Below are 57,671 nucleotides of genomic sequence, written 5' to 3'. Positions count from 1 at the left end.
GACATATGACGATTATCATATCCAATGGCAATACCTTTTTCACAAGCTTCTTTACCAACGGCAATAATATAATTTGCATACCCTTGTGTTGCTTTTCGAATCGTATGAATATTAATACGATTTGTACCCGGACCTAATAGTCCTCTCATTCCAGCTGTACCAAATTCAATTAATGTATAGAATGCATCGTTTTTTTCTTCTTCGTTCATATTTTCTAATACATCTTTATAACGAGCATCTAGATTTGGGTGATTCACCCATTTTTCATATCTTTCTTGAGTTAAAGACATAATAAATTCCTCCTGTTAAATTTCTAATGGAATTATAGCACAATTTGAGCAATATGTAATCGTTTTCAATCAAATATGATTAAAATCCATTGATCTTTTCAAAAATTCTCATATTGTTTTCCATATGAAAATAAAGAGGTCGACACAATTTAGTCAACCTCTTTCTTATCCTTAACTATTATAATTAAGCGATGATTTTCTGTGCGCGCAATACTTCTTCGATTGCAGCTACAGCAGCTTCTTCGTCTTCACCAGTACAGCTGATAGTAATTTCAGACTGAGTTGGGATTCCTAAAGACATAACACCCATGATTGATTTCATGTTTACTTCACGTCCTTTGAAAGCTACATTGATTTCACTTTTAAATTTACTTGCAGCATTTACAGCTACTGTTGCAGGACGTGCATGCAATCCAACTGGATCGATTACAGTTACAGTTACTTGTTTCATTATTAATTCCTCCTAATAAACCTAAAAATATTTTAGTCCATTTTTATCAATAAAACAATACTAAATAGCATTTTTTGATTACGCTTCCAAAATCAAAACATTTAATTCCTTTAACTCTCTTGCAAAGATACCATCTTTTATCACAAGACGTTTTGTAAATGTTCCATCATATACCAAGGAAGCACCACAACTAGGACTTCTTTTCTTTAGGATTGCTAATGTTATTTTTTCTTTTTTAGCAATTTCCAAAGCTTTTTTTGCTCCTAATTGATAAGGATACGTATAATCATTTCCATCTTTACCGATTACCTTATCTCCTATAATCTCACAAGGAATTCTAGGTATGGATAATCCACCCATCACTTCAGGACAGACTGGAATGATTTCATGTCCCTTTAATAATTCATTTAAAATAGGATCGTAGTTATTACCACCTGAATATTTACAGTTATGACCTAATAAACAGGCGCTGACCAATACTTTCATTTACTGATTCAACAACTCATCATATAACAGGCAATATGTTTTAGCACTGTTCTGCCAAGAAACATCGGAATTTAAAGCATTTGTGACTAACATATCCCAATCCTGCTTACGATTATAGTATACATCGATCGCATAATATAATGTGTGGATCAAATCATTTGAATCGTATTTTTCAAAGCTGAATCCGTTCCCTGTTTTATCATATTCATTATATGCATTAACTGTGTCTTTTAATCCACCTGTTTCACGTACAAGAGGTAAAGTACCATAGCGCAATGAACATAACTGAGATAATCCGCATGGTTCAAACAAACTTGGCATCAGGAACAAATCGCTTGCTGCATAGATTCGATGAGCAAGGCTTTCATTATATCCTTGATAGAAACAAATCTTTCCTTTATTGCCGTTTTCAAGCTCTCTGAACTTCTGTTCGATTTGTTTTTCGCCGCTACCTAAGATAACCAATTGAATTGGAGCTGCACATAATGCATCAAGTTGTTCCATCAAAAGATAGAAACCTTTTTGCCAAGTCAAACGACTTACACATCCAACCAACATTACATCTTTATTTTCATCTAAGCCCAATTCTTTTTGCAATGCCAATTTGTTTTTAAGTTTCTCACTTTTAATATTTACTTTATCAAAGTGATATGGAATTTCTGGGTCGGTTTTAGGGTTCCACAATTCAATATCGATTCCATTTACAATGCCCCACAAATCATACTTACGCATATTCAATACCGCTTCTAGATGTTCACCATATTGACTTGTAAGAATCTCCTGTGAGTATGTTGGAGAAACAGTAGTGATCTTATCAGAATAAAGGATACCTGATTTCATGAAGGAAATACCTCCGTCGAAACGCACGTTTCCGTTATCTAATAGATAATAAGGTAAACCTAGACATGAATCTAACATTTCAGGGCCAAAGTTTCCTTGGAACGCTAAATTATGGATCGTGTAAACAAAACGAATCGCGTTGTAACGTGAGTCATTGTTATGTGTTTCTTTGATCATACAAGGAATCATACCAGTATGCCAATCATGACAATGGATGATATTAGGCCAGTAGTTCAACTGATTCAACATTTCGATAACAGCTTTCTGGAAATACGCAAAACGTTCTCCATCATCCTGATATCCATATAATGTATCTCTTTCAAAGTAACCTTGATGCTGGATAAAGAAGAAACAAACATCATCTACCATTTTTGAGTATACACGTACAGGAACTTCCTGATAGTTAATAGATACTGTATATTCACAATCGAAATACAATTCATCCATGTATTTTTCAGCAATCTTGCGATATAAAGGCATAACTACTTTCACTTCATGACCCTTTTCTGTCAAAGCTAAAGGCAATGAACCAATAACATCGGCAAGACCACCTGTTTTAATGAAAGGAAGGCCTTCACTGGCAACCATTAAAATTGAAGCCATTAAACATTCTCCCTTCTACCGATATACAAAGGATCTTCCGCATTACCGATCAATTCTTTTTTCTTAAGAACCTTAGAATGTTTATCAATGATCACATTCTTCAATACAGCATCTTCCCCAATGACAACATCGGACATAATAACACAGTTTTCAATCTTAGCACCTTTGCCAATTACACTTCCACGACCAATGATCGAATTCTTTACAGATCCGCTGATCTGACATCCATTGGCAATAAATGAACCGCTTGCACTTCCACCTTTTAAATAAATTGCTGGTGCTGTATCACTTGTACGAGTGTAGATTGGCCAAGAGTCTTTAGAGAACTGTTTCATTTGAGATTCTTCCAGTAAAGCTAAATTACTTTCAAAATAAGAACGTAAATCATTGATACAGTAAACATTTCCACGATAGTTGATTGCACGAATATCCATATCAACACAGTGATCATTTACGATATCTTTGAACCAGTACATACTGCTGACTTTACGTGCTTCCTTAACAAGTTGAATAAATAATTCTTTTGATAAGATATAAGTTTGCAAAGAAAGAGCACGGGTCTTGTAATTACCAAGATTCTGTTCAATCTTTAATACACCTTTTTGGCGATTCATCTGTAATACATCACAGTTGATATATTTATCTTTTGCATCATCTACGTTTTGATAAAGAATAGAAATCTCTGCTCCACTTTCAATGTGCTGATTTAACAAATCTTTATAATTTGCTGTATAGATCATATTAACTGGTGCAATGATTACATAATCATTGGTGTTATCTTCAATCTGATTAATATTGTTGTAATAACTTTCTACATCTGGAGCAAACTCTGGATTACCGCGACCCTCTTCATTGTAGTATGGAATCAAATCAAGGCTACCATGTTTTGAATTGATATTGTATTGACGACCATCTCCAATATGCTCGATCATAGGGCGAGGATTTCCCTTGATGAAAACCTGGATCTCATCAATTCCTGAATTTGTCATATTTGAAATCGGAAAATCGACAAGACGATATCTTCCTAAAAAGTTAAAACCTGCGATAGGACGATATTCTTGCAACCCTTGAACATATACGTTAAGTCCGTTGTATGTAATAATTCCTAATGCGTTACACATATGCTTACTCACCTTTCTTTACTCGTTTTGAGATCAGAGCAATTTCTTTATTATCTAAAGAACCTACAACTGCACCAGCATCGATCTTAACACCTTCAGCAACGATAGCACGATACACTTTAGCTCCTTCTCCAACATGAACACCTGGCATCAATACAGCCTGCTGTACATCTGCACCTTCTTCAATTGTCACATGATTGAACAAAACAGAATCTTTTGCGTTTCCACGGATAATAGCACCCTGGTTAATGTAACAATGTTCAACTGAACCAGTAGAACTTACATAGTGAGGTAAAGCTGGAACGTCTTCTGTATAAATCTTCCAATTTGGATCATCTAGATTTAATTCATTATTCTTTTCTAACAAGTCCATGTTTGCTTCCCACAAGGAATCGATAGTACCAACATCTTTCCAATATCCTTCAAATTTATAAGACATTAAATTCTTACCTTGTTCAAGGAATGAAGGAATGATATTTTTACCAAAATCATGAGCACTGCCTTCAACTTGAGCATCTGCGATCAACTCTTTTCGTAAAGCTTTCCAGTTAAAGATATAAATACCCATACTTGCCAAGTTTGATTTTGGCTGTGCTGGTTTTTCTTCAAATTCTATGATACGTCCATTTTCATCACAGTTCATGATACCAAAACGACTAGCTTCTTTCATAGGAACTGGTAAGACTGCAATTGTACAGTCAGCATTATTGGCTTTATGACAAGATAACATATCTGCATAATCCATTTTATAAATGTGGTCTCCAGAAAGGATCAAAACGTATTCTGGATCAAAGCGATCGATAAAGTCGATATTCTGATTGATCGCATCGGCAGTACCTTGATAAACATCAAATTTAGTTCCATCTTTTTCACGTGGAGGTAAAACATAGACACCGCTTCCCCGAGTATCTAAGCCCCATCTTTGTCCAGCACCAGCATAAGCATTCAACTGAACTGACTCATACTGTGTCAAAACACCTACTATATCAATATTAGAGTTTGCACAGTTGCTCAAAGGAAAATCGATAATACGATATTTTCCACCAAAGTATACGGCCGGTTTCGCATTGTTTTTTGTAAGATCAAACAAACGAGTTCCTCGACCACCCGCTAATATCATTGCGAGCATATTATTTTGTTTCATACTCATCCTCCTATTTAGTATATTTACTATTAAAGTATATCACTTTTTTCTAAAAATAAAATGCTTTTCCGGCCTTTTTGTATGCGTTTACATAATTTTAATGAAAAATAGTTGAAAATTTTACTTCTCAACTATTTTTATAACTATTCACTTCTTAAAGCTTCTACTGGATCTTTTTTACTTGCATACTTTGATGGAATCAAACCAGCAATAATAGTCAATAATAAGCTTATTAATACTAAAATTATTCCACCCTGCCATGGCAAGATTGCAATATTAGCCACACCAGTATAATGCTCAACGATTGTGCTGATTGGGAAATTTAAGATCAATGTAATCAAAATACCCAGTACACCAGAGATCAATCCTTCAATGAAAGTTTCGGCATTGAATACTCGGGAAATATCTTTCTTAGAGGCTCCAATAGCACGAAGGATTCCAATTTCTTTTGTTCTTTCTAGTACAGAGATATACGTAATGATACCAATCATAATGCTCGAAACGATCAAAGATACGCTGACAAAACCGATTAATACATAACTTATCATATTAATGACTGTAGAAACACTTTCTAACATCATTCCTATAAAGTCATTATATGTGATCACATCCGCCATTTCACCATTTGATTTTTGTTCTTCATTGTAATCATTGATCATATCACTGATCAATTCTTTCTGTTCGAAACTGGATGCATAAATTGAGATTGCCGTTGGAGAATCCGTATCTACAACTCCAATTTTAGAAAGATTGCTTTCATATGTCGCATTGACATTTTCATTGTAACTAGCCATATATTGCATCAATTCAGATTCAGACATAGAAGCCATCATCATTCTTTGTTCGTCTGTTAAATTCGATAAGGATAATTCATCTTGTTCATCAAAAGACTGCCCAGTAAATACATTGGTGTTTGGATTATCTATTTGTTGTTTAGCTATCTCGCTTTGGGATGACTGTTCGATAATATAATCCTGCATATCATCTGTGTACATCACGCCACCCATGGTCATACGTTTTACTGATGAATCTTTTGGTTTTATTATACCTACAACTTTTACTTCCAAGGCATTGTCTACTACATTTTGAACAAATTCTTCGTCATCGCTTTGATCAATCCAAACACCATTGGATTCTCTATATAAATCAGAAGGTAAAACAAGCTTAAAGCTCATATTCAAAATCTCCTCTGGAGTATACGATACTGTATCAGAAGTTTCGATTTTTTCAATATTACCATTTAGCAACTGATTGTAATTATTAACCAATTCATCCTGGTCCATCAAACCTAATGAATATAAAGCGTAATCTGTAATCTGATTATTCTCATCTACAGCCAAAACAACTTCATTATAGTCATTAGCCCATTCGCCATTTACCAATTCATATTCTTCATCTCTTAAAACAGAACTTGTCGGTAGTTTTGTCCAGACTTCATTATTAGCCATCGTTGTGCTTGAAGACATAAACTGGTTCTGCAAGCTCATCATGTCTGAGAAACCTAGCCTTTCCAGTAAGCCATTTGGACTTACCTGAATTAGTCCTTTGTCCCCATTGTCATTATAGATAAGCGGTGTAATACTGTAATCATACTCAATTGCCTTGGTATTCTTTACAAATTCTTTCCCCTCTTTTGAATCCAAATATTCTTTAAAAGCTGTCAGGTTATTAGATTCTTCACTAGATAAAGAATTTAAAATATCATTTACATACGGTCTAGAAGTTATATTATCAGTATCATTGACGCTTTCATCACTGTGCATTTCCATCATAGCTGACATCATAGCTGACATATCCATCGAATTATCTTGTATCTCTATTGGATAAGATGCCATCGTATCATTTTCTACAGTATTAATATATGTTTGCACACCGTTTGATAAAGATAAGATCAATGCGATACCGATGATACCAATACTTCCCGCAAAGCTGGTTAAGAATGTTCTTCCTTTCTTTGTCATCAAGTTGTTTAAACTCAAAGATAAAGCAGTCTTAAATGACATAGATGGTTTTGCCAGATTCTCTTGTGATACATCAATTTTTTCCTGTTCAGATACTGGATCCGAATCACTTTGTATCTCTCCGTCCAGTAATCGAATGATGCGTGTTGAATATTGCTTAGCAAGATCTGGATTATGTGTAACCATAATGACCAATCGATCTTTTGCAATTTCTTGTAAGAGATCCATGATCTGTACACTTGTCACCGAATCCAAAGCACCCGTTGGCTCATCTGCCAGTAAGATATCCGGATTGTTCACCAAGGCGCGTGCAATCGCAACTCGCTGCATTTGTCCTCCTGACATTTGAGTTGGCTTTTTATCCAATTGATCTTTTAGACCAACTTTCTCTAAAACCTCAATCGCTCTTTGGCGACGCTCTTCTTTTCCAACACCTGTCAATGTCAAAGCAAGCTCAACATTGGATAATACGCTTTGATGCATGATCAAGTTATAACTTTGAAAAACAAAGCCTACACGATGATTACGATATGTATCCCAATCTTTATCAGAATAATCTTTTGTAGATTTTCCATTAATGATCAAGTCTCCACTTGTATAATGATCTAAACCTCCTATGATGTTTAAAAAAGTTGTTTTACCACATCCACTCTGTCCTAGAATTGATACAAATTCATTATCTCTAAATGTAACAGAAACTCCTTTTAATGCATGAACAACTTCATTGGATGTTTGATAATCTTTGACTAGATTTTTACACTCTAACAAAATATTCACCTCTAATTCAAATATGTTGTTATTATACATTTATTTAAGTCACTTAACAATATTTGTGAAGAAAAAGTTACTCTACAATGTGATAGAGTAACCATTCACTTAGTAAGTTTTTTAACAATATCTTGTAATTGATTTAATTGATCAGAAAGTTTTCGATCCGGGAACGCACGTACAATATGTTTTTTACGTAATTCATCGACCATCTCAACACGTTTTTGAATTCTTTTCCTAACAACATCCAATTCTTTATGATCATTGATCCATCTTTCAAATTCTTCATTTAGAAGATCACGATCCGATTCAAATTGTGCTCGTAATTCGTCAATATCTTCTTTCAATTTCAAGAACACTTTCTTACGACGCAATAATACAATGACTGTATTGACAATATCGATCACAAAGAAAATTGTAAACATGATTAGGAAGATAACCAAAAAACCTAAAGGAATTCTCTCAACAAAACGACTCACAATAGGATGAAGGCCATAAACAACCACTAATGCCATTAATCCAAACAACAGTGAGTTTTGAAGACAAATTCTACCATTGATGTTAAATGGATATGTACTATAATCCCACCATCTAGTTGCGAATAACTTTTCCATAACAAAGCTTGTAATATATTCGAGAATGCTTGTTAAGACCATTCCAAATATAAAAACGACAATTGGATGTTTAGAAACCATTAGCAAAGGATAAATTACAAGCAAAGCTCCAAAACCATAGATTGGACAATAAGGACCATATAAGAAACCACGGTTAATAAATTTTCTTTTTCCAATTCCACAATAAATATCTTCGCAAACCCATCCTAAAAAAGCATAAACGATGAAATAAGTGTAAGCATATAATAATTCCATATTAACCCTCTTTCATCGTTTCTGACAATTTTGCGTTTGCTAACATCAAACGAATTCGATTTTCCTGATTTACTTTAGAAGCGCTTGGATCATAATCAATTGCGACAATATTGGCTTCAGGATATTTTTCTTTGATACGACGAACCATTCCCTTGGCAACGATATGATTTGGAAGGCAGCCAAATGGCTGAGCGGAAATGACATTGGTAACTCCAGATTTTATCAAAGAAACAACTTCACTTGTTAACAGCCAGCCTTCTCCCATCTTAACTCCTTTATCAATAAAACCTTTTCCGTTTTCTATGACTTCACTAAAATCATCAGGAGCTGTAAATGTTCCATCTTTATTAATTGCATCAATAAATTGTTTCTGCATGTGCATAATAATACCCTTCGCCATCGAATATAAAGGATAGCTGATCGCATTACGATTATAATACTCATGATCAATCAAACCATTTTCAACGCAATACAAACCAAAATCCATAACACCCGATAAAACTGGTTCAAACCCTTCATTAATCAAGTAATCGACTAGATTTTGATTTCCTAGAGGAGAATATTTCATATAAATTTCTCCAACAATACCTATACGAATCTTTTTTTCATCGTTTCTTGGAATATTTTTAAAGCGTTGTATCATATATTTATAAATCTGTTTTGATTTGCGATATTGATTATTGTTAAAATATTCAACTAAATCATTCAAGATATCATCTATTACCTGATCCGTTTGACCTTTGATCTTTTCATATGGCTTTACTTGATTTTCCAGCCACATCAATGCATCTCCATATAATACAGCATAAAGCACTTCCATGATCAAAGCTGGGGTTAATTTAAAAGCGCTGTCCTTTTCAAGACCTGAGAAATTTACCGAAAGGCATGGTATATGCTGCCACCCTTCCATGGCAAGAGCTTTTCTTAACAAAGGAAGATAATTGCTGGCACGACATCCTCCAGCCGTCTGTGTGATAACCAAAGCTACATGATCAAGGTCATACTTTCCACTTTTTAAGGCATCAATAAACTGTCCAATGACCAACAAAGCTGGATAACATGTATCGTTATGAACATGGCTTAATCCTTCTTCTTTTACAGAATCTTTCATATTTTCCAACACTTCAACTTTATATCCGTTTTTCGCAAAGATAGGTGTGAACAAACGAAAATGAATCGGTAACATTGAAGGTACCAGGATTGTGCTGGTCTCTTTCATTTCCGGTGTAAACTTAGCATATGAATTATCCATGTTGACCCCCTTTATTTTGTGCAAGTGCTGACTGTAAAGAACGTAGACGAATCTTTACTGCACCCTGGTTATCGATTTCATCAATTTTGATTTGTGTATAGAATTTATGACCTTCTTTCAAAATTGTCTTCACTTCATCGGTCGTGATCGCATCAATTCCACATCCAAAACTTACAAGCTGGATCAAGTTCATATCTGGATTTTCACATACATAATGTGCAGCTTGATATAATCTAGCGTGATATGTCCACTGATTCAAAACATTAACCTTATGTGCTGGCTGTCTAGGAACACTTTCTTCGCTGACCACTACAAAACCTAGTGTTGTCAAAAGTTGATTGATCTGATGATTTACCAATGGGTCTAAGTGATATGGACGACCACATAATACAGCTATCTGTAAATTATGCTCACGCGCAAATTTAACGGCATCAATATGTTTTTGAACCAATTCTTCATGAAAATCGCGATATTTGTTCATAGCCGTTCTAAAGGCAATTTTGACATCATTTTTATTGAAATGAATATCGACAGTTTCAAAAGCTTTGATCATCTTTTCAACAAAGTTCTTCTCGTTGTCAAAACTGATAAACGGGTATAAGAATTTTGTATTATTTAAATCCATATTAGCTGCAATTACTTCTGGATAATAAGCAACTAAAGGACAGTTATAATGGTTATCTGATTGATTTTCATCCAAGTTATAAGTCATACAAGGATAAAAGATCAAAGGAAGTTCTTGATCTACAAGTTGTTTAATGTGACCATGTACAAGTTTTGCGGGAAAACAAGCCGTATCACTTGGAATTGTATGCTGTCCATCATGATACATATCCAATGTACTTGGTGTGCTCCATACAACTTCATACCCTAAGACATCAAAGAAATTTGTCCAAAATGGTAATAAATCATAATTATTCAATACTAAAGGCATACCAATCTTCTTATCATGAGAAATATTTTTTTGAACCTTTTGCATCATAGATGCCTTTTCTTTGAAAAGATCGGGAATTTCCAATTTTTCTTTTTGATCATGAATGATCATCTTTTCGCACTTATTTCCTGCAACTAGACGACTACCATCTGAAAAAGTATTAATTGTTAAAGCACAATGATTTGTACAACCTTGACAAGTTGTAGAAACCGACTTATGAGTGAAATTTTTTAATTGTTCATAATTTAAGATTGAACTTCGTGTACGATGAAGTTTTTGAGCGTATAATGCAGCACCAAAAGCTCCCATTAAATGTGCAATGCTGGGACGTATTACTTCTAGGCCAAGCTCTTGTTCAAAAGATCTTAGAACTGCATCGTTTTGGAAAGTTCCGCCTTGAACAACGATATGTTCTCCGATATCTTTTTTATTCTTCGCACGAATTACTTTATATAAAGCATTTTTGACAACTGATTTACACAATCCGGCTGAAATATCTTCGATCGTCGCACCATTCTTTTGAGCTTGTTTTACACCTGAATTCATAAATACAGTACATCTAGTTCCCAGTTCAACAGGATTTTTTGATTTTAGTCCCAATTGGGCAAAGGTTTCAACATCATACCCTAAAGATTTAGCAAATGTTTCGATGAATGAGCCACAACCGCTGCTGCATGCTTCATTCAATACGATATCATCAATTCTTCCATCTCGAATCTTAAAACATTTGATATCCTGACCACCTATATCAAGAATATAATCCACCTCCGGATTAAATAGGCAGGCAGCCGTATAATGCGCAATTGTCTCAACGATCCCACCATCTAAATGGAAGGCGTGACGCATTAATTCTTCCCCGTACCCGGTTGCATACGATCCATAGATACGAATATTTGGATTTGTTTCATATATCTTCATCAAATCTGCTCTAACGACCGCTAAAGGATCTCCTTTATTAGATGTATAAGATTCATACAATATTTCATGATCTTCATTTAATAAAACGAGTTTTGTCGTCGTTGATCCAGAATCGACACCAAGATAAGCCTTACCAGTATATAAACTTAAATCTGCATATTTAGCATCACTTTGATGATGACGAGCTTTGAAGGTCTCATAATCCGCTTTATCTTCAAACAAAGGCCTTGTACTTTCCGTGCTGGATGGTGCGTTCAAAAGATCTTCAAGTATAGAAACAAGTTCATCTCTTGTAAACATCTTGTCCGCACATAAAGCAGCTCCTAAGGCGACAAAATTGATTGCGGTATCTGGACAAGTAATTTGATCGTCTGCAAGTTTCAAAGTTTCCTGGAAACGATCTCTTAGACCAGACAAGAAATACAAAGGGCCTCCCAAAAACAAAACATTTCCCTCAATATTTCTTCCTTGCGCTAAAGATGTGATCGTCTGATCTACGACTGCTTGAAAAATACTAGCACTCAAATTCGATTTGCTGACGCCTTGATTGATCAAAGGTTGTACATCCGTTTTCGCAAAAACTCCACATCTAGATGCGATTGGATAAATCTTATCATGTTTCAAACTAACTTCATTCATCGTTTCAAGATCAACGTCCAATAAACTAGCCATTTGATCGATAAATGCACCAGTACCACCTGCACATGTTGAGTTCATTCGCTGTTCAATAGAACCTTTAAAGAATAATATCTTTGCATCTTCTCCACCTAGTTCTATAGCACAATCTGTATCTGGATAATATTTACGAATGGCTGTCGCACTGGCAAATACTTCTTGAACAAAAGGAAGCTTTCCATCATCACATAAACCTAAGGCTCCTGAACCACTTATCGCAAACTGAAATGGTTCCTTCGTATATCTTTCGAGTTCCTTAATTTTCTCTAAAGCTTTTTGACGCACCTGCGCCTTATGTCTTTCGTAGCTTTTATAACAAATTTGTTGATTTTCATCGAGTACAACAGCTTTTATCGTTGTACTGCCTATATCAAAACCAATCTTATAAGTCATACATACACCCCACTAAATATGTTATTATACTCATTTTTTTAAAAAAATCACTTATTTTGATTAGATTTGTTAAGATACTTAAATATCTACATTAACATAATAAAAAAACTTGCAGAAATCTGCAAGTTATTTAATATGAAACAGTCTTTTTAACCCTCTTTTGATGACATCAAAAAAGCTTAAGGAGCGAAACATTCTGTCTTCTGGAACGTATTTTTTTACTTCTTTTAACGTCTTGATATTATCTCGCGTAGAGAATGTAAAATGCATGCCCTCTTTGGTGAATATCACAAACCGTGAAATTTTCTTTTTAAAAAGAACACTTGCTTCAACACGATCGATTTCTGTCCAAGGAATCTGAATAAAATCCTGAACATTCTTTTCATTATAGAATTCAAAAGCTTTATCACCAATCATGATATTTCCATAGGTTGTTAATCCAAGCATAGAAGTTGCATGGATCGTAAAATCAACTTTCGTATTTTGCGACTGAGCCATGGTTTCCTCCTTTTAAAAAAAGGCCGGGATACCCGGCCTAAAAGACTTTAGTCCAAAGATTATTACATGATACCTGCTAAGTGAGCCAAGATACCAACGATGAACAATGCGATGATGATAACGATTGGAGAAACTTTTTTCTTTAACAACCAGCAACATAGCAATGTTAATAATAGAGCAGCAAGACCAGGAATCAACTGATCTAAGTTAGCCTGTAATGTAGTTTCTTTGATTTGGTTAAGACCTGCACCGCCCAAAGAATTATATTGTTCTAAGGCAGATTTGATGCCTTCTGCATCCCCAGTGATTTTTGACCAGTCAATGTAAGCACCTGTAGATTGTTCAACACTAGATACAACTGGCGTAAATGAAATACTTACCCAACGCTGAACTAAGCCACCGATGATGAACATACCAAGAATACTTGCGCCAGAAGTGATTTTTCCTAGCAATCCACCAGACAAGTCTTTAGTAATTTCTGTACCAACTTTATACCCAAATTCCTGAGTATACCAAATAAATGCAAAACGAATAACGTTCCATGCTACGAAGAATAAGATAGGTCCTATGATACTTCCTGACAATGCAAGAGAAGCACCCATTGCACCTAAGATAGGTCTCAATGTGAACCAGAATGCAGGGTCACCAACACCAGCCAATGGACCCATCATACCAACTTTTACACCCTGGATAGCTTCATCATCGATTGATGCACCATTTGCCTTATCTTCTTCTAAAGCTAATGTAACACCAACAACTGGAGCTGATACATAAGGATGTGTGTTGTAGAATGCCATATGACGTTTCAATGCAGCAATCTGATCTTCTTTGTTAGGATATAGACGTTTGATTGCTGGAATCATTGAATAGCACCAACCACCATTCTGCATACGTTCATAGTTCCAAGAACCTTGAAGGAACTGATGACGGAACGCTACAGAAAAACGGTCTTTTTTAGTTAATTGAATTCTTTCAGCCATTTTATTTTACCTCCTTCAAGTTTCCTAGTAATCATTTAAGATATCTCCTAATGGATCACCAGAACCAGTGTTTCCTTTAGAGCCACCACTTTCTTTAAGTCCTAAGTAAACAAGTGCGATAACAACACCGATTACACCAAGACCGATCAATGTGATTTCGCTGATACATGCAACAACGAAACCTAAAGCAAAGAATGGCCAAGTTTCTTTTGTAGCCATCATGTTGATAACCATTGCGTAACCAACAGCAGCTACCATTCCACCACCAATACTCATACCATCAGCTAACCAAGCAGGCATTGCTTCCAATGCAGCCTGAACAGCTTCAGCAGGAATATAGCATAGTGCAACAGCAGGAATAGCAATACGAACACCTTGCATCAAGATTGCGATAATCTGCCAAGTTTCGATTCCACGGAAGTTACCTTTTTCTGCAGCAGCATCCATGAAATGAACGATTGGAATTGCCAATGTACGACAAACCATTGTTAAGAATAAACCAGCTACTGACAATGGAATAGCAACAGCAATCGCTGAATCAATAACAGTCTGAGCATCTGTTGCTCCACCTAAACCTTTAACCATGATGATTGCAGAAGCTACAGAAGCTAATGCAGCATCTGGTGCAACAGCCGCACCAATGTTTGCCCATCCAAGAGCAATCATCTGAAGTGAACCACCAAGAATGATACCTTCTTCTAAGTATCCACTTACTAAACCGATCAATGTACATGCCACGATTGGCTGATGGAACTGGAATTCATCCAATATACCTTCCATACCAGCAAGAAGGGCAACGACAGCGATCAGCAAAATTGTAATAAAAGACATATATTTTCCTCCTAATTATGCTAGTTCGCTTTTTGCTTTATTTAACAGATCTTCAATCTTTTCTGGAGAATCAGATGGAACTTTACGTACATCAAATTTAACTCCTAAAGACTGGATCTTTTCAATTGTATGAACATCATCCATGTCCATCGCAACAGTTTTAGAGCATACAACTTTACCTGCTGAATGAGCCATAGAACCTAAATTCAATTCTTTGATATCAACTCCACCCTCGATTGCACGTAATGCATCTTGAGGAGTTTCGAATAGAAGCATTGCTTTAGTTGCTCCAAAACGTACGTCTTTAGCAACCTTGATCATCTTATCAACAGGAACAACGTTGGCTTTTACTCCTGGAGGAGCCGCCTGTTCAATCATGCTCTTTCTTAATTCATCTTTACTTACTGCATCAGATACAACGATAATACGTGTTGGAGAAACTGCCTTTGTCCATGCAGTCGCAACCTGTCCATGCAATAAACGAGTATCAATACGAGCTAATACATATTTGATCTTTCCATCACCTAATACTGTACCTTCAGGAATAGCCCCGCGTGGTTCAACCTGAGCTTGTACTGGTTCTGGTTTTTCTGGTTCAAGTTCTTCTGGACGAACTTTTACACCTTCTCTAGCTGTCTCTAAGATATGAGCAGCGATTTCATGCGCTTTTTCCATAGACATTCTTGAAGCATATGTTTCAATCAACATAGGTAAATTCAAACCTGTAACGATTGCCCATTTGTCTTCATGTCCAGCGATCAAGCCATTTGCCTGATTAAATGGTGTCCCACCCCAAAGGTCAACTAGGAACAACACTTCATCCTGGCTTTCGAAAGAAGCAATTGCAGCTTCCATTTTTGCCTTAATGTCTTCTGGTCCTTCGCTTGGCATTAAAGTACAGGCTACACAATCTTGTTGTTTACCAAAGATCATTTCACCTGACTGTAAGATACCATTGGCAAATTCACCATGACTGGCAATGATAATTCCTACCATCTTTTTTCGTCCTTTCTTTTTCGCTTATAGCGTAGAAGAATCAAGAAAAAAAGCCAACAAAAACTACATAAATATTATTATATGAGATTATTGTAAACGCTTAAATTCCTGATAACTAATTGAAGTATAGCATTATTAGTTGATTCAATCAACAAATTTACACATTTTTTCACATATTTAATCTATTATTTATGTTAATTTAACATAATTTGTTAAATAAAAACATTCTCTAAAATAAGTATTAATAATATCTAGACATCTTCTTTTTTTATCGCGATGGATATATTGAAACAGTGCAATTTGATAAATAACCTATAATCCCAATAATCAAACAAGGTAATAAAAAATCAAGCCCGAATACTTCTAAGATCAATACCATTCCAGTTAAATATACATTAGTTGCGCTCATAAACACAATTCCATACCCTAATGCAGAACAAAAGAAAACTGGAAAGCCTAATATATGTCCAAGCATATATCCACTTAAAGCTCCAATTGAAAATAAAGGAGTTACTTCTCCACCATAAAAACCTGCAGCAGCACTTAAAAGTGTTAATATAAATTTAAATAAAATGTCACTTTTAAGAACATTTCCGTTTATAAATACTTCCTCTATTAAATTTTCACCTGATCCTGAATATCGACCTTGTGTAAAGATCATAAACATCATTATCATTAGACTCAATATAATAATAATACGATACTTGTTATTGGGTAACTTTTCATTTATAAATTTTTTTAAACTGTTTAAACTAAATGCAAACGCTTTGCCAATTAAAGTCAGACACAGAATTAAAATTAGCAGCTTTATAATATTCTTTATTTCTACAGCAAAACTATATTGAAAGACATAGGAAACTCGATGAAAACCAAATAGTGCTGCACAAAGGGTTGCCGTAGACGAAGATATCAAACAAGGTATGATTGCTTTATATTGGAATTTTTTTGTATTAAAGACTTCGCAGGCAAAAACTGTAGAAGTGATTGGACAACAAAAGAGACCTGAAAAAGCGGCAGCCACTCCCATCGGTATGACATATTCAATAACATTCATCCGATTACAAAAATGTTTTGAAATCGCAGCCCCCATTTGCATAGATACTCCAGCTCTACCAGTACTAACACCACAAAAATGAGATATTAAACAAGATACAAGCACGAAACAAGCATTCTTCAATGATAAAGAACTGTTTTCATTCTTCTCGGCTTTGAAAACAACATCCATTCCGTTCTTCTCTTTTAATTGTGATTGAGCCAATAAAATCAAGATACCTGCAAATGGAATCAATAAAAAGATATAGGGCATAAATTGAGCTCTGTACCAGTTTGCCTGATTTACCAAAATTTTAAAGAAAGACTCGATAGTTCCAACTATCGCTCCAACACCGACAGCCGCTAAAATCAATATAATATATTTCTTCATCCTAATTTCCCTTGTTATATATTATATATCATAAAAAAATCTTTACAGCAAAGCTGTAAAGATCATTGATTATTCAATTGTAATAGTAGTCTTCCACAAACCATGTAAGTTACAGTATTCATAAACAGTAACTTCACCAGTGCGACCCTTTAGATCAAATTCAGTATGTGGTTTATTATTTGGCGTTAATCCAGATCTTTCGATACTTCCATCGGCAAATTCTGCCCAAATTGATGTGATCCAATGCTCTGGTGTCATCGGATGATCTACACTACCAACATTAATAATTAGCTTATCTCCTTCAACGCTTACTACTGGAACATGTTTTTCAGTAGCTGCATCTGTGTCTCCTGCTTTTAATAAACGAGCTGGTTTTCCACAGCAAACAATTTCTCTTTGTGCATCAACTGGATCAATCACTTCATATACAGTCTTGCATACATCACACTTATAAATATTCATAATAGAACCTCCTCTTTATATTGACATTATATCAATGTTCGAGATAATTAGTCTATGAATATGCTCAACAAAATAAAAACAATTCGCTGCAACAACAATTTAGTATATGTGGTCTTAAAACAGGATATGGAAATACAGCAATTTTATGAGGTATTCTACATTTCTAAAAATCGCCAAAAACTATTTAACATCAATGCCGATACTATACTGTACGCCAATAAAACATATACGATCACGACAAGACGAAAAAACGAACACATCCAGACAAGTCCTCATGGCATAGAAATTGTATATGAAGACGATATATGCCTTATTGTCAACAAGCCAACAAATTTATTAATTCACGATGATGGTACAAGTCCTGATACACTTTGTTCACGAGTAAATTTTTATACTCTTTGTAATAATTACAAGTTTTTCGCTTACCCTATTCATCGAATTGATAAAGAGACAAGTGGTCTTGTTTTCTTTGTCAAACATCCTTTCTTTCACAGTTTTTTTGATCATCAAATCCAGGAACATATCATAAAAAAACAATATTTAGGTGTTGTACAAGGAACTTTTCCATATCGACATAAACATATAGAAAAGCCAATCTCAAGAGATCGGCACGATGCAAAAAAGATGATTGTCTCCAACAAAGGAAAAACAGCCATCACAGATATATATAAAGTAACAACGAAAGATCACTATTCACTATTAAGCATTGGTATTAAGACAGGACGAAAACATCAGATACGCACACATCTAAAATACATAGGGTACCCTATCGTTAATGATCCATTATACGGACATATCTTAGATAATCGAAAGCTCTTATTAGAAAGCTATGCAATCGATTTTTATCACCCTTTAGAGAATAGATTTATTCACATACAAGCCCCAATAGATCCGCGTTTTAAACCATTCTCACATATTGATCTAACAAGCACCATAAAGATGCCATTGCATAAGACACATCAAAAATAGATTTTAATGGTTCATAGGTAATTGGAAGTCTATATCCATTTCCTTTTAACAGCCCATAGAAGTAGACAACAATATCTTCTTTATGGGCATTTTTTAATATTTTTATCGCATCCATAAAACTTATTGGCCGCTGTATAGGCTGTATCGTGCGAAGTCTCTGTAATACTTCTTTTATAAAGTCTTTCCAATCATAAAGATTGACTGCATCCGTTCCTGAACACAAAGCTAAAGCTTCCAACAACATTCCAAATTGGTACATTTCAAAGTATGAATTTATTAATTTTTTTGGTCTATATCCTAATACAGAACTAATAGCTTTATAGAAAAACTCATCTTCGAAGAGAATACCATGATTTTTGAATACCATTTTTGCGTATTGTTCAAAGCGATAAATATCCGGCCAGGAACCACGATTAAATGTATAAACATATCCGCTAAATTCATTGAGGTATTTCATTGTTTCTAAATAACCTAATCGAAGTGAACGAATCCCCTGTTCCGTTCTAAAATCTAAAAAATTAGTTAACGGTAGTATGGGTTCAATATAAAGTGAAATTTCATTTTGATTTATCGTATTATTTCGTCCCGGTCCATGCACATCTATGACAATGATCTTATCTGCATTCATTTCTTTAATCAAAGAAATCGGCACATTATCAGCATAGCCACCATCAATATATTTTTGTCCATCTATATCCATCATTGGAAATGCTGGAAAACAAGATGCACTCGCCATAATGATAGAGACTGCCTGTTCACGTGATATGTCTTCTTTATAAAAAGGTTGTGCTTGCATTTTTGATACATTATACGTCATACACGCATATTCGATATTGGAATGGATAAATCGGTCATAATCAAACATCTTTTCAAAAGAATGGACCAATGGTGAAATATCATTTGATTTTTCTTTAATAAAATGTTCGAGAAATGTTTTGATCTGTTCTTTGTTTTCTAAAACATCATTAAAATTATCAGGAAACTCAAAAAGATCTTTCACAATTTGTCCGGGAGATATGGCATACACAAAATCTACAACTTCATCTATTGTTTGCTGAGTATAAATAGCACCAATAATAGCCCCTATACTGGTTCCTGCTACACAATCAAACTTTATATTGCATTCTTCAAATGCCTGTAAAGAACCAACCTCATAACAACCCTTTGCTCCTCCACCACCTAATACTAAACCATTTTTCATAACGCTAGTATACCATAAAACATATACCATATAGTAAAACCTTTTAATATAGATATATAAGCGCCAAAGCATAAACAAGTAATAAATGGAATTAATTTTTTATTTGAGCAAACATAAAATAACAAGCCTATAAAAATCGCAATGAATACACATATAAACATTCTTTCAAAACCAAGAATCAAGCCAAGCACAAATAGGATCCCTATATCAGCACTTCCTATCCAATCCTGCTTACAAAAATACATTAAAGAGGCAATAAAGCTAAATAATATGCCAGATAAATGTATTGAATCGAAAAAACATACAGTCAGGATCAAACTGAATACACCCCATATCTTAGAAATATAGTAAGTTTTATAGTCTTGCAATCCTAAACAACACAGATATAGTTGAAACAATATAAGTCGATAAAAGTCCTTATTGGATCCATAATATAATGTTACCATACTTAAAAATATAAATAGAATTGTTCCAAATCCCATATATCGTTTCTCAAGAAAGTAAACTAAGTATATCCAAAGAAGAACGATACATAAAATAATAAAAAAGATCTTCATACTATATAGTATGAAGATCAAAAGTGACAAATACATGACAAATTATGCATTTACGAAATCAGGATCATTTTCTTCTTTTTTATAAACAAGTTTTAATAATATTGGTGTTACAACTGTCGTAAATACAACACATAATAAAACTGGCGTCACAAATAATTCAGGTAATAATCCTAAGGCCATACCTTTATCGGCGACAATCAAGGCTACTTCACCACGAGAAACCATTCCACAGCCAATTCGAATACATTGTTTTGGTGAATACTTACATATTAGAGCACCTAAGCCACAACCTATGATCTTTGATACTACTGCAACAATACATAAAACCACAACTAGAATCAATAAACTGGAAGTTAAATGAACTGGTGAAAGTTTTAATCCGATGTTCGCAAAGAAAATTGGTGTGATCAACATATATGATAAAGTTCCAATACGTTTCTCTACATAAGCACATTGGCTTGTTCCAGAAATAATCAATCCGGCAACAAAACTACCTGTGATATCAGCAACACCAAAGAATGCTTCAGAAGCATAAGCCATTAACAAAGCAAATGAGAATGAAACGATTGAATAACGTTGCAGACCACCACGTGAATCGTGATTAAACCACCATGCAAAAGCTTTATGAAGAATAACTCCAGCAACAACCGAGAACACAAAGAATGCAAGTATCTTTAATAATACCATTGTAATATCTACTGAACTATCAGCCATCCCTGTTACCAAAGTTAAGGCAACAATACCTAATACATCATCAATAACAGCTGCTGCAAGAATTGTATTTCCACTATCTGTACTCATACAGCCCATTTCTTTTAACGTTTCTACAGTAATACCTACACTTGTAGCCGTTAAAATGACACCTAAGAACAAATTATGCAACCATGCCTCTGGTCCAACATTATAGAATGATGCTACAACATATCCCATTCCTAATGGAACCAATACTCCTAATACCGCAATAATAAAAGCTTTTAATCCAGCTTTTTTTAGATCGCTCACGCTTGTCTCCAAACCTGCGGCAAACATCAATACGATAACACCTATTTCTGATAGAGAATTGATCAAATCGCTTGGCCCAACGATATTTAAAAAAGCAGGACCTAGAACAATTCCGGCAATCAATGCCCCCACCACACTAGGCATTCGAAGTTTTTTAGAAAATAATCCAAAAAGTTTAGTTGATAATAGAATCAAAGCTATATCCAATAAATAGCGATAACTTTCCATGATGGCTCCTCCTAATTTAATCTTTTATTACAAATTCATGGATTGGTAATGAAAGATCTAGCTGATCAAAGCGCAACTTATACGCAATCAGCTGAATATTCATATTTTTTCCTTTATAACCGTATTTCTTATCCCCGACCAGAGGGTGTGAAATACTCGACATCAACGCTCTAATTTGATGAAACCTTCCTGTGTGAAGCTCAATTTCTACCCAGGTATTCATTTTATCCTGCATCAAGACGTTTCCTTCCATATAAGCAATCTTATATCCATCTTTAGGATAATCGGAAACAAGAGCTTTAGTCTTATTTTTATACATATATTTTTTTATGACAAAATTTTTATCTTCTAGATGTCCAGATACATATGCTTTATAGTACTTGTGTATTCTTCTTTGTGCTATTGCTTCATTTATAATCCTTGATGCATTGGCATTTTTAGCTGCTATGACAAGTCCTCGTGTATTACGATCTAATCGATTGCAAATGCCTGGTGCAAAGCTGTGTGCATTATTTGGATCGTATTCATTCTTCTCATATAGATAACCCTGAATTCTAGATACAAGTGTATCTTGTGTTTGAGAAGTATCGCTTTGCGATAGCAATCCCACTGGCTTATTAACAATCAATATATTCTCATCTTCATAAATAACATCAAGTTGATTTGAAATGAAATTAGATTCCCTTTGTTTCTCATTCAAAAACTGAGGAGGCAAAAACAAAAGCACAATATCTCCTTTATTCAAGATCTGATCATATGTACAACGTTTTCGATTTACTTTTATCTTTTTGTTACGTATTGCTTTATACATCAAAGATCGTGAAAGATCAGGAAACATTTTCAATAAAAACTTATCCAGTCTTTGATTTGCATCATCTTGTAAGATTTCAATTTGTTTCATAAATGATTTCTAAACTTTCTAATAAACTGTCTGCGATAATGGCATCAACTCTTTCTAATTTTTGTCTTGACTGATGGCCTGTTGTAACCAGGATACAATTTGCTTTAAGTGTATTAGCAACTTCATAGTCATGAATGCTGTCGCCAACAAACCAAATCTCATCTTCTAAAGAACAACTCTCAACATATTTTCTTGCCAGCTCTTTCTTGCTGGAAGCATAGATGTTTTCGATTCCATGAACAGAATCTACATAATCTAAAATGTCGAATTTTTCTATTTGTTTTAAAAGATAATCTTTTCTACTGGCAGAAAGGATACATTGGGGAAAACCAAAAAAATGAGCTTTTCTCAGTGTTTCATAAACATCTTCAAAAAGCTGACAATCATAACTTTTTTCCTGGTAATCTTTCATGTATTCACCAGCCAAAACTTCATACGGAGTCTTATCAAAATTAAATCCAGCTTTTTGATAATAATTTTGAATTGGAAATTCAAATATATCACGATAAGCAGCTAAATCTATTAAAGGATCCAGATTTTTTGAAACCAATAGACGATTGATGCATTCAAAACAAAGATTTACATCATTTAATAAGGTCCCATTCCAATCCCATACAATCCTTTTCATTGATAAAAATCCTCCTTGAATGATTATAACACTTTAAAAAAGAAAAAAAAGTTTAAGTTGCACATGAAAACGATATCATTTATAGTGTTCCCATTTTATACCTGGCTCTTTCATTGTGAAAAAAATAACTTTAATTGTTTCCATAACGAGAAATGTTCGTTATAATGTTATGGAGAGAGTAAGGAGGAAATATGCGAGGAATTTATAACTCAGTAACCGACATAAGACGTAAAGTATTTGCTGCCATTGCCAAAATGGCATATGATGACAATACCGATTACGCAAAACGAATTGAAGAGATCCCATATGAGATCTTGCCGGGTACAAAAGCAAAATATCGTAATAGTATTTTCCTGGAACGAGCTATCATTGGAGAAAGATTACGTTTAGGAATGGGACTTCCTGTACGTGAAATGTCAGAATACGGGGCTTTATCAGATGGTATCGAAGAAAGTACTATTGCTAAAAAATACTATGATGATCCTCTGATCAACATTGTAAAATTTGCCTGCAATGCCTGCCCTGAAAAAAAAGTATTTGTAACAAATGCCTGTCAAGGATGTCTTTCTCATCAATGTACGGAAGTATGTCCTAAAGATGCAATCCATATCGTAGATGGAAAAAGCTTCATTGATCAGGAAAAATGTATTAAATGTGGTCGTTGTATGGATGCTTGTCCTTATAAAGCTATCACAAAAATTGAAAGACCATGTGCTGCAAGTTGTGGTATGGATGCCATCAGCAGCGATGAAGATGGAAAAGCTGTTATTGATTACGATAAATGTGTAAGCTGCGGTCAGTGTTTAGTAAACTGTCCATTTGGTGCAATCATTGATAAAGGTCAGATTTTCCAGACAATTTATGCCATGAAAGAAGGATATAAAGTCATTGCGGCTATTGCTCCAGCTTTTGTAGGTCAATTCGGTCCCACTGTAACACCAGATAAAGTTAAAAACGCATTGAAAGAACTTGGATTTGCCGATGTTGTTGAAGTTGCTATTGGAGCTGACTTGTGTACGATTGAAGAGGCCGAAGACTTCTTGGATAAAGTTCCTGAAAAACAACCATTTATGGCAACAAGTTGTTGTCCTGCCTGGTCTGTAATGGCTAAAAAACAATTCCCTCAGTTTGCATCTTATATTTCAATGGCTTTAACACCAATGGTATTAACTGGCCGCATGATCAAAAAAGATAATCCAGATGCAAAAGTTGTCTTCATTGGTCCTTGTGCTGCTAAGAAATTGGAAGCAAGTCGTAAATCCATACGAAGCGATATCGACTTCGTATTAACGTTTGAAGAAGTTATGGGTATGTTTGAAGCCAAAGGTATCGATTTAAGTGCTGTTGAAGGTGGAGAACCTCTTGAAGAAGGTACAAATTCTGGACGTGGATTTGCCGTGAGCGGTGGTGTTGCTAAAGCTGTTAAAGATTTGATCAACAAAAAACATCCGGAAGTTGATGTTAAGATACAGAATGCTGAAGGCTTAAAGAATTGCCGTACAATGCTAATGATGGCTAAAGCCGGAAGATTGGATGGATATCTATTAGAAGGTATGGCTTGCCCTGGCGGATGCGTTGCTGGAGCCGGTACATTACAACCAATCACAAAATCAAGTGTTTTAGTTAAAAAATATGCTAACGAAAACGAAAAACAAACTTCAGATGAATCAGCATATTCTGATCGTCTGCACGAACTATCAAATAGCTAAAAAAGAGATGGATTATTCCATCTTTTTTTTTTATACTATAAAAGAATGTGAGGTAATTATGAAACGATATCAATTTTATAAAGTTGCCAGTGCAACACCTGAAGTATTTATTGGTGATCCTGCTGCAAATAAACTTGAAATTCTTAAAATTATGTCAGAACTTGATCCTGACACACAACTTGTTGTATTTCCTGAACTTGCATTAAGTGGATACACATGCCAGGATTTATTTTTAGAGGATGTCCTATTAAGAAATGTACGTATTGAATTAGAAGATCTAGTATCTAAGATGCCACAAAATCTTTTGGCCATAGTTGGGCTTCCATTAGTCATCGAAAATCGTCTCTATAACTGTGCAGCTTTTATTCGTAAAAATGAGGTTCTTGCGATACAGGCAAAAACTTATATCCCCTCTTATAATGAATTCTATGAAACAAGATGGTTTTCAAGTGGTAGAGAACTTCCTAAAAATGCAACTGTAACACTTTTAGATAAAGCGGTTATGGTCTCTAATGATATTCTGGTAGAAGATCTTACGACCGGAGCTAAAATTGCTGTTGAAATCTGTGAAGATCTTTGGGTACCAATTCCAGTTAGCACAAAACTTGCTTTAGCAGGGGCTAATATCCTGTGCAATTGCTCCGCTTCTAATGAAATCATCTCAAAAGAATCCTATCGAAGAAATCTAGTCATTCACCAAAGTGCTTCTACATACTCAGCTTATATCTATTCAAGTGCTGGAACCAGTGAAAGTACAAGTGATCTTGTTTTCTCTAATCATAATTTAATCGCTGAAAATGGTTATCTGCTTAAAGAGACAACGATCAAGGACAGAAAAAAATTTATTAGCAGTGAAATTGACCTTCAACATTTAATAAGTGATCGAATTCATTTCAAAACAAGCTTTGAAGATTCTTATTCATGCACATGTATTCAAATAAGATCCAATCCAATTGATTTGATCCAGTTAACAAGACCAGTCAATGCTTATCCATTTGTTCCACAAGATAAACAAAAACGAATTGAAAGATGTCATGAAATCTTAAACATTCAGGCTCATGGTCTAGCAACTCGTTTAAAAAAGATACATTGTCAAGATGTCGTCATTGGAATCAGTGGCGGGTTGGACTCAACATTAGCTTTATTAGTTTGCGCTAAAGCATTTGAAATTAACAAATTTGACACAAAAGGAATTCATGCTATCACAATGCCTGGATTCGGTACAACGCATAGAACTAAGAACAATGCACAAATTTTAATGGACATTCTACAGGTCGATTCAAAAGAGATATCAATCGTACCAAGTGTTAACCAGCATTTTATCGATATTAGCCAAGACCCAAATAAACACGATATTACTTATGAAAATTCACAAGCTCGTGAGAGAACACAGATCTTAATGGACCTCGCCAATAAGACAAATGGTCTTGTGGTTGGAACTGGTGATTTAAGTGAATTAGCTCTAGGTTGGTGTACATATAACGGAGATCACATGAGCATGTATGCAGTCAATGCCAGTGTTCCTAAAACTTTAGTACGTTATATTTGTGAAAGTGTAGCTTTAGATGCAAAACAATCAAACAATCTTAAATTATATAATGTATTAATGGACATTTGTGATACACCTGTATCTCCTGAACTATTACCACCTGATTCTCATGGTAAGATCCAACAGAAAACTGAAGAAGTTTTAGGATCGTATGATTTACACGATTTCTTCTTATATCATATGCTTCGTCATCATGAAGAACCTAAAAAAATCTTCGATTTAGCTAAATTAGCATTCCAGTCTGTTGATTCAAATGTTATATTAAAAGCTATCCAAACTTTCTATTCACGCTTCTTTACTCAGCAGTTTAAAAGAAACTGTATGCCAGATGGTGTAAAAGTAGGTTCGATTTGTTTTTCTCCTCGAGGTGATTGGCGAATGCCTAGCGATGCATCTAGAAATCTTTGGCTTAAACAAGTTAACGAATTAAATGAGCAGGACTAAGATCCTGCTCATTATTATTTTACGATTTTAATAGCTTGAATTGCACAACATTTAGGACCTCCCTGAGTAATAAATACAGGTGATAGATCAAATATTTCAATAGTTGCATTTGGATATTTTTCAACTAATGCTTTTTTCACTTTAGAAGCTGTTTCTTCATTAAATGCATGAGATATAGATATATGATATGAATCATCTACATTGCGATTATCGAATTCTTCAAAAATTGAAAGAACCACTTTTTTTAATGTTCGATTTACCGAATGCTTTTCTAAACAGCGTCCATCATCTGATTTTTTCATACAGACAACAAGTTTTAACAAGCCGCCCAAACCAGCTGCTGTCTTTGAAACTCTTCCTCCTCTTTGAAGAAAATCAAAATCAAAAGGTATCAAAAAGGATACATCAGTTTTTGCAGATTCCTCTAACATATATAAAATTTCTTCTTTTGTTTTTCCATCTTTGGCCATTTTTAACGCTTCATTAACCAAAACTCTATGTGGTCCACATAAAGTTTTTGAATTAAATACAGAAATATTATCTGGATAATTACAGCTTTCTTTAGCCATTAAAGCTGAATCGTATGTTCCACTTAAACCAGCCGCCATGGTGATATCAATAACGTCTTGATCTTTACCATATTGATTATATAAATCCATTTTTTCTCCAATTGGAGGTTGTGATGATGTAGGAATTGCTCCATTTTCAATCTTACATAATAAAGTGTCAGAATCTATTGTTTCAAATTCGCGATAATTATCTTTTCCTATTATTACAACTAAAGGTGTAATTTCTAGACCTATATTCATCGCTTGGGATTTTGAATATAATGTTGATGAATCTGAAAGTATTTGAACCATTGTTTTATCCTCATTTCTATACATCAATATTATACTTTCTGGTTTCGAAAGTCAATATATCTAGTTTTAAAATCCATATTGATTAGCAAAACAAAATGTGATATTGTAAGCACATGAAAAATATAGAAGAAATACATAAATCGTTAATAAGTTTTAAATTACCTCGATGGAAAGATCTTCCTGATTTTGATATTTATATGGATCAAGTCATTTTTTATATTAATCAAGAACTCTCACCTCTTTTTTTTGAGGAAAAAGTTATAACATCTAATATGGTAAATAATTATGTTAAAAATAGCATTGTCAAACCGCCAATTAAAAAGCATTATAAACGTTATCATCTCGCATTTTTAATAGTAGTTTGTATTCTTAAAAGATGTTATTCTTTGGCCGAAATATCCAAATTAATAGAAATCCAAAATGAGATGGAACACAGTGATCTTGAAAAAGCATATGATGCATTTTCAATTTGTTTTGAAGAATGTTTACATGCTACTTTTGCAGATGGCGATGATAAAAACCTTCAATACAATGCATCAAATTGGCAAAAGCAATTACTATACAATGTGGTTCGTTCAATCGTTTATAAATTATACGCAGAAGTAGATTTATTAGATAAGAAAGGTAGTATTTTATGACAAAAGAAACATATCCTGCATTATACACAACAAGTGTTAAAGGTACCAATTTTCATCATTCTGGTATATACCCAACTTTATACTTTAAAATTCTTCCTGATGAACAAAGATATCAAAATGATTTAGATTATCGTGAATATATGGACTTTATAAGCCATGAACCATATGATGCAATCGCAAATAAATTTTTATTATCTATTCCAACTAAAATAACAAATGATAAACAAGCTTTTCTATTATTTAAAACTAATGTTGACATCCAAACTGTTAAGCAATTTTGCATTGCCATGTTAGATGAAATTAATTATTTTACAGGTACAAATCATAAAGCAGACTATTACATGACTGAAACCATACTTTTAGAAATCGGGAAAACACCTTCAATTTTTAAATCTTCCAAAATTGGTGAAAAATTAACTAAAACAAATTTAGTAAGTGTAAATAAGATAATTCTTGAAGGAAGCAGTAATAACAATGACAACGGTATTCTAACCTCCTTCGAGACATATTTATACATGAAAAATCAAAAACAGAATGAAGAACAAGATAACGATGAAGAAATCGTAGTTTGGTAACGAAACCTAATTCAAATACATACTTTGAGAATCTGAATACACTATATAGCCTCTCGAGCATACATAACGACATTAATCAAAATATTTAATACTAATTAGATTGATTAGGAAACATTTCATAATTATACAGAAATATTTCCTTTTATTTTTTTATATCTTCTGTAAATTATTAGGTGATCTTATATATGTCTAAAAACTTATGTAAATAAAAACATGTAGCATTTCTTGTGATATGATGATTTTTTATATAGAGTATATTGATTACACTTAATTTTTGAGTATTAATATTTTATATAAATTGATGAAATCTAAGCATATAAAATTAATAATAATTGTTTGTTAAACATCGTATTAATAAATTAAAAAGGATCTTAAAGTCAGGGAGCTCAGACTCTAAGATCCTTTTCAAATACCAATTTTTTACCAAAATCAAAAATACTTATGATTTCCTTTTTGAGAATGCATAAAACTGTATTAATCCATAAAAAACACAAACTATCATGATTAACCAACAAAATGCTAAAGAAACTCCTACATACGATTTATCATAACCATTATATAAAATCAATATTCCTAAAGCAATGTACAGAACAGCCTTCAAAAGCATTTTAGTTGGGTCTTGTTTATTTAAAACATCAATATATCCAATATATTCAGATTTATTAAACTTCTTAACTTTTTGTTTATCTTTTAAAAAGACTCTAAATTTGTATTCCAAGAAAACAAAAATAAAAATAGTTAATATGTTAGACAACAACACAGAAGCATGGAATAAAGTAAATAGAGTTTGTAAAACAATAAAAGAAGACACCCCTATAATGTATCTATATCGATAAAACGAAAACATTTTAAAATCAAAAGTAGGAATATATACAGCATTTTTCATTAAAAAATCCTTGTAAATGATCCTCCCCTTTTTATCTTCGTAAATATTCAAACCATAAATAGAATTATCATTATTAAGCGACATAAGCGATCTCCTATCTAAACAATAAGATTATATAATTTTAAAAGCATATAAATCAAGATAATAAACAATGAAAGCCAGGAAAATAATCCTGGCTTAAGTTTAATTCGTTAAAGGTAGAGAGAATTTTACCTTTCTTACTATAGTACAGTCCAAGGAACTGGTACTAATGGTTGATATCCACCAGCCCAGATACCGAATACAGCACCTACGATACCAATTACTAACATCAAACCGATGCACTTAACAGGAGTCCATCCTTTTTTCTTGATTAAGAAGAAGCACAATAATGTTAATAATAATGGAATCAAGCAAGGCAATACTTTATCAAAATAATCTTGAATATTGATAAATACTGGTTGCATTTCGGTTACAGTTTCAGTAACTACTTCTTTTCCATCAACAACAAGTTTTTCAACTTCAGCAGCTGTTTCACCATTAGGAACAGAAATACCTAGTTTAGTACCTCCACCATAGTTAGCAATCAAAGCACCTACGATGAATACACCAAGTACAGATGCAGCATGAGTAAATTCTTTAGCATATTTAGTCATAGCTGTAATAGCTTTAGTACCCATGTTATAAGACCAATACAATAATCCATAACGTAGAGCCATTTCAACACCAAAGATGAATACAAAATACAAGATTGGACCGACGATACTTCCATCAATAGCCATCTGAGCAGTCATACCTGCAACGATTGGAACTAATGACATCCAGAACAATGCATCACCAATTCCACCTAATGGAGCAGCAGTAGAGATACGTACTGAACGAATTGTCTGAATATCCATTTTCTGTTGTTCCATTGAAAGAACGATACCCATAACAAATGTAACGATAAATGGGTGTGTATTTAAGAAATCCATATTGTGAGTCATAGATGTAGCTAAGTCATCTTTATTAGTATGGATTTTTTGAAGACCTGGAAGAATAGCCCATAACCAACCAGCAGACTGCATACGTTCATAGTTGAAGCATGCCTGTAACTGCATAGATCTCCAAGCCATTCTATTCAATGTTTTGTTGTCTAATCTAGGAGCAGGCGTTAGATCTTTATATTGAGTCATGTTATTAGATTCCATCGCTCATACCTCCCATTCCATTTCCAGCGTTTTCTTTAATATTTTTTGTTTGCATGAAATCATTAATTGCTAATGCAATACCTAAGAATGCAACTAAGATCAATGCAGCAGATGCTGTTGATTCCAAACCACCAAATAATAATGCCATTGCAAATCCAGCTAATAAGTAACCCCATAGATCGTTAGCTAACATTATCTTCAATAGGATTGCGAATCCAACGAAACGCATCATACCACCAGCAGCACTTAGACCACCCATGAACCAGCTTGCATTTTCGCTTAAAGAGTTCAAAGCATCGCTTGCAGCAGTACCACCAACATAAGCAACGATAGCGATTACTGCAAACAATGAACCTAACATTAACATATGAATGTTCAATACATTAGTGATACCTTTAGGATTTGCTTCTGCAGCAGCTTTATCAGCTTTAGCCATTAAACCAGATGCAACAGAGAAAACCAATGTAACGATATACTGACCGAATGTAGCGAAGATCATACATGCACCTAAAGCAGCATTAACATCCATATCTGCTTTAACGGCGAAAATCATTGCAACTACACCACCCAATACAGCGTTAGGAGGCTGAGCTCCACCGATAGGCATATTACCAACCATCATAAGCTCGTAAGTACCACCAACTACTAAACCAGTATTGATATCACCAAGAATCGCTCCCATAATAGGACAAGCAACCATTGGACGATATAATACTTCTGTTAGTGAGAATTGATCAATCGCAAAGATAAATGTAGCAATTGCCAATAATACTAACTCAATTACGTTAATATCTCCCATATTAACTTTTTCTCCTTTCAAAATACTTATTTAAAAAGTTTGTCTGTGCTTTCAGGAGCTGTATCAGGAACACGCTGAATTGATAATTCAACTCCTAGTTCTTGAAGCTTTTTGAAAGCAGCAACATCATTATCATCAACTGCAACTGTTGTTGCAACTTGACGCTTTCCGTCAGCCATGTGCATGTTACCAATATTTAATTTCTTAATTGGAACACCACCCTCCACAAGTTTTAGTACATCCTGTGGATTCTCACAAATGATGAAAATTTTCTGAGCTGGACTAGCTTTTCCTATGATATCGATTGTCTTCTGAATAGAGAAGAAACGAGTCTGTGCATAGGCTGGAGCAGCCATGTTCATTAATCCCTGACGGAACTCATCATTTGCTACAGCATCATTCGCAACTAACAATAGGTTGGCACCTAAAACACCACACCATTGAGTTGCAACCTGACCATGAATTAAACGGTTGTCAATTCTAGTCAACAAAATGTTTGGCATAAATCTCTCTCCTTTCTAGGTGATAGCGCTTTCTTTCGAGGAAAAATCTATCTGTAATTATTATATAACTTTAAGAACATTTTACTTTACACATTTTGTGAATGTGTTTATACTTTTTAATATAAGAAACCAAAAATGTTGTTAATAAGCTTAAAAATTTACTCAAAATTGCATTCGTTTTTCACAAATTTATTGAAATTTTTGGCAGAAAGGAGAGAATTTATGTTAAAACGAACAACGAATTATCGATTTCAGACTTATGGCGATGTATTTTACTCAATGAAAAGTGCAGGTCAAAATGGATCTACCGTGCAAAGTACATTACATTTAAATTCAAAAAACTTTGATTCCTGGTACTACTCTTCTACTACAGTTTACTTAAATTGTACAAGTGGAATTGTCTTATTAGTAACAAGTCGAGATGGTATTAAATACGATGAATTTGTTATTCATCGTGTTGTAAGAATCAAACCAGGTATCTTTTTTAATATGATCAGTATTTCAAATGAGTCTACAGTTGAAACTGCCTATGCACCAAGCGGATTAAATCAAAAAACAATGGATGAACCTTATGAATATGAACCTATTATCTCAAAACTTGATGTGCATGAAATTTTAACTTGTTATTACCAAGTCCGTAAATCAAACTATGTCTTTCCTGGAGAAAGCCATGATTATTACGAATTAACATACATTGACCATGGAAAACTACATACCACAATTGATGGTAAAGAGTATGTCTTGAACAAATATGATTTAGTCATTTATTACCCAGGACAGTTTCACACACAATCCACCGACTCTGAAAGCACATGTTCCTATCTAACAATAACTTTTGATATGCACAGTGAATTAGAACAAAAATTAATCAATCGCATTTTTCACACACGAAAAGATGTCTACCAAGTTTTATCTAAATTTATGAAAGTTATGCAAAATCAACAATTTTTAAATTATGAACTTGCAATACTTTATTTAAAAGAAGTGCTTATTCTTCTTTATCAATTTGATATAAAAAAGGAAGATGCTATTTCAAACAATCCTATGCAGGAGCATTATGAAAACACCTTATTGAATGAAATTTTAGTTTATATTCATAACAATATGTATTCAAGCTTTACGGTTGAAGATCTTTGCCAGAAATTTTCTATTTCGCGAAGCTCCTTACAAAGTTTATTCCGCACAAATATTCATATAACACCTAAACAGTACATTTCTAACGTTAAGCTGAGTCAAGCAAAGATTTTGATTCAAGAGCATAAAAGAACAATATCTGAAATCTCTGACATTTTAGGTTTTACCAGTATTCATTATTTCTCACGTAAATTTAAAATGCAATATGGATTATCCCCTACAGATTACGCAAAAAGCATTAACCAATAAAAAGGCTGAGATTCAGCCTTTTTTATATATTTTTTTCTTTTAATATATTTTTAATATTTTCCTCATAAGGTGTTCCAGCTACATTCTCTAACGCCTGTTCAAAATATAGTTTCATATTTTCTAAATCGTTTTTATAAGAATATTGCAAGCCAATTAAATATTGAAAAGTTCCCACAACAACCTTTTTGTCTCCATCTAAATGATCTTTTCCATTCCAAATTGCATCTATTTTTGCTTTAACCTCATCAATATATTTACTCTCTTTCTTTAAGAGAATACTATATTGAAGCTCTAAATCTTTATATGACGATTCTGGTCCATTTGCTTTAGCAAAATCAATCATATCTCTGGCTCTTTTTGCCTTCCCTTGCTCTAAATAATAATAAAAACCTCGAGTACCTAACGCCACTTTTTGTTTTGGTTTGATGCGCATATTCATCATCATTTTTATCTGATTTTCAACATCATCTTTTCGATTTTGTGCAATAAACCCAGACAAACGCATATTTTCACGATCAAACGCTGAAAAAGTCATTTTGCATGAAAAAGAATCGATAATATCATAATATCGATTATAATCAACGTCGTTAAGAGCATTAATCATTTTTTTCCATGAAAGCTTTCTCATAAGAATAGGGATAGCAATCAAGATAATAACAAGAATAACGATAACTATACTACGTGACATAAAACATTTCCTTTCAAAATATTATTCATTATACAACAAAATACGTGGGAACACTAAGTCCCACGTATTATTTAATTATTTTTTTTAAATACCGTCTGTTACTTCTTCGTGTTTTACAGGCTTAAATTCATATCGTACAACCTGATCTTTACCAACATTTACTGCAGAAGCTGCTAAATCTTTAACATCTTCCATAAATGTACGAGTTAAGTTGATTTCAATTAACATACCAAGGTTTGTACCAGCTATAACTTCTACATTTCCTTTAGGGAAACCAATTTCAACTGAGGTTTTAAATGGCGAACCACCTGCAAGGTCGCTCAAAACCAAGATTGAATCACAATGTTTTAGTGAATCCATGGCAGCTGTTAATTTTTTTTCTAAATCTTCTACAGAATCTGTTGCCTCAAAATCTACCGCAACATAATCTTTTGGTTCTCCAGCAATCAAGTTTAAACTTGTTGTAAGTCCAGTCGCAAAATGACCATGACCAGTTACAATTAATCCTATCATCTTTATTAACCTCCTATAACCTTATTTAGCTTTATATTCGTAAATCGTTACGCCCTTAACAACACGGTTAACTTCTCCCGATGGACATGGATTATCTGGTGTAATTCCATAAGACAATGATTTGAATAACGCAATGATCTGAGCCACTAAGATATAATCAAATCCTAAAAATACATTATCTTTCTTATGATCCAAATCAAAGTTTACGAATAGATCTACCATACTTTCAATTTCTGGATCAGAATGCGCACTTACAGCAACCAAACGATTTGCTTTTCTTTGAGAAGAAATTTCTTTAACGATATCGTATTCATACTGACGCTGATATTCATCATCGCTCATGTAAACGATTGTCAATGTTTTATCATTTATAACAGATTTAGGACCATGTCTGAATCCCATTGGGCTATCAAATGTTGTTGTTACTTTACCAGCTGTTAACTCACAGATTTTTAACTGAGATTCCTGAGCGATTCCTTTTAATACATTTGCTCCTAAATACACAATGCGATCAAAGTCAAAGTCTTTAACCAATTGTTCTAAAGCTTTGTATCCTTCATCGATCATTTCTTGACCTTTTTCAATGACTGACTGCATTTCTGCTTCCATTTCATCAAGATCATCCAAACGGAAACACAAAACTGCAGCTAATAACATATTTGAAAAACTTGAAGTCATAGCAAAGGATTGGTCATGTGTTTCTGGAGTTAGATTGATTGCATATGCATTATCACGTTTTGCAGCTTCTTTTGATAATGCTCCGTCAATATTACATGTAATAAATAGATGATAAACATTTTCTTTACATACTTCATCTGCAACCTGAACTGAACCTACACTTTCAGGAGAGTTTCCTGAACGAGCAAAGTTTACTAATAAAGTTTTTCTATCTCTAGAAAGATAATTTTCAGGAGTTTCACAAATATCTGTTGAACCATATGATTTTGCATGATATCCCGTATATCGATTTACATAAGAAAATGCGGCATTACCAACATACTCACTTGTTCCACCACCAGTAAAAATGATGTCATAGTCATCTGCACTTAATACAGGTTCTAAGAAAGCTTTAATAGCTTCTTTTTCAGATTTAATCTGAGCAATAGTTTTTTTCCATGTAGCAGGCTGTTGAGCAATCTCTGTTGCGGTATAAATACCATTATTTTCCTGCCATTCTTGAGTTTCTTTTCCGAACATTTTTTATCTCCTTTTCTATTAAATTTCTACAATCACATTATAACTGTTTTTTATCTATTTTAAATATTCTTGATTAATTCAAAATAAAAAATGCAAATATATTGTTATTTTTTCACGAAGTAACAATATGATTCACATTTTTTTAAAATAAATTCAACAATTCTTCGAATGAATCAATCTTTTTATCATAATCTTTGACATCCCCAAAGCCATAGCTTGCATACACAAAAGGAATCTTAGCGAATTCGCAAGCATCTTTATCTTTTTGCGTATCCCCAATATAATAAGCCTTTTGGTAGTTATTTCTTTCCATGATCAAAGAAATGTTTTGGCCTTTTGGTTTCATTGTCTCTCCATAAGTCAATTCATCTATAAAATATTTTTTTAGGCCATGGGATTGATACATTGAATCTGTATATCCTTCCTGTGCATTCGTTACGATCATTAAATCATATTTTTGTGAAAGGATCTGAAGTGTCGATTCAACATTCGGATACAAAATACCTCCATGTTTTGATAAATATAAGTTTTCATTATCCATGACCTTATAAATCAAATCCATTTTTTCTTCCTGTTCCAGCTCAGGAAAATAAATATTGGCTATTTCCTCAATTTCCAAACCCATGACACGATTTAATGTATCCAGATCTAAATAATCTTTCCATCCTTTTTCCTTTTCCAGAACTTCATTGGCAGAATTCAAGATGCTTCCTGTTGCATCCCATAATGTACCATCCATATCAAATATTAAACAAAAATCATTTTTCATGTTCTATTCCTCACAATCTAAAATATATGACACGTATGATGAAGAAATGGGAGCAATGTTTCCATCAGATCTTTTGTCTTTATACAAAGCAGTGTATCTTCATCATTTGGATGAAAGCGAAAATATGTTTGTTTTAAAACATCCTTCTGTATATATAAGTTGATTTGATTCTCTACATCATGAAACAATTCAATAATACTTACAGCTCCTGAATGCGTATGCAATAAACTTTTTAATTCATCCTCTAGCACCATTTCAATCTTAGGTAATTGATATTTATTACGAAATGCATGGGTGTCAAATCGTTCATCACTAAATAAGATGATCATAAAATATCTTGGATTTCTCTTTGAAAGCGTTCGAAACAATAGATTTTTGATTGCTCTTGTTTCTAAAATATCATCAATTCTTTTTATATCTTCATTCAAAGACAAATCCTTCAAATCAAGACGCTGATACGCAATCTGTAAATCATCCAATATGTCATAATACAATTTTACTTTTAAATCACAATCCAATGGTCTGCCTTGTTTCAAAACATCTAGCTTTTCCATATCTGTTTCTTTTTTCCTTTTGCGATATCATCAACCAGTTTATCCATGATTCGAATATCTTGAATCATTTCATCTTCGATGTCTTGTATCTTAACATTACAGATAGTACCTGTCACATTCTTTCTGTTTGGATTCAATTTAGGACAATCCATGAAAAAAGTTTCCAAGTCTATATTTTTATCTATACAAACTTTAATATCTGTTTCATCATACCCACACAACCAGTTAAGCATATCTATTAATTCTTGTCTTGTATGCCCTTTTCTTTCGACTTTATTTACATATAAGGGAAAAATATCTTTAAAAAGCATCTTCTTTAATTCTCTAGTCATAAAGTTCAACACTTTCTGATAACACTTTTCCTATTGAATCATGAATCACTAGATCCGCTATGTCATCCATTGATGTTTTATCTTTATTGATCAACACCAGGTGTTTTCCTTGAAAATAACGGATCAATCCAGCGGCTGGATAGACAACTAAACTTGTACCACCAACAATTAACAGATCGGCTTGTGCAATTGCCTGAATGGCATTCATCATGGTTCTTTCATCTAAACCTTCCTCATACAGCACGACATCCGGCTTAATAATATGATTGCATTTTGGACATCTAGGAATGCCATTTTCATCACGAAATTCTAACATTTGATCTAAAGTATATTTTTCATGACATCCTGTACATGTATTCCTTAAAACCGACCCATGTAACTCATACACAGTTTTTGAACCAGCTGCCTGATGCAAACCATCAATATTTTGTGTTATCACAGCTTTTAGCTTGCCTTGTTTTTCTAATTGCGCTAATGCTAAATGTGCTTTATTTGGTTTCGCATCTTTATATATCATTTGATTAAAGTAAAATTCAAAAAACTCTTTAGGATTTGATTCATAAAAACTATGTGACAACATTACTTCTGCTGGATAAGGGTATTGTTTTTTATATAGACCATTATCACTTCTGAAATCTGGTATATTGCTTTCTGTTGAAACACCAGCGCCTCCAAAAAAGACGATGTTATTTGATTCTTTGATCCATTCTTTTAATGACATAATTTTTCCTTCTTTCTAATGAAATTATAGAAGAAAAAAACCAAGATGAAAAGTATCAAAAAAAAGACCAACACGAATATTTTTGTGTTGATCTTTAATAAATGACTAATTTTCATGAATCGTGATCCTATAGTCATCATCAATATAATCCAAATCAATAGTTTGATCTTTATCAACCTTTGAAGCAATGATTGCTTTGGCAATTCTTGTTTCGATTTGCCTTTGAATATATCGTTTCATTGGACGAGCACCATAAACTGGATCTACGCCCATTTTGGCAATCTGGCGATAAACATCATCGGATACATTCAATTTAATGTCACGTAAGCTTAAACGATGTACAAGCTGATCAATAAATTTATGAGCGATCTTGATAAAGGATTCATCATCTAAACTGTTAAAGACAATGATTTCATCGATACGATTTATAAATTCTGGTTTAAAATGACGTTTCACTTCATCCATATACTTATCATAATTATCTTTTTCAAATGCATATTGGCTACCTAAGTTGCTGGTTAAGATAATGATCGTATTCTTAAAATCAACTGTGACACCCTTGGAATCCGTGATTCTTCCATCATCTAATATCTGCAATAAAACATTGAATACATCTGGATGCGCTTTTTCAATTTCATCAAACAATACGATACTATATGGATTTCTTCGTACAGCTTCGGTCAACTGTCCACCTTCTTCATACCCAACATATCCTGGAGGTGCACCAATCAATCGTGCTACACTGTGTTTTTCCATATATTCAGACATATCGATCCTTACGATATGACGTTCATCATCAAATAATTGTTCTGCCAAAGCTTTGGCAACCTCTGTCTTACCAACACCTGTAGGCCCTAAGAACATGAAAGAACCAATTGGACGATTTTCGTCTTGAATCTGAGCTTTAGATCGCAAGATTGCATCACAAACCAACTCTAATGCTTCATCTTGTCCTACAACACGTTTTTCAAGCTCTTCTTTTAGATGAATAAGTTTCTGTCTTTCACTTTCAACTAAACGAGAAACTTCGACGCCTGTCCATCTGGATACGATCTTTGCAATCAATTCTTCATCGACTGTTTCCTGAATCAAAGCGTCTTCTTTTTCCAATTGAGAACTTTTGGCAATTCGTTGTTCGAGTTCAGGAATAATACCATATTGAAGTTTTGCAGCATCTTCATAACGCGCTTCATTTTGAGCTTGTTCTAAGTCTAAACGTGCTTTTTCAAGTTTCTGTTTATCTTCTTTTGATGAATTCAATGCGGCTTTTTCATCTTCCCAACGTGAATGCATTTCATCACGCTGTGACTGTAATTTTGACAATTCATCTTCAATTTCATGACGCCTTTCAATAGCCTTCTTATCTTCTTCTTTAATTAATGACGTTTTTTCAATCTGCAATTGCAAAATCTTACGAGATAATTCATCCAATTCCTGAGGCATGCTTTCCATCTCCACTTTTAAAGTAGCACATGCTTCATCTACTAAATCAATGGCTTTATCTGGTAAGAAACGATCTGTGATATAACGATCCGATAATACGGCTGCCGCAATCAAAGATTCATCAAGAATACGAACGCCATGATAACTTTCAAAACGATCTTTTAATCCACGAAGGATACTGATTGTATCTTCAACACTTGGCTGAGCAACCATGACTTTTTGAAAACGTCTTTCTAATGCTGCGTCTTTTTCGATATATTTACGATATTCATTGAATGTCGTTGCACCTATACAGTGTAACTCGCCACGTGCCAACATCGGCTTCAATAAATTTGCAGCATCCATAGACCCTTCAGTTTTACCGGCCCCAACTAAGTTATGAATCTCATCAATAAATAAGATGATTTGACCATTTGCATTTTTAACTTCTTCAAGAACAGCTTTTAAACGCTCTTCAAATTCACCGCGATATTTTGCACCGGCAATCAAAGAGCCCATATCCAGCTCAATCAATCTTTTTTCTTTTAAAGACTCTGGAACATCCCCTTTCATGATTCGCCAGGCAATTCCTTCTACAACGGCTGTTTTACCAACACCCGGTTCACCAATCAATACTGGATTGTTCTTTGTCTTACGCGATAAGATCTGAATAACACGACGAATTTCATCGTCACGACCAATAATTGGATCTATCTTACCATCACGAACATCCTGTACTAAATCTCTTCCGTATTTCTTCAAAGCTTCCACATTTTCTTCTGAATTTGGAGTATCAAACTTTTTACCATTTCGTCTTTCCAATTCAGCATTCTTACATACTTCTTCTTTTAAATTAAATTCTTTGACAATACGTTTTGATATATACGATTTATTAAACAACAAAGCTAGAAAAACACTGGCAACTGATAGATACGTTTCCTCATGTTCCGTTGCCCATTTTGATGCCTTTTCAAAACTCTTATTTACTTCATTTGAGAAATTTAAATTTTGAGCAGGGCTTTTGACGATTCTCTGATTTTCTTCTGCGATGATCTCTAGAGCACGCTGTTTATCTAGATTAATTCTTGTAAATAGACCATCTAGGACATCATCTTCGAAAATCACCTGCAACAGATCAATTGTATCCACACTTGGATGCTGTGCATTTCTTGCCTGTTCAACAGCCGCTACCAGTATCTTCTGAAGCCTTTCTGACATTTGTTCATAGTTCATAATAGCACCTCCTTAGCACTCATTATCTTTAACTGCTAATATCATATCACAATATTTGGCAGAGTCAAGCAAAGAGTGCTAAAATTTATACTTTTATTCTTCGTCACTTGATTTACTACGATCAGGCAAACTGGAAGTAATGAATATCGTCTTTTGTAAAACATTGATCAACAACTCAAAACCTGTTTGATCAGGATCAAAATAATAATAGTTTTTTGTTCCTTCCTTTCGCATATTCAAGATGCCGGCTTGTTTTAAAATCTGTAAATGATGAGATACAGCCAGTCTAGATAAATGTGTCTTTTTTGAAATATCATTTACACGTACTCCATAACAATCCTTCATCTTCATCATTTCCATGATCATATGTTGACGGTTCTCATCTCCAAGAGCAATCAAAACCTTTCGACATTGTTCAAAATCTGTAGCCAATTGCTCAATTTCTTTATGAGCATCCATTATCTCACCTTGTGACCTGTTATAGTTTCAAAGTGATATTTCACGATTCCAAGATCTATTTTTGAATAGAAACCTCTTAAAGCTTTAGCATAGACTTGACCATTTTTCATTTCAAATAAAAACTTTTGTTGATTCATGGCAGTAGGTGCTAAGCTTACTGCTTCCATTCCTTTCATGAACCACTCAGGATACGCATCTTCTTTACATAATTCTTTAATTGGCTTGCTTTTATGAGCAACACCCGTGTTTGTACCATAACCCAGCGCAATTAAGATCAAGAGTTTTTGCTGTGGTTTTGTTTGTACATTTACCTTTCCATGTGTCAAGGCAACCCAGCATGTATTTAAACCTAATTCCTGGCACTTTAACACAAGCTTTTCTCCATAATAGCCTGATTTTTCCTGTTCTTCTTTTTTCCCGACAATCGCGATATAATTCTTAACATTTGAAAACTTTCCGTAATGAGCCAGCATGGAATTAAAACAATTTGGTTCATTATAAAATATCTGCATCGATAATCCACTTTCTTCATTGATTGATGCGACATACGTGTCTAATTTAGTTTTCACATCACCGTCGATCTTTTTATCTGAGTACTGACGTACACTATGTCTTTCTTTCATTAAATCCAACATTTGCATTCTTACACCTCTTTCTATTCGTTCAAATGTTTAAAAAATTATACAATAGAATATTTCATTTTTTTCAATGGTAAAGAATATCAAGACCATTAAAAAAGATGGCCTAAGCCATCTACATGATCTTTGAGTATATTTCTTTAGTGATCACATCGTGGGAATATCCCTTAAATTCACTTTCTTCCATTAAGATATATTCATTTAGATTTATTGGAAAGTATTCGTCTGCCGGATAAACTGTATCAAATCGATAAACGATGATTTCATCCACTTTATGTGTATCAAAATCACTTGTTTCCACAAAACAGAACATATCACTTTTTTCCATGAATTTTGGATCGACCACGATCTTGCCATCATAATCTTCAAACAAAATTTGAGATTGAGATGACATATATAAGGGAGCATCCAAAAGCATTTTATAAATATCTTTTATAATTTCTCGATCTCTTGATAAGCGTCTATGATTAAAGCGCATTCCATTTTTTTGATCAAGGCAAACTATGATTACCATTCTTATTCCTTTCTTGTCATGATCTGCATGATACCAACACATATAAAACCACAGCCAATAATGCTCATGATTCGAACAGGATCACCTAAAAAGATCCATCCGGAGATTAATGAAGTCAATGGTTCAAAAAGACAGAACAGACTCGCCATGGCTGCTCCTATATAGTGCGTCCCTTTTTGCAGAAACAGCTGACCAATTAATGTAAATCCTACTAATATTATAAGATAAAATACGATATTTGCATCAAAAGATATTGAAAAACTATTCTGCGTCAATCCCAATACAAATAAGACCACAGATTCGATCAGACAAAGATATGTTGTCAATACAGATGAAGAAAGCTGTGTCAAATGATGTTTTTCCAATAAAACCATATACATCGCATACGTAAAGCCTGAACATAATGCAAGCAACATCCCCAAAAGATTTCCCATGTTGCTAATATCCATAAAACAAACAATTCCAACAACAGATAAGCACAACGCGATTACCTGACGTTTGGAGAACTGATTACGATAATAGTAATACAAAATCAAGGAAACAAATATAGGATACATGAAATGCAATGATGTTGCATTTCCAACAGGAATCATTTCATAAGATACATTCAACAATAAGATGGTGGCACATTGACCAATCGCCGCTAGCAACAAAGATGGCCACATACTTTTATCCATCTTAAAACTAGAACGCGTTAACAACGCAACTACAAAAGTATATAGACCCATCAAAAAAAAGCGAAAGAATCCTATTGATATCGCATCAAATGAAGCATCCATTAAATATACTGTAAACAACGGAACCAAGCCATACGCTATAGCCGATATGCTGGTTAATACAATCCCTTTTTCTCTCATGAGAGTATTCTACAAGAAAAAAGAAGTTCTCTCAAGAACTTCTATCGCTCAAATAAATCTTGTCTATGATATGCTTTCTGCCAATTCATGCAGAATTCACCAACCGCAATCTTTGTACCTGGATGATCGATCATATTGAAGACAACATCACATGGTACGGTAACAGCCTGAATGCCTGCTTTGATCAATTCATGTACTTGATGCGTATTTTTAAAGCTAGCTGCAACAACTTTGCTGTCCATATGATTTACTCGTAACATTTCAATTAAGTCTTTAACATTTCCAACACCATCGCCATAATTATCCATACGATTGACATAAGGTGCCAGATATTCGGCTCCGTTCATAGCTGCCAAGAATGCCTGATCGGCTGTATAAATTGCAGTTGCCAAAGTATGAATTCCTAACTTTTTACATTCTTTGATAGCTTTCAATCCTTCGTGAGTTACTGGAATCTTCACATACATATTTTTCTTACGAAGTTTAGAAATTGCTTTTGCTTCTTCCATGATTCCTTCATAGTCTGTTCTTACTGCCTGAATAAATAACAATTGATCTTCATCCAATAGATCAATAAGTTCCTTGATGACCACTTCAGGTTCTTTTCCCGATTTTGTAATGATCGTAGGGTTTGTTGTAACCCCTGTTACGGTCAAAAGTTCATTCAATTCTTTAATTTGTTCGATGTTCGCTGAATCTAAGATTAACTCCATGATAAGTCCTCCTAAGCACATCTTTAATATATATCGTTTTTTATTATTTGTAAAGGAGTTTTTATTATTTATTATTATTTTTCTTTCGTATTTTTTTCTATTCTGTCATATTTTGAAGCAAAAAAAAGAGATGATCAAATGATCATCTCACTCGATGCTACTAAAAAGCTTTCTTTCCTTTCGTATAAGTCATTTCAACAGAATAGTCATCATTTAAGACAACTAAATCAGCATCTTTTCCAGTCTGGATCGTTCCTTTACGATCATCTACATTGATCAAACGAGCTGGGTTAATAGTAACAGAGTTAATCGCTGTCTGCCATGGAACCAATGCTTTTTCAACTAAAATCTGCAATCCTTTGTTTACATTTAATGTAGATCCAGCCAACCCTTTCGTTTCTGTTAAATGTGCACTTCCATCTGGATATAGTTCAATTTCATTTCCACCGAATAGAACCTTAGTACCAACAGGAAGCCCTTTAACCATCAATGAGTCTGTAATCGTAACAGCATAGTTAGGACCTTTTACAGTATAGTAGTTATTTAAGGCATCTAAAGTTGAATGATTTCCATCAGCGATAATTTCGCCAAATACATCTCTAAAACGCATTGCAGCACCAACTAAACCTGGTTCACGATGCTGAAATTTTGACATACCATTAAATACATGTGTCATACTCTTAGCACCATTGGCAATTGCCAATCTTGCCTCTTCAAAAGTTGCACCAGAATGACCCTGGCTAACAACGATTCCATGATCCACGCAGAACTTAGTCAATTTAAAGTCTTCATCATGTTCACAAGCCATTGTCATGATCTTGATCAAATGATCACTTGCTTCATAATAGCGTTTGAACTGCTCAACATCTGGTTTTACACAATACTGTTCAGGCTGAGCGCCTTTGAATACTTGATCCAAATAAGGACCTTCAAAATGAATACCCAATACCTCAGCACCTTCATAGCCTTCTCTTACAACTTTTGCTACATTACTAACGGCAGCAGTTAACACTTCTTCACTTTGCGTGATTGTTGTAGGAAGGATTCCTGTTACACCTTCTTTAACGATATTTTTTAACCAAGTACGTAAACCTTCTTCTTCAGCGTCATTTGTATCAAATCCATACGCACCATGTGTATGTACATCAATAAAACCTGGAACGATACGTTTTTCACCATAGTCTTCATCAACCTCTTTTGTACCATATGGATAGATATTTGTGATTTTTCCATCCTCAACTTCGATCTGAGCTTCAAGCCAAGTATTTACGACCCAAACCTTTTTACTTTGAATAATCATGATTCAATATGCCTCCATTCATTTCTACAATTTATTATACTATCATTCCAATTTATTGTCTCATTTAACGCTTTCACTTTTTAATATTATTTTTAACTATTTTATTAATTTTGTGCAAATACAAATTCATTGAAATTCTTGTATAAATGAATTAAACTATCGTCGAGGAGTGAGAAGATGAAACAAGCAATTAAAATTAAAGAAAATGTATATTGGGTCGGTGTCAGAGACCTAAACGTTAGAGACTTTCACGGAGAATTATATCCAGTCGAAGAAGGAGCCACGTATAACGCTTATTTGGTCATTGATGATCAAATTACATTATTCGATACAGTTGAAGAAGAATTCTGTGGAGAATGCATTGAACGCATTGAATCTGTATTAGATGGTAGAAGCATCGATAACATCATCGTTCAGCATGCAGAACCGGATCATTCAGGTGGATTTAAAAAGATCTATGAGAAATATCCAAACGCAAAAGTTTATACGACCAAAGCTGGTGTTCGCCATATGCAGGCTCAATATATCGAAGATACACCATTCAATGAATTAAAAACAGGAGATACACTGTCAACAGGAAAATATTCATTTACTTTTGTAGAAATGAATATGATTCACTGGCCAGATAATATGTTGACATATTGTCCTGAATTAAAAGTTGTATTCTCAAACGATGCATTTGGACAACATATCGTTAATTATCAAATGACAGATGAAAACCTGGATAAACATTACTGCATTGAACAGGCCAAAGAATATTTTGCGAATATCGTTATGCCATATACTGTTCCGGTTAAAAACAAATTAAATCAAATTCTTGCGATGAATCTTGATATTGAAATGATCCTTCCAGCACATGGTATTATTTGGAAAAATTATGTTACGGATATCATTGAAGCGTATAAAGACTTTGCCACTTTAAAACAGTCAAACAAAGTTGTCATTGTCTATGAATCTGTATGGAAACACACTCAGCAGATTGCAGAAAGCCTGGCAGAAGGATTTGCTGCTGCAGGTATGGATGTCAAAGTTTATAAACTAAGCATTACACGCTCTAGCATTGTTATGAAAGATTTGATGGATGCAAAAATGGTTTGTGTAGGAACAGGCACTTACAACAATGCCATGGCTCCAAGTGTTGCAAGCTTCTTAGAACGAGTTAAATCTTGTAAGATCAATGATAAAAAAGGACTGGCGTTTGGTGCGTACGGATGGTTTAGAAACGTACCTTCAACACTAAGCGATAAATTAAAAGAAGCTGGATTTGAACCAGCTGCTGATGCAATTGCACAAAACTTTACCCCTTCTGAAGATGAGTTAGATAACTACTATAAACTAGCTCTTGAAATCGGAAAAAGTCTTTAATATGAAACATGTATATTTAATTGGCGGACCAATGGGGATCGGTAAAAGTACGATCTGTAATCAATTGAATCAGGATTTAGATCATAGTGTCTTTCTTGATGGTGACTGGTGTTGGAATATGGATCCATTTATAGTCAATCAAGATACAAAAAATATGGTATTGGATAATATTACCCATTGTTTGAATAACTTCATTCATACACCAGGTATTGAAAATATCATCTTTTGCTGGGTAATGCACAAACAAGATATCATTGATCAGATCATTCAAAAATTGGATACAGAGGGTGTTGACATTCATTTTGTGAAAAAGAAGAACTCATAAAACGTATGCTGATCGATCGAAGAGATAATCAAACCATTCGAAAAAGTTTACAGTATCTTGAACTTTACAAAGATCTAGATACACAAAAAATCGATGTAACAACTCTTGACGTTCAAAAGACGATAGATAAAATAAAGCGATGAAAACTAAACTCATCGCCTTTTTTATAATCGTTTTTCAAAACCGCCAGAAATTTTTTGTCCTTCACTTAAAGTTATAAAAGCATTTGGATCTATTTCTTTTACGATCTTGTTCAATCTACGGATCTCATATTTATTCAATGCTGTATATAAGATATAAAGATCATTATCAGTATATGCACCTTTACCAATCCAATAAGTTACACCTCGACCGGTTCGAGTCATAATTTCATTTTTTAATTCGGCTTTCTTTGTAAATATAAAAGCTGTCATATTAATATTTTGGTAATGAACTTTATCACATACAAAATACATGATCAACACAAAAATAATTGAATATAAAGTACTCTGCACATCAAAAACAATTGCGCATATCGCAAATAAAACAATATTCAGAAAAATCGATAATTTACCTACAGAAAAATTTGGTTTCGTTTTTGAAAAATATACTCCTAGAATATCCATGCCTCCGGCACAGCCACTACTTCTTAATGTTAGACCTATTCCAAAGCCGCCAACAATTGCACCAAAGATCACATTGGAAAGCACATCATCCATAACAGGTGTCATCTGTCTTGGAAGAAGAGACAATGTTAACATCTGCACAACTACACTCAAAAGTGTTTTAAAACAAAATTCTTTAGAAATGGAACGAAATGCCAACATAAACAAGGGGATATTCAACGCCATGTTAATGATACCAGTTAAATCCAAAGACACCGGCACATTAACGAAAGATTGAATAAAATAATCAAACAATTGAGCAAAACCAATGATTCCTCCTGAATTCAAACCGCTTGGTGTTATGAAAAAATACAAACCAAGCGCAAATAAAACACTGCCAAAGATAACTTGCAGATATAAGAATACTCGATTGTTTTCCATTTTACATCTAGTCCTCCTTTAACACATGAGAGCCTTCCATTAAACGAAGCCCTTTAGGAATCTTATTTTTAATTCTTTTTCCATCACTTTTTCCAAAACCAAAATTAATTCCTTTATAACATAAGGCGACATATCCTTTTCGTGTTTCCTGTTCAATTTCTAGGCCATGCATAAATTGATCCATCGTTTCAATTGATACGTCAACTGTCATTAAATAATTCAAACAGTTGGCCATATAAAATGCATGAGCTGGCTCAAAGCGTTTCTTTATAATATCCCCTACATATAGACCTTGTCGAAGTACCTTGATATTTTTCAGATCTATAAAAGGTCGCTTCATCAAATAAACTTTGTCATGATTGGTATAGAAATAATATTTGTCTTTTTCGATTTGGTCTTTTAAAAAACTGGTTACTAGTGCATCTAAAGAAGCCGATCTTAGACAAGATAGTTTTTTATCAACACCTGATTTCTTCTGCAATTTAGCTATAAAATGGCCTTCTCCTTGATCCATTGGAAAAATTCTTCGAACACCAGGAATAAAGCCTTCTCTACCAAAAGAGGAATCAATATGGATAAGCTCCATATCTTTATATTCATTTAAGAACCATTCAATTACATCCTCATTCTCTTCTTTTGCATAAGTACAAGTCGAATATACTAAGATTCCGTCTTTTTTCAATGCCTTATAAGCGTGAGATAAAATATCTTTTTGCCGTTTAGCACAAAATAACACATTATCTAAAGACCAGTTATCTTTAGCAATTTCGTGCTTTTTCATCATTCCTTCCCCACTGCACGGTGCATCCACCAAGACCTTATCAAAACACCCCTGCAGTTTACTACAAATGATTTCCGGTGTTGTGTTAGTAACTGCCATATTCACTATACCCATACGCTCCATATTTGATAATAAGATCTTCACTCGTTTCGAATCAATCTCATTCGATAATAAAAAACCATTATCGCCTAACGCTTGGGCAATCTGGGTACTTTTAGAACCTGGTGCAGCACATAAATCCAACACAATGTCATCTGGTTGTACATTCATTATTTCTACAGGAGCCGAAGCACTGGGCTCCTGTAGATAAAAAGCACCTGATAAATGAAAAGGATGATTTCCTAATGGCTGATCTACATAAAATGAATCTTTAGAAAAGATACTAGGTCTATCTAATACAGGCATATATTCTTTCAATATATCTGTATCTATCTTTTTTGTATTAACACGTAAACCTCGATACAAAGGTTTATCTAATGATGCTAAAAAGACATCAAATTCGTCTGGTATATATGATTTAATACGTTCTAAAAATTCTTCATTCATATAACATCTCCTACAACAATACATTTTCAGGTCGGATCCTGCATGCGATATTGGAACATGTATTTGGCATATCAAAACCATTCCCAAAACTAAAATCAGCTCCCTGCATGAAATATTCGACAGCTTCTTCTAAAGAAACCCTTAATTCAAATATTTCAATATGCGTATGCGGCCCTGAGGAATTACCACTGTTTCCAGAAAGAGCCAATAAATCATTTTGTCGTACCTGCTGTCCTGGGTATACATAAATTTGGTTAGATAGATGAGCAAAGGAAACACCATATAGTTTTTCATCCACCGCACAAATCATACAAATCGTATTCCCTCCACCAGCAGGCCAACCACACCAGTTTTGCAGATATCCATTATCAGAATCCACGGGCGCATCCGCATACAAAATAATACCATTAGCAGGTGCTTTGACTTCAGAAAACATACTGGCTGCTATATCCAGCCCCAAATGCATTCCTCCATCAGGATACGTCCATGTTCCCGCACTGATTGTACCATTTTCAATCACACTTGACCAATTTAAACTATAAGAATCGATTGAATAATTTCCGGCAACCAGACAACTTTCATTGGTTTCATATTCTTCCAAATGTATGGCTCCATAGGCTGGCAGTTGTTCATTACCTTGAATGATCTTATGTACGTTATATTCTCCGGAATCTTTAAACTCTTGAATCTGAGAAGAAAAACGCGCAAATAAACGATCCTGCAAAGAAAATAAATGATCAATTTGATCCTGAAGTTTTGTACAGCTAATATGCAGTTTTTCATATTGATGACTGATTTTAGTATATTCTGTTTCTATTTTGCTTTTTTGTACTGTCTGTTCTTTAAGTTCATTTATAAACTCTTTGTCATAAGCATATTCTGTGTATGCATCGATCAATGTGTCATATGAAAAAGGATATCTTGTTTGTAAACGCATCAAGCATATAGAGCCCTGAGTTCTGATTTCATCATACTCTTTATCCACTATTTCTTTTTGTAAACGTATCTGATTTAATTGTTTTTTTAATTGATCTTTTGTATCACTTATGACCTGCAATTGATCACTAAGTTCGTTTAAATCTTTTGATAAAGCTAGAGAGATCTCATTTACTTGATCTAAACGACAATGTTCTACAAGCGTATCATAATCTACTTCTTCATTGGCAAAGGCATGCGTACAGCCACTTAAACAAAGAAAAAGACAGATGCATAGTAAAGAAAGTTTCATATTATTCTCCTATCTATGTCTGTCTTTCTAGTAATTTAATTTTACACAATTAGTTGCTAAGTTTCAATTTTCTTTTCGATACATCGCACCTGTATTTAAAACAACAAAAAAGAGCATTCCGGTCCAAAGAGCATTTAAAGTACAATCTAGTAAACCATGGATCAAGTAAACTAAAACAAAGCTAACCATCATACCAAACAGGGATTTATGTTTTCTAACCTGCATCATTTCTTTGCCCAAATACACATAATAACCAACCAATAAAACTGTACCTATGATTCCATAAGATGAAATTGCATCGATATAAATATTATGGGCATGTGGGGCTTTATGCCAATCATATATAGGATACAAGCGTCCATATGTCTGAGGACCATTCCCAAAAAGCGGATACATGGTGATTCCCTGAAAAGCTCCATACCAAATATCAAAGCGGCTTTCTAGAGTCGAAATATCGGAAAGCCTTGGAATAAGATCCGGAATCAGTAATACAGCAATGATACCTGCTAAAATCAAACCAATAGAAAATAAGATCCATTTGCGTTCTCCATAACAAATAAAGAATACAGGAACCACCAAAGCTAATGGAATAAAAGCAGTCCGACATCCTGTTAAATACAACATGATTAGATTTACTACACCACAGAATACATAAAACGCTTTCTCCTTTAATGATGAACAACTGACCCATTTATACAAACAGCAAACAACAAAAAATTCAATCATTGTTGCATAGATGTTTGCATTTAAAAATGTAACATGAATTCGTCTAGAAGGTTTATTCTGCACATAAAAATCAAAAAAAGAATGATCTGCCAATTGTGAATAATAATTAAATTCAAAAAGGCCAAAGGCGGTAATGATCAAAGATAATAATAAGATCATCTCGATCATGAGATCAAAAACTTTTGATGAAATATGATCACGATAATAGGCAACATATGCACCTATCAACAACATTCCTAAAGCATTGATCACGCCAATAGAATTCGCATAAAATAGGCTCACAACAATTTCCAATAAACAAAAAGCATATAAAAATTTTGCTCCTGTTTGATGTTTGATCGAAGAAATTAGGTTCTTTTTAAAAAGAGCATAAATAGTTACGCTTGCGATGCAAATCGTAGATGCATACATCGGCAAAAATAAAGCAAAGGCAACAAATAGAATCAGTTTATCTTCTAGTGATAAACTTTTTATATCTTCAATTCTTGATCGTATATACTGCATAAAATCACTCCATCTAATTTAAAAGAGAAACCAGTAATGATTTCTCTTCATGATTATTGTAATTCGTTAATCAACTGTTGATAATAAGCAATCGTGCTTTGCGCTTGAGAAATTAGCTGATTGTTTGTATCAATTTGTGACTGGATTTCTGTAGTATCCTGTCCTGTAGATTGTGCATATTCTAGATCTTGTTGAAGAGTAGATGCATAAGCTGTGTATTCCTGTAAGCTTGCATTATATTGATCTATCAAAGATTGATAATATGCAATCTGCTCATTATTTGCAGCTTGTTGAGCTGCCTCAGCTTCTTGTTGCTGCTGTTGTTGTAACTGCTGATATTCAGTATACAAAGCGCCGAAAGATTTTTGTGTCTGTTCACGACTTAAGTCATCAATCTTTTTTTGCAAACTACTTGTGAGACCATCATATTTTGTTTTTAGATTGACAACATTCATCTTTTCATCATCGGTTTTTGAACTCCAGTTTGTCAAATAAGCCACAATTTCCTGATAATCAGGATTTTGTTCATCTTCCTGCTCATCATTCAAAGCTTTTAATTCTTTATAAAGCGCATTGAAAGTTTGACCTGTCTGTTCTTTAAAATAACTATTTATTTCTGTTTTTTGTTTATCCAATAACGAATCATAATCTTCCTTAAGATCCAAGATTTCCGATTTTTCCGCATCAGACATCATGTCCCATTCATCCGCATAGGCAACTAATTTATCATAAGAAGCCAGTTGGGCCTCTGTTGCCACATTCTGTGGATCATATATGTAAATCTTATAAGCATAAGCTCCCATTAATCCAAGTACCACAACGACGCATGCAATGATCGCAATGATCTTTTTCTTTCGGTTTGGATCCACTTTTTTTAACTTTTCTTTTTTCTTCTTTGGTTCTTTTACAGCTTCTTCTTTTGTACTTTCTTCTTGAATAGGTTTATTTTCAACTTCAACATCACCATCTAAGGCATCATGAACATTTTTCAAAGAAGCATTCATCAAGTCATCTTTTCCTAAAGAATAAGTTGTAAAATCTTCTTCCTCTTCAAAATTAGAATCATCTAGACTCTGTTGAAATGTATAGCGTCTTTCTTCTTCTTCAATCGGCAACTGCCCTCTTTCTTTTCGAAGCATATCTAAAGCACTGGAAAGTTGGCGTTCTGCTTGCTTTCTTTGACTTACATCCTGTGTTTTTTCTTCTTTAGGCATATCTTTAAATAATGCCATTTCTGTTTTTCTATCTAAAAGTGCCTGAGCAAAATCATCTATTTCTTCTTTCGACACTGAATTTTGATCTGTTTTCCCCTTGTTTTCAGACATTCGTAAGTTCCTCCCACTTGGAAATATTATATCAATCGCTTTAAAAAATTAAAAGTAAGTTTCTATGATTTTCATAATAAAAGAAAAAAGCCTTTATTCAAAGGCTCATGAACAAAAAAATGGTGGACTCTTAAGGATTCTGCACCAATGCTTTACCTAAAGGACTTTTCAGGTGCGTGAGAAGATTTTGAGAAGATTTTTCCACAAATATAAGTGCTTCATCTTCTTTTTTCTATAATACAAATAGTTTTTCTTGCGAATTAATAACTATTAATAGGACTAGTTTTTTTTCTGCGATTGATTTTTAGAGATGGTCCTAAAGCCCTCCATTCATATGAACAAAAAAACCAAGATAAACTTAGCTTTCTTTATCGTCAGATATTAGTGCCCCTATACATAGTAATGCAACTACTGTCCCTCCTATTAGCTCAAGTCCTAATTTAGTACCATCAATAGCACAATCTAGTATACAAGCTGCTGTAGAAACTGTAGTTGATTCAAGCTTAGTGCAGTAGGTACCAATACGATCTGATAAAGTCTCGTTCTTGGTTTCTCATCTTTCTTTTAATACAGTTTTTAAGATTTTAAACATAAATATTTCCTCTCTTTCTATCTATAATAGGGAGAGGAAAACTTGCGAGATTGACTACCATTCCATTGCAACAATTTTAAATGAATCATAAGTTGGAACGGAATAAATGAAATTATCGAATGGAACCTGTTGTCCCGCAGGTATATTGTTAGCAAATCCCATTTGTCCTCCTACTAAGGTTTCTCCACTGTAGAATAAAACAGATACCATTGCGTTATCTATATCTTCATCTCTATTGTTTTTTACAAATCCTGTTGCTCGATATCCTATACCACTTCCATCCTGAACAATATTTCCATCTACAACTTCAATTCCTTCAGTGACTTTTGGACAATCACCCTCGATATAATCTTCTTCTAAATTAGTAACCTTAAATTCTACATTAGTTGGAGCAACTTGATTACAATCAGCTTGAGAAGCAAATTCAATGGTTTCTCCGGGAGCAATTGTAAATAATGTCTGTTCGCTGGTTCCCAAAATGTTTCCTTCATCATCATAAGATGTTACTGAAATGACAGGAAACTTTACATAATAATTTTCATTTGGATTTGTAAGTTTAACACCATACATAACATATGGACTAGTATCACTTGATAGATAATATCCACTTTCCTCAATAACTAATTCTTTTGGCTCATTATTTTGATCAGTTTGACCTTCACCACCTGATGAACCACATCCAGATAATCCTAAAAATAATGTAATAGCAAATATACTACTTAAAAATTTTTTCATAAATTTTCCTCCATTAATCAATTTTCTTTTCAATAAATAACTTATAAGACCTATCGGCGATTTGATTCGTTTCAAATATATCTATTCCACCTCCGACTAGTCCTCCAGCTAAAGGAACCATTTTAACAAGATTAACAGCCCCTTTTTGTCCAAATTTTGTTACTAATCTAAAGCCTACTTTTTGATTAATTTTTGTTAAAACAGTTCCGGGCAGTTTCTTTAACATTGAGACTGTAATTTGATTTGCGACTCTTATTCCTGTTTGTTTACAAATATCTGCGATTGATGATTCAACTAAACACATATAAACCAATGTTTGAACCTCATCATCATTCAAATTATAGCCTCCCATTATAGCCAAGGTTCCTATCATTCTCATTTGTACATAAAGAACACTAGCTATGTTAGCAGGAATTGCAACTGGAAGTGTAATTAATCCACCTAATCCAGTTAAAAATCCAGAAGTACCACATTTTGCTACTTGCCATGAAATAAATTGTCTAGCTGCATTTTCTAAACTATCATAACGATTTGTGTACTCTTCTGCTAACTGTTCACATGTTTTAGATCCCGGAATTCCATTAATTGCTTGTTGATAGCATGTATCCAAAACTTTCATCATGTCTTCTTGAGAAATTTCTGGGAGTTTAATACCTTGAATAGCCTTAATAAAATCCATATATTCCCCTCCTGAATTCAGTATATCACATAAGTCCGAGGGGTAGTAGATTTTCACAAGTTTTGTAAATAAAGATAAAAAAATAGAGGAACTATCTTCCTATTACTAATACATTTATTATAGAGAGCATTAATAATCCTCCAATAAAGCCTGTCCATAATAGGTCTTCTAGTTCCTTTCTTAAGTGTCTCTTTTTTCTCATAAATATCATCTCCTTCTATAATGGAGATAGTTAATCTTGCGAATTAACTTGTGAAAATATTATCTTGAGAAGATACAAAAAAGGTGTTCATCTATAATAAACAGACAAACACCTAATTTGCACTAAATGTACATGAAATATAAACAATTTAACTAATAAATGTGATTTTCAAATACATGGTGGACTCTTAGGGAAAGTAAAATAATTTAATATAAATTGGTACATGTCGTTAAAAGCCTATATATAAAGCATATTTCAAGACAATATAGGTTATTTGCTATTATAGATTGATATAAATATATTAAAAAAAGTGTCGTAAAAGTGTCGTAAACAGATTATAAATACTTTGGAGGAAAAAATGAACACAAGAGAAAAAATAGAATTTGCAAGGAACACCATAAAACCAAGACAAGAATTAATGTTTCATGAAATTATAGATATAGTTAATCACTGTGAACAAATCAATACTAAAAAGGGGGACGACCCTAAAGAAGCGTGGTTTTGGGCGATTGGTGCGTGATGTAGAGCTAAGAAAGACAGCATCAGGCAAAAGCACAGTTACCTTTAGTTTGGCAGTTAACCGAATGAAAGCAGGCGAAAGTGGGCAAGATGTAGATTTTATTACTTGTGTAGCTTGGAACAAAACGGCAGAGAACATGGGAAAATATCTTAAAAAGGGTTCTCTTATCGGTGTAGAGGGAAGAATCCAGTCTAGAACGTATAAGAACAAGCAGGGAAGCACAGTATCTGTAAATGAAGTGTTGGTAAATCAAATACACTTCTTGGAAACAAAACGAGGACAACAGAATACGCAGGCACAAGGGCAACAAGCAGACAGTCAGGAATACAGTCAATCAGACAACGGATATTATGACCCAAACCAGTACGATAATTACAATTATCCATTCTAGGAGGCATAGAGAGATGGTTAGATATGGAGATGTACATTGGTGCAGTTTACCAACGTACAATGACTTTATACTAGACAAAAACAGACCATGTCTCATCATTAGCAACGATTTTCAGAATCAGGGTTCTAGCACAGTGCAGGTATGTCCATTGACAACAAGCATGAAACGAATGGACTTACCTTGCCACGTGCATACACATTGTGGAGTGGTAAGAACCGAACAGATTTTGACAATCGACAAGGACACTGTAGGCAGAAGAATGGGTGCACTAAGCGATGCAGAATTGAGGCAGGTCAAAACATCGCTCATGGTGCAGTTAGGCATTCTTTGAGACCTTACAGATATCCTGAAGAACAGTATCAACTCTATAAAGGGCAGGAGTTGATAAAGGGAGACATAGTTCAGTCGGATGTATATTTTACCGAGGGGAAAGACATTCGAGTGTGTGAGCTTTTATACAAGCACAAGAAAGGCATATGGAAAGCCTTGGAAATCAAGGGAGACAGAGAAGTATTGATCGAGGAAGAAATGGTCTTGAAAGTCCTTGTAAATGACAGATGGCACAAGCGACACGAAAGACCTGAGAAGTACAAGTATTACTGGCAGACAAGGGAAAAAGACGAATCGTGAAAAATCGCATTTCATGAAAGAATGATATACTTATATTGAGCGTATTGGTTCGTCTCGCCCTTGGACATGCCTCACCAATACCTCGTTAAAATAAAACGAGTTTCAATATACGAGGCAAAACAAGGGTTTTTTCATAACATTGGCAAGGGTAGCTGTATGTAAAATAAGAGGGCAGGAAAATGAGTTGGACTTTATCAAGAAGAAACAAAAAAGAATCCATTTATTCAGATGGACATGGAGCGTATACAGTTATTACTCATAGCAGGAAATCTTGAAAAGGCAAAGATTGCG

Annotated in this window: 58 protein-coding genes (1 of these 58 running past the window's edge); 12 read left to right on the top strand and 46 right to left on the bottom strand. The window is 34.0% G+C overall.

Features of this window, described 5'->3' with window-relative positions:
- From HMPREF0367_RS06190 to HMPREF0367_RS06115, 16 genes are all read right to left on the bottom strand, one after another.
- Positions 1 to 290 carry the beginning of a phospho-sugar mutase gene (locus HMPREF0367_RS06190; RefSeq protein ID WP_035402321.1) on the bottom strand. It extends 1,411 nt beyond the left edge of the window, so 290 of the gene's 1,701 nt are visible here — the first part of the coding sequence; it begins with the start codon at positions 288 to 290; its stop codon lies beyond the left edge, outside the window.
- A 184-nt stretch (positions 291 to 474) separates the two neighbouring features.
- Entirely contained in the window at positions 475 to 741 is a 267-nt protein-coding gene (locus HMPREF0367_RS06185) for a phosphocarrier protein HPr (protein ID WP_015535716.1), read from the bottom strand.
- Between the two features lie 78 nt (positions 742 to 819).
- Entirely contained in the window at positions 820 to 1,227 is a 408-nt protein-coding gene (locus HMPREF0367_RS06180; RefSeq protein ID WP_035402318.1) for a 2-thiouracil desulfurase family protein, read from the bottom strand.
- Complete coding sequence (gene glgA, locus HMPREF0367_RS06175; RefSeq protein WP_022356391.1) at positions 1,228 to 2,670, bottom strand: glycogen synthase GlgA; 1,443 nt, start codon at positions 2,668 to 2,670, stop codon at positions 1,228 to 1,230.
- Positions 2,670 to 3,791 carry a glucose-1-phosphate adenylyltransferase subunit GlgD gene (gene glgD / locus HMPREF0367_RS06170; RefSeq protein WP_035402316.1) on the bottom strand — a complete coding sequence of 374 codons (1,122 nt, stop codon included), beginning with the start codon at positions 3,789 to 3,791 and terminating at the stop codon, positions 2,670 to 2,672. Before glgD ends, glgA begins: the two co-directional genes overlap by 1 nt.
- Positions 3,792 to 3,795: 4 nt before the next feature.
- Entirely contained in the window at positions 3,796 to 4,935 is a 1,140-nt protein-coding gene (locus HMPREF0367_RS06165; protein ID WP_022356389.1) for a glucose-1-phosphate adenylyltransferase, read from the bottom strand.
- A 143-nt stretch (positions 4,936 to 5,078) separates the two neighbouring features.
- Positions 5,079 to 7,703, bottom strand: coding sequence for an ABC transporter ATP-binding protein/permease (locus HMPREF0367_RS06160; RefSeq protein ID WP_428829653.1), 2,625 nt, complete (start codon positions 7,701 to 7,703; stop codon positions 5,079 to 5,081).
- A gap of 65 nt (positions 7,704 to 7,768) precedes the next feature.
- Positions 7,769 to 8,533 carry a putative ABC transporter permease gene (locus HMPREF0367_RS06155; RefSeq protein ID WP_035402314.1) on the bottom strand — a complete coding sequence of 255 codons (765 nt, stop codon included), beginning with the start codon at positions 8,531 to 8,533 and terminating at the stop codon, positions 7,769 to 7,771.
- Position 8,534: 1 nt separating this feature from the next.
- Positions 8,535 to 9,785 carry a 2-hydroxyacyl-CoA dehydratase gene (locus HMPREF0367_RS10825; protein ID WP_022356386.1) on the bottom strand — a complete coding sequence of 417 codons (1,251 nt, stop codon included), beginning with the start codon at positions 9,783 to 9,785 and terminating at the stop codon, positions 8,535 to 8,537.
- Positions 9,778 to 12,705 (bottom strand): acyl-CoA dehydratase activase, encoded by a 2,928-nt coding sequence (locus HMPREF0367_RS06145; RefSeq protein WP_035402312.1) that lies wholly within the window; start codon positions 12,703 to 12,705, stop codon positions 9,778 to 9,780. The genes HMPREF0367_RS10825 and HMPREF0367_RS06145 overlap by 8 nt, the downstream gene beginning before the upstream one ends.
- Before the next feature lie 126 nt (positions 12,706 to 12,831).
- On the bottom strand, positions 12,832 to 13,203 hold the full coding sequence (locus HMPREF0367_RS06140; protein WP_035402309.1) for a DUF956 family protein: 372 nt from the start codon (positions 13,201 to 13,203) through the stop codon (positions 12,832 to 12,834).
- A 62-nt stretch (positions 13,204 to 13,265) separates the two neighbouring features.
- Positions 13,266 to 14,183, bottom strand: coding sequence for a PTS system mannose/fructose/sorbose family transporter subunit IID (locus HMPREF0367_RS06135; protein ID WP_035402308.1), 918 nt, complete (start codon positions 14,181 to 14,183; stop codon positions 13,266 to 13,268).
- A 24-nt stretch (positions 14,184 to 14,207) separates the two neighbouring features.
- Positions 14,208 to 15,014 (bottom strand): PTS mannose/fructose/sorbose transporter subunit IIC, encoded by an 807-nt coding sequence (locus tag HMPREF0367_RS06130; RefSeq protein WP_035402305.1) that lies wholly within the window; start codon positions 15,012 to 15,014, stop codon positions 14,208 to 14,210.
- Between the two features lie 15 nt (positions 15,015 to 15,029).
- A complete protein-coding gene (locus tag HMPREF0367_RS06125; RefSeq protein WP_035402303.1) occupies positions 15,030 to 16,010 on the bottom strand; it encodes a mannose/fructose/sorbose PTS transporter subunit IIA in 981 nt (326 codons plus the stop codon).
- 268 nt (positions 16,011 to 16,278) lie between these two features.
- Positions 16,279 to 17,433, bottom strand: coding sequence for a chloride channel protein (locus HMPREF0367_RS06120; protein ID WP_035402301.1), 1,155 nt, complete (start codon positions 17,431 to 17,433; stop codon positions 16,279 to 16,281).
- Positions 17,434 to 17,502: 69 nt separating this feature from the next.
- The gene (locus tag HMPREF0367_RS06115) at positions 17,503 to 17,895 is read right to left on the bottom strand and encodes a desulfoferrodoxin family protein (RefSeq protein WP_035402299.1); all 393 of its coding nucleotides are present in this window, start codon (positions 17,893 to 17,895) and stop codon (positions 17,503 to 17,505) included.
- 54 nt (positions 17,896 to 17,949) lie between these two features.
- Here HMPREF0367_RS06115 and HMPREF0367_RS06110 point away from each other — a divergent pair, with 54 nt between their 5' ends.
- Positions 17,950 to 18,864: an RluA family pseudouridine synthase gene (locus HMPREF0367_RS06110; RefSeq protein WP_051335200.1), complete on the top strand. Its 915-nt coding sequence runs from the start codon at positions 17,950 to 17,952 to the stop codon at positions 18,862 to 18,864.
- On the opposite strand, the gene HMPREF0367_RS10060 is transcribed toward HMPREF0367_RS06110, so the two are convergent.
- The 4 genes from HMPREF0367_RS10060 to HMPREF0367_RS06085 all read right to left on the bottom strand — a co-directional run bounded on the left by HMPREF0367_RS10060 (position 18,794) and on the right by HMPREF0367_RS06085 (position 23,381).
- Positions 18,794 to 20,065, bottom strand: a complete 1,272-nt coding sequence (locus HMPREF0367_RS10060) for a patatin-like phospholipase family protein (RefSeq protein WP_169815941.1) — start codon at positions 20,063 to 20,065, stop codon at positions 18,794 to 18,796. The two genes, HMPREF0367_RS06110 and HMPREF0367_RS10060, sit on opposite strands and share 71 nt — an antisense overlap.
- A 599-nt stretch (positions 20,066 to 20,664) precedes the next feature.
- The gene (locus HMPREF0367_RS06095; RefSeq protein WP_022356375.1) at positions 20,665 to 21,852 is read right to left on the bottom strand and encodes a cation:proton antiporter; all 1,188 of its coding nucleotides are present in this window, start codon (positions 21,850 to 21,852) and stop codon (positions 20,665 to 20,667) included.
- A 16-nt stretch (positions 21,853 to 21,868) separates the two neighbouring features.
- Positions 21,869 to 22,753 (bottom strand): RluA family pseudouridine synthase, encoded by an 885-nt coding sequence (locus HMPREF0367_RS06090; protein ID WP_035402298.1) that lies wholly within the window; start codon positions 22,751 to 22,753, stop codon positions 21,869 to 21,871.
- Positions 22,740 to 23,381: an HAD family hydrolase gene (locus tag HMPREF0367_RS06085; RefSeq protein WP_022356373.1), complete on the bottom strand. Its 642-nt coding sequence runs from the start codon at positions 23,379 to 23,381 to the stop codon at positions 22,740 to 22,742. Before HMPREF0367_RS06085 ends, HMPREF0367_RS06090 begins: the two co-directional genes overlap by 14 nt.
- Before the next feature lie 191 nt (positions 23,382 to 23,572).
- Between HMPREF0367_RS06085 and HMPREF0367_RS06080 the strand changes: the two genes are divergently transcribed.
- The gene (locus HMPREF0367_RS06080; RefSeq protein ID WP_035402296.1) at positions 23,573 to 25,090 is read left to right on the top strand and encodes a 4Fe-4S dicluster domain-containing protein; all 1,518 of its coding nucleotides are present in this window, start codon (positions 23,573 to 23,575) and stop codon (positions 25,088 to 25,090) included.
- A gap of 58 nt (positions 25,091 to 25,148) precedes the next feature.
- Positions 25,149 to 27,083, top strand: a complete 1,935-nt coding sequence (locus tag HMPREF0367_RS06075; RefSeq protein ID WP_035402295.1) for an NAD(+) synthase — start codon at positions 25,149 to 25,151, stop codon at positions 27,081 to 27,083.
- Between the two features lie 14 nt (positions 27,084 to 27,097).
- Here HMPREF0367_RS06075 and HMPREF0367_RS06070 read toward each other — a convergent pair whose 3' ends face one another.
- On the bottom strand, positions 27,098 to 27,943 hold the full coding sequence (locus tag HMPREF0367_RS06070) for a DegV family protein (RefSeq protein WP_022355235.1): 846 nt from the start codon (positions 27,941 to 27,943) through the stop codon (positions 27,098 to 27,100).
- Between the two features lie 113 nt (positions 27,944 to 28,056).
- Here HMPREF0367_RS06070 and HMPREF0367_RS06065 point away from each other — a divergent pair, with 113 nt between their 5' ends.
- On the top strand, positions 28,057 to 28,581 hold the full coding sequence (locus HMPREF0367_RS06065) for a DUF1836 domain-containing protein (protein WP_035402292.1): 525 nt from the start codon (positions 28,057 to 28,059) through the stop codon (positions 28,579 to 28,581).
- Positions 28,578 to 29,156 (top strand): hypothetical protein, encoded by a 579-nt coding sequence (locus HMPREF0367_RS06060; protein ID WP_035402291.1) that lies wholly within the window; start codon positions 28,578 to 28,580, stop codon positions 29,154 to 29,156. The genes HMPREF0367_RS06065 and HMPREF0367_RS06060 overlap by 4 nt, the downstream gene beginning before the upstream one ends.
- A 439-nt stretch (positions 29,157 to 29,595) precedes the next feature.
- On the opposite strand, the gene HMPREF0367_RS06055 is transcribed toward HMPREF0367_RS06060, so the two are convergent.
- The 4 genes from HMPREF0367_RS06055 to agaB form a co-directional block, all read right to left on the bottom strand.
- A complete protein-coding gene (locus HMPREF0367_RS06055) occupies positions 29,596 to 30,126 on the bottom strand; it encodes a hypothetical protein (RefSeq protein ID WP_035402289.1) in 531 nt (176 codons plus the stop codon).
- A gap of 137 nt (positions 30,127 to 30,263) precedes the next feature.
- Entirely contained in the window at positions 30,264 to 31,211 is a 948-nt protein-coding gene (locus HMPREF0367_RS06050) for a PTS system mannose/fructose/sorbose family transporter subunit IID (RefSeq protein ID WP_035402287.1), read from the bottom strand.
- Complete coding sequence (locus HMPREF0367_RS06045; RefSeq protein WP_035402285.1) at positions 31,201 to 32,010, bottom strand: PTS sugar transporter subunit IIC; 810 nt, start codon at positions 32,008 to 32,010, stop codon at positions 31,201 to 31,203. The genes HMPREF0367_RS06050 and HMPREF0367_RS06045 overlap by 11 nt, the downstream gene beginning before the upstream one ends.
- 26 nt (positions 32,011 to 32,036) lie before the next feature.
- The gene (gene agaB, locus HMPREF0367_RS06040; RefSeq protein ID WP_022355241.1) at positions 32,037 to 32,513 is read right to left on the bottom strand and encodes a PTS galactosamine transporter subunit IIB; all 477 of its coding nucleotides are present in this window, start codon (positions 32,511 to 32,513) and stop codon (positions 32,037 to 32,039) included.
- A gap of 222 nt (positions 32,514 to 32,735) precedes the next feature.
- On the opposite strand from agaB, the gene HMPREF0367_RS06035 reads away from it, so the two are divergent.
- Positions 32,736 to 33,896: an AraC family transcriptional regulator gene (locus tag HMPREF0367_RS06035; protein ID WP_035402282.1), complete on the top strand. Its 1,161-nt coding sequence runs from the start codon at positions 32,736 to 32,738 to the stop codon at positions 33,894 to 33,896.
- Positions 33,897 to 33,918: 22 nt separating this feature from the next.
- Here HMPREF0367_RS06035 and HMPREF0367_RS06030 read toward each other — a convergent pair whose 3' ends face one another.
- The 14 genes from HMPREF0367_RS06030 to nagA form a co-directional block, all read right to left on the bottom strand.
- Positions 33,919 to 34,584, bottom strand: a complete 666-nt coding sequence (locus HMPREF0367_RS06030) for a hypothetical protein (RefSeq protein WP_035402280.1) — start codon at positions 34,582 to 34,584, stop codon at positions 33,919 to 33,921.
- Between the two features lie 84 nt (positions 34,585 to 34,668).
- Complete coding sequence (agaF, locus tag HMPREF0367_RS06025; protein ID WP_022355244.1) at positions 34,669 to 35,097, bottom strand: PTS galactosamine/N-acetylgalactosamine transporter subunit IIA; 429 nt, start codon at positions 35,095 to 35,097, stop codon at positions 34,669 to 34,671.
- A 21-nt stretch (positions 35,098 to 35,118) separates the two neighbouring features.
- Positions 35,119 to 36,294 (bottom strand): SIS domain-containing protein, encoded by a 1,176-nt coding sequence (locus tag HMPREF0367_RS06020; protein ID WP_035402277.1) that lies wholly within the window; start codon positions 36,292 to 36,294, stop codon positions 35,119 to 35,121.
- Between the two features lie 142 nt (positions 36,295 to 36,436).
- On the bottom strand, positions 36,437 to 37,063 hold the full coding sequence (locus HMPREF0367_RS06015; RefSeq protein WP_035402275.1) for an HAD family hydrolase: 627 nt from the start codon (positions 37,061 to 37,063) through the stop codon (positions 36,437 to 36,439).
- Between the two features lie 17 nt (positions 37,064 to 37,080).
- Positions 37,081 to 37,617 carry a YbaK/EbsC family protein gene (locus HMPREF0367_RS06010; RefSeq protein WP_035402273.1) on the bottom strand — a complete coding sequence of 179 codons (537 nt, stop codon included), beginning with the start codon at positions 37,615 to 37,617 and terminating at the stop codon, positions 37,081 to 37,083.
- The gene (locus HMPREF0367_RS06005; RefSeq protein ID WP_035402271.1) at positions 37,605 to 37,949 is read right to left on the bottom strand and encodes a DUF2200 family protein; all 345 of its coding nucleotides are present in this window, start codon (positions 37,947 to 37,949) and stop codon (positions 37,605 to 37,607) included. Before HMPREF0367_RS06005 ends, HMPREF0367_RS06010 begins: the two co-directional genes overlap by 13 nt.
- Complete coding sequence (locus HMPREF0367_RS06000; protein WP_035402268.1) at positions 37,942 to 38,670, bottom strand: NAD-dependent protein deacylase; 729 nt, start codon at positions 38,668 to 38,670, stop codon at positions 37,942 to 37,944. The genes HMPREF0367_RS06005 and HMPREF0367_RS06000 overlap by 8 nt, the downstream gene beginning before the upstream one ends.
- A 105-nt stretch (positions 38,671 to 38,775) precedes the next feature.
- Entirely contained in the window at positions 38,776 to 41,325 is a 2,550-nt protein-coding gene (locus HMPREF0367_RS05995; protein ID WP_035402265.1) for an ATP-dependent Clp protease ATP-binding subunit, read from the bottom strand.
- A 93-nt stretch (positions 41,326 to 41,418) separates the two neighbouring features.
- Entirely contained in the window at positions 41,419 to 41,784 is a 366-nt protein-coding gene (locus HMPREF0367_RS05990; RefSeq protein ID WP_035402263.1) for an ArsR/SmtB family transcription factor, read from the bottom strand.
- Entirely contained in the window at positions 41,784 to 42,425 is a 642-nt protein-coding gene (locus HMPREF0367_RS05985) for a nitroreductase family protein (RefSeq protein WP_035402260.1), read from the bottom strand. Before HMPREF0367_RS05985 ends, HMPREF0367_RS05990 begins: the two co-directional genes overlap by 1 nt.
- A gap of 112 nt (positions 42,426 to 42,537) precedes the next feature.
- Complete coding sequence (locus HMPREF0367_RS05980; RefSeq protein WP_022355253.1) at positions 42,538 to 42,936, bottom strand: hypothetical protein; 399 nt, start codon at positions 42,934 to 42,936, stop codon at positions 42,538 to 42,540.
- 2 nt (positions 42,937 to 42,938) lie between these two features.
- On the bottom strand, positions 42,939 to 43,793 hold the full coding sequence (locus HMPREF0367_RS05975) for a DMT family transporter (protein WP_035402258.1): 855 nt from the start codon (positions 43,791 to 43,793) through the stop codon (positions 42,939 to 42,941).
- A gap of 41 nt (positions 43,794 to 43,834) precedes the next feature.
- A complete protein-coding gene (locus HMPREF0367_RS05970; RefSeq protein WP_035402255.1) occupies positions 43,835 to 44,506 on the bottom strand; it encodes a transaldolase family protein in 672 nt (223 codons plus the stop codon).
- Positions 44,507 to 44,666: 160 nt separating this feature from the next.
- Positions 44,667 to 45,806 (bottom strand): N-acetylglucosamine-6-phosphate deacetylase, encoded by a 1,140-nt coding sequence (gene nagA, locus HMPREF0367_RS05965; protein WP_022355255.1) that lies wholly within the window; start codon positions 45,804 to 45,806, stop codon positions 44,667 to 44,669.
- A gap of 177 nt (positions 45,807 to 45,983) precedes the next feature.
- Between nagA and HMPREF0367_RS05960 the strand changes: the two genes are divergently transcribed.
- Genes HMPREF0367_RS05960 through HMPREF0367_RS10450 form a run of 3 tightly spaced genes read left to right on the top strand, consistent with a single transcriptional unit; the run spans position 45,984 to position 47,639 of the window.
- Entirely contained in the window at positions 45,984 to 47,171 is a 1,188-nt protein-coding gene (locus HMPREF0367_RS05960) for an FprA family A-type flavoprotein (protein ID WP_035402252.1), read from the top strand.
- 1 nt (position 47,172) lies between these two features.
- Entirely contained in the window at positions 47,173 to 47,496 is a 324-nt protein-coding gene (locus tag HMPREF0367_RS05955; protein ID WP_081683650.1) for an AAA family ATPase, read from the top strand.
- A 5-nt stretch (positions 47,497 to 47,501) separates the two neighbouring features.
- The gene (locus HMPREF0367_RS10450) at positions 47,502 to 47,639 is read left to right on the top strand and encodes a hypothetical protein (protein WP_154654092.1); all 138 of its coding nucleotides are present in this window, start codon (positions 47,502 to 47,504) and stop codon (positions 47,637 to 47,639) included.
- Between the two features lie 21 nt (positions 47,640 to 47,660).
- Here HMPREF0367_RS10450 and HMPREF0367_RS05950 read toward each other — a convergent pair whose 3' ends face one another.
- The 7 genes from HMPREF0367_RS05950 to HMPREF0367_RS05920 all read right to left on the bottom strand — a co-directional run bounded on the left by HMPREF0367_RS05950 (position 47,661) and on the right by HMPREF0367_RS05920 (position 55,637).
- Positions 47,661 to 48,521 (bottom strand): YitT family protein, encoded by an 861-nt coding sequence (locus tag HMPREF0367_RS05950; protein WP_022355258.1) that lies wholly within the window; start codon positions 48,519 to 48,521, stop codon positions 47,661 to 47,663.
- Between the two features lie 7 nt (positions 48,522 to 48,528).
- Positions 48,529 to 49,848 carry an RsmB/NOP family class I SAM-dependent RNA methyltransferase gene (locus tag HMPREF0367_RS05945; RefSeq protein WP_035402249.1) on the bottom strand — a complete coding sequence of 440 codons (1,320 nt, stop codon included), beginning with the start codon at positions 49,846 to 49,848 and terminating at the stop codon, positions 48,529 to 48,531.
- A 10-nt stretch (positions 49,849 to 49,858) separates the two neighbouring features.
- A complete protein-coding gene (locus tag HMPREF0367_RS10055; RefSeq protein ID WP_051335198.1) occupies positions 49,859 to 51,076 on the bottom strand; it encodes a M23 family metallopeptidase in 1,218 nt (405 codons plus the stop codon).
- A 63-nt stretch (positions 51,077 to 51,139) separates the two neighbouring features.
- The gene (locus HMPREF0367_RS05935; protein WP_035402247.1) at positions 51,140 to 52,306 is read right to left on the bottom strand and encodes an O-antigen ligase family protein; all 1,167 of its coding nucleotides are present in this window, start codon (positions 52,304 to 52,306) and stop codon (positions 51,140 to 51,142) included.
- 53 nt (positions 52,307 to 52,359) lie between these two features.
- Positions 52,360 to 53,631, bottom strand: coding sequence for a hypothetical protein (locus tag HMPREF0367_RS05930; RefSeq protein WP_035402245.1), 1,272 nt, complete (start codon positions 53,629 to 53,631; stop codon positions 52,360 to 52,362).
- A 646-nt stretch (positions 53,632 to 54,277) separates the two neighbouring features.
- Complete coding sequence (locus HMPREF0367_RS05925; RefSeq protein WP_035402243.1) at positions 54,278 to 54,958, bottom strand: FxLYD domain-containing protein; 681 nt, start codon at positions 54,956 to 54,958, stop codon at positions 54,278 to 54,280.
- Positions 54,959 to 54,971: 13 nt separating this feature from the next.
- A complete protein-coding gene (locus HMPREF0367_RS05920) occupies positions 54,972 to 55,637 on the bottom strand; it encodes an EcsC family protein (protein WP_051335197.1) in 666 nt (221 codons plus the stop codon).
- A gap of 560 nt (positions 55,638 to 56,197) precedes the next feature.
- On the opposite strand from HMPREF0367_RS05920, the gene HMPREF0367_RS10545 reads away from it, so the two are divergent.
- Genes HMPREF0367_RS10545 through HMPREF0367_RS10865 form a run of 3 tightly spaced genes read left to right on the top strand, consistent with a single transcriptional unit; the run spans position 56,198 to position 57,081 of the window.
- Positions 56,198 to 56,359 carry a hypothetical protein gene (locus HMPREF0367_RS10545; RefSeq protein ID WP_169815940.1) on the top strand — a complete coding sequence of 54 codons (162 nt, stop codon included), beginning with the start codon at positions 56,198 to 56,200 and terminating at the stop codon, positions 56,357 to 56,359.
- Positions 56,292 to 56,750, top strand: a complete 459-nt coding sequence (locus HMPREF0367_RS05915; RefSeq protein ID WP_316244695.1) for a single-stranded DNA-binding protein — start codon at positions 56,292 to 56,294, stop codon at positions 56,748 to 56,750. The genes HMPREF0367_RS10545 and HMPREF0367_RS05915 overlap by 68 nt, the downstream gene beginning before the upstream one ends.
- On the top strand, positions 56,710 to 57,081 hold the full coding sequence (locus HMPREF0367_RS10865) for a type II toxin-antitoxin system PemK/MazF family toxin (protein WP_081683649.1): 372 nt from the start codon (positions 56,710 to 56,712) through the stop codon (positions 57,079 to 57,081). The genes HMPREF0367_RS05915 and HMPREF0367_RS10865 overlap by 41 nt, the downstream gene beginning before the upstream one ends.
- Positions 57,082 to 57,671: the final 590 nt, after the last annotated feature.

Origin of the sequence: Faecalitalea cylindroides ATCC 27803 (assembly GCF_000469305.1) — a bacterium.
Taxonomy (GTDB): Bacteria; Bacillota_I; Bacilli_A; order Erysipelotrichales; family Erysipelotrichaceae; genus Faecalitalea; species Faecalitalea cylindroides.
The sequence above is the reverse complement of the archived record's forward strand: the minus strand, read 5'-3'. Positions and strand labels throughout refer to the sequence as shown.

What these genes read in the sequence shown, in the direction of transcription:
- HMPREF0367_RS06015 (WP_035402275.1), bottom strand. Translation starts at nt 37,063, where the DNA reads ATGAAAAATGATTTTTGTTTAATATTTGATATGGATGGTACATTATGG.
- HMPREF0367_RS06115 (WP_035402299.1), bottom strand. Translation starts at nt 17,895, where the DNA reads ATGAATATTTATAAGTGTGATGTATGCAAGACTGTATATGAAGTGATT.
- agaF (WP_022355244.1), bottom strand. Translation starts at nt 35,097, where the DNA reads ATGATAGGATTAATTGTAACTGGTCATGGTCATTTTGCGACTGGACTT.
- HMPREF0367_RS06035 (WP_035402282.1), top strand. Translation starts at nt 32,736, where the DNA reads ATGTTAAAACGAACAACGAATTATCGATTTCAGACTTATGGCGATGTA.
- glgD (WP_035402316.1), bottom strand. Translation starts at nt 3,791, where the DNA reads ATGTGTAACGCATTAGGAATTATTACATACAACGGACTTAACGTATAT.
- HMPREF0367_RS10450 (WP_154654092.1), top strand. Translation starts at nt 47,502, where the DNA reads ATGCTGATCGATCGAAGAGATAATCAAACCATTCGAAAAAGTTTACAG.
- HMPREF0367_RS06005 (WP_035402271.1), bottom strand. Translation starts at nt 37,949, where the DNA reads ATGACTAGAGAATTAAAGAAGATGCTTTTTAAAGATATTTTTCCCTTA.
- HMPREF0367_RS06045 (WP_035402285.1), bottom strand. Translation starts at nt 32,010, where the DNA reads ATGGGAGATATTAACGTAATTGAGTTAGTATTATTGGCAATTGCTACA.
- HMPREF0367_RS06065 (WP_035402292.1), top strand. Translation starts at nt 28,057, where the DNA reads ATGAAAAATATAGAAGAAATACATAAATCGTTAATAAGTTTTAAATTA.
- HMPREF0367_RS10545 (WP_169815940.1), top strand. Translation starts at nt 56,198, where the DNA reads ATGAACACAAGAGAAAAAATAGAATTTGCAAGGAACACCATAAAACCA.
- HMPREF0367_RS10825 (WP_022356386.1), bottom strand. Translation starts at nt 9,785, where the DNA reads ATGGATAATTCATATGCTAAGTTTACACCGGAAATGAAAGAGACCAGC.
- HMPREF0367_RS05920 (WP_051335197.1), bottom strand. Translation starts at nt 55,637, where the DNA reads ATGGATTTTATTAAGGCTATTCAAGGTATTAAACTCCCAGAAATTTCT.
- HMPREF0367_RS06165 (WP_022356389.1), bottom strand. Translation starts at nt 4,935, where the DNA reads ATGAAACAAAATAATATGCTCGCAATGATATTAGCGGGTGGTCGAGGA.
- HMPREF0367_RS05990 (WP_035402263.1), bottom strand. Translation starts at nt 41,784, where the DNA reads ATGGATGCTCATAAAGAAATTGAGCAATTGGCTACAGATTTTGAACAA.
- HMPREF0367_RS06135 (WP_035402308.1), bottom strand. Translation starts at nt 14,183, where the DNA reads ATGGCTGAAAGAATTCAATTAACTAAAAAAGACCGTTTTTCTGTAGCG.
- HMPREF0367_RS06160 (WP_428829653.1), bottom strand. Translation starts at nt 7,703, where the DNA reads ATGTATAATAACAACATATTTGAATTAGAGGTGAATATTTTGTTAGAG.
- HMPREF0367_RS05935 (WP_035402247.1), bottom strand. Translation starts at nt 52,306, where the DNA reads ATGCAGTATATACGATCAAGAATTGAAGATATAAAAAGTTTATCACTA.
- HMPREF0367_RS06125 (WP_035402303.1), bottom strand. Translation starts at nt 16,010, where the DNA reads ATGGTAGGAATTATCATTGCCAGTCATGGTGAATTTGCCAATGGTATC.
- HMPREF0367_RS05930 (WP_035402245.1), bottom strand. Translation starts at nt 53,631, where the DNA reads ATGTCTGAAAACAAGGGGAAAACAGATCAAAATTCAGTGTCGAAAGAA.
- HMPREF0367_RS06110 (WP_051335200.1), top strand. Translation starts at nt 17,950, where the DNA reads ATGAATATGCTCAACAAAATAAAAACAATTCGCTGCAACAACAATTTA.
- HMPREF0367_RS06075 (WP_035402295.1), top strand. Translation starts at nt 25,149, where the DNA reads ATGAAACGATATCAATTTTATAAAGTTGCCAGTGCAACACCTGAAGTA.
- HMPREF0367_RS05950 (WP_022355258.1), bottom strand. Translation starts at nt 48,521, where the DNA reads ATGGAAAACAATCGAGTATTCTTATATCTGCAAGTTATCTTTGGCAGT.
- HMPREF0367_RS06090 (WP_035402298.1), bottom strand. Translation starts at nt 22,753, where the DNA reads ATGAAACAAATTGAAATCTTACAAGATGATGCAAATCAAAGACTGGAT.
- HMPREF0367_RS06080 (WP_035402296.1), top strand. Translation starts at nt 23,573, where the DNA reads ATGCGAGGAATTTATAACTCAGTAACCGACATAAGACGTAAAGTATTT.
- HMPREF0367_RS05980 (WP_022355253.1), bottom strand. Translation starts at nt 42,936, where the DNA reads ATGGTAATCATAGTTTGCCTTGATCAAAAAAATGGAATGCGCTTTAAT.
- HMPREF0367_RS06020 (WP_035402277.1), bottom strand. Translation starts at nt 36,294, where the DNA reads ATGTTCGGAAAAGAAACTCAAGAATGGCAGGAAAATAATGGTATTTAT.
- nagA (WP_022355255.1), bottom strand. Translation starts at nt 45,806, where the DNA reads ATGATTATTCAAAGTAAAAAGGTTTGGGTCGTAAATACTTGGCTTGAA.
- HMPREF0367_RS06185 (WP_015535716.1), bottom strand. Translation starts at nt 741, where the DNA reads ATGAAACAAGTAACTGTAACTGTAATCGATCCAGTTGGATTGCATGCA.
- HMPREF0367_RS06155 (WP_035402314.1), bottom strand. Translation starts at nt 8,533, where the DNA reads ATGGAATTATTATATGCTTACACTTATTTCATCGTTTATGCTTTTTTA.
- agaB (WP_022355241.1), bottom strand. Translation starts at nt 32,513, where the DNA reads ATGCCAAACATTTTGTTGACTAGAATTGACAACCGTTTAATTCATGGT.
- HMPREF0367_RS05945 (WP_035402249.1), bottom strand. Translation starts at nt 49,848, where the DNA reads ATGAATGAAGAATTTTTAGAACGTATTAAATCATATATACCAGACGAA.
- HMPREF0367_RS06060 (WP_035402291.1), top strand. Translation starts at nt 28,578, where the DNA reads ATGACAAAAGAAACATATCCTGCATTATACACAACAAGTGTTAAAGGT.
- HMPREF0367_RS10865 (WP_081683649.1), top strand. Translation starts at nt 56,710, where the DNA reads ATGACCCAAACCAGTACGATAATTACAATTATCCATTCTAGGAGGCAT.
- HMPREF0367_RS05925 (WP_035402243.1), bottom strand. Translation starts at nt 54,958, where the DNA reads ATGAAAAAATTTTTAAGTAGTATATTTGCTATTACATTATTTTTAGGA.
- HMPREF0367_RS05995 (WP_035402265.1), bottom strand. Translation starts at nt 41,325, where the DNA reads ATGAACTATGAACAAATGTCAGAAAGGCTTCAGAAGATACTGGTAGCG.
- HMPREF0367_RS06055 (WP_035402289.1), bottom strand. Translation starts at nt 30,126, where the DNA reads ATGTCGCTTAATAATGATAATTCTATTTATGGTTTGAATATTTACGAA.
- HMPREF0367_RS06010 (WP_035402273.1), bottom strand. Translation starts at nt 37,617, where the DNA reads ATGGAAAAGCTAGATGTTTTGAAACAAGGCAGACCATTGGATTGTGAT.
- HMPREF0367_RS06130 (WP_035402305.1), bottom strand. Translation starts at nt 15,014, where the DNA reads ATGTCTTTTATTACAATTTTGCTGATCGCTGTCGTTGCCCTTCTTGCT.
- HMPREF0367_RS06180 (WP_035402318.1), bottom strand. Translation starts at nt 1,227, where the DNA reads ATGAAAGTATTGGTCAGCGCCTGTTTATTAGGTCATAACTGTAAATAT.
- HMPREF0367_RS05960 (WP_035402252.1), top strand. Translation starts at nt 45,984, where the DNA reads ATGAAACAAGCAATTAAAATTAAAGAAAATGTATATTGGGTCGGTGTC.
- HMPREF0367_RS06000 (WP_035402268.1), bottom strand. Translation starts at nt 38,670, where the DNA reads ATGTCATTAAAAGAATGGATCAAAGAATCAAATAACATCGTCTTTTTT.
- HMPREF0367_RS10060 (WP_169815941.1), bottom strand. Translation starts at nt 20,065, where the DNA reads ATGAAAAATGGTTTAGTATTAGGTGGTGGAGGAGCAAAGGGTTGTTAT.
- HMPREF0367_RS06085 (WP_022356373.1), bottom strand. Translation starts at nt 23,381, where the DNA reads ATGAAAAGGATTGTATGGGATTGGAATGGGACCTTATTAAATGATGTA.
- HMPREF0367_RS06095 (WP_022356375.1), bottom strand. Translation starts at nt 21,852, where the DNA reads ATGGAAAGTTATCGCTATTTATTGGATATAGCTTTGATTCTATTATCA.
- HMPREF0367_RS06030 (WP_035402280.1), bottom strand. Translation starts at nt 34,584, where the DNA reads ATGTCACGTAGTATAGTTATCGTTATTCTTGTTATTATCTTGATTGCT.
- HMPREF0367_RS10055 (WP_051335198.1), bottom strand. Translation starts at nt 51,076, where the DNA reads ATGAAACTTTCTTTACTATGCATCTGTCTTTTTCTTTGTTTAAGTGGC.
- HMPREF0367_RS06140 (WP_035402309.1), bottom strand. Translation starts at nt 13,203, where the DNA reads ATGGCTCAGTCGCAAAATACGAAAGTTGATTTTACGATCCATGCAACT.
- HMPREF0367_RS05970 (WP_035402255.1), bottom strand. Translation starts at nt 44,506, where the DNA reads ATGGAGTTAATCTTAGATTCAGCGAACATCGAACAAATTAAAGAATTG.
- HMPREF0367_RS05975 (WP_035402258.1), bottom strand. Translation starts at nt 43,793, where the DNA reads ATGAGAGAAAAAGGGATTGTATTAACCAGCATATCGGCTATAGCGTAT.
- HMPREF0367_RS06145 (WP_035402312.1), bottom strand. Translation starts at nt 12,705, where the DNA reads ATGACTTATAAGATTGGTTTTGATATAGGCAGTACAACGATAAAAGCT.
- HMPREF0367_RS05985 (WP_035402260.1), bottom strand. Translation starts at nt 42,425, where the DNA reads ATGCAAATGTTGGATTTAATGAAAGAAAGACATAGTGTACGTCAGTAC.
- HMPREF0367_RS05955 (WP_081683650.1), top strand. Translation starts at nt 47,173, where the DNA reads ATGAAACATGTATATTTAATTGGCGGACCAATGGGGATCGGTAAAAGT.
- HMPREF0367_RS06120 (WP_035402301.1), bottom strand. Translation starts at nt 17,433, where the DNA reads ATGAAGAAATATATTATATTGATTTTAGCGGCTGTCGGTGTTGGAGCG.
- glgA (WP_022356391.1), bottom strand. Translation starts at nt 2,670, where the DNA reads ATGGCTTCAATTTTAATGGTTGCCAGTGAAGGCCTTCCTTTCATTAAA.
- HMPREF0367_RS06050 (WP_035402287.1), bottom strand. Translation starts at nt 31,211, where the DNA reads ATGGAATCTAATAACATGACTCAATATAAAGATCTAACGCCTGCTCCT.
- HMPREF0367_RS06070 (WP_022355235.1), bottom strand. Translation starts at nt 27,943, where the DNA reads ATGGTTCAAATACTTTCAGATTCATCAACATTATATTCAAAATCCCAA.